The organism is Providencia sp. SP181 (assembly GCF_050446505.1).
Classification (GTDB): Bacteria; Pseudomonadota; Gammaproteobacteria; order Enterobacterales; family Enterobacteriaceae; genus Providencia; species Providencia vermicola.
In genome coordinates, this window is record NZ_JBBPXM010000019.1 from 1 (window position 1) to 57,671 (window position 57,671).

Sequence of the window (57,671 nt, forward strand, 5' to 3'; positions counted from 1 at the left end):
ATAAATATTAATAAGATATAGTGTGTTTGTGTCTAAAGGTTGATGTCTGCAAGACAACCACAAAAAAATACTTTTCGGCTCTGGTGCTGAAAGGTTGACGTCTGCAAGACAGTGGTACGGTTAGTGTTTGATTAAATATCTATATATATCAATAATATATAGTGTGTTAGTGTCTAAAGGTTGATGTCTGCAAGACAACCACAAAAAAGACACTTTTCGGCTCTGATGCTGAAAGGTTGACGTTTGCAAGACAGTGGCGCGGTGAGTGTTTGAGTAAATATCTATAAATATCAATGAAATAGAATTCATTATTGCCGAAAGGTTGATGTCTGCAAGACAACCATAAAAAAGATACTTTTCGGCTCTGGTGCTGAAAGGTTGACGTCTGCAAGACTGTGGCGCGGTGAGTGTTTGAGTAAATGCCTGTAAATATCAATAAGATATAGTGTATTGGTGCTGAAAGGTTGATGTCTGCAAGACAACCACAAAAAAGATACTTTTCGGCTCTGGCACTGAAAGGTTGACGTCTGCAAGACAGTGGCGCGGTGAGTGTTTGAGTAAATGCCTGTAAATATCAATAAGATATAGTGTATTGGTGCTGAAAGGTTGATGTCTGCAAGACTGAAGTAGCTATCCGTGTGTTAAGCAGGTTCTGAGGGGCTAAAGGTTGATGCCTGTGAGGCAGAGCTGGCAACCCAAGCGTAATGCGGGTTCTGAGGGAGCGAAAGGTTGATGTCTGTGAGACAGAGCTGGCAACCCAAGCGTAATGCGGATTCTGAGGGAGCGAAAGGTTGATGCCTGTGAGACAGAGCTGGCAACCCAAGCGTAATGCGGGTTCTGAGGGAGCGAAAGGTTGATGTCTGTGAGACAGAGCTGGCAACCCATGCGTAATGCGGATTCTGAGGGAGCGAAAGGTTGATGCCTGTGAGACAGAGCTGGCAACCCATGCGTAATGCAGGTTCTGAGGGATCGAAAGGATTACACTGTTGGATAGATCAAAGTATCTATTGATAGATATTTCAGATAGATAGATTGGATTATATGATCATTGGTAACAACCACCAGCAAAAGGTTGATTTTAAATTTACCTAAATCAACCTTTGTTGTATATTCTTCATCTAGTATTCTACTTTAGTCTAAAACAGTATGCTGCTATGAAGAAGAAACAACTCAGTAATCTGACACTCTTCACGAATGTTCGTCATTCTGATGATTTCAATCTATCTCTTGCCAGTTTGCCTATATCTGCCAAACGGGTCCTATTTTTGATTCTGGCACAGATATCCGATCCTAGAGAGAGGGTCGAAGAAGAAGAAATTAGTTTTGATGTGACCGCAAAACAGTATGCAGAGATTTGTGGGGTGGACATAAAAACAGCATATAACGCCTTACCGGATGCTGTTGACACTCTTTTATCATCACACATTTACGAGGATCTAAGTGAAGAAGGTTTTAAACGCGCGTTTAAAACGAACATCACTTCTGGTGCTAAATATTTCTTCGACGAGGGCTATTGTACAGTTTACTTCAACCAAAAGGTATTTCCTTATTTCTTTGAATTATCTAAAAAATTTACCACTATGAATTTATTCCATGTGGCTAGATTATCTGACGTCAACATGACCAATTTTTATCAAATGATCATGAAGCGTTATTCAAAGAGCAATACGGTTCGGGAATACAACACTTCTTTTACGATTGGTGTTGAGGAACTGAAAGATGAGATGTGGTTATTTAAGCTCGATAAGAAGGATAATAAGCAGTATTTATACCAGAACTACAAGGACCTAGGGCAGTTACTGAAGAAGTTGGCTAGGGGATTGAGCGAAAAAACGAATATTAAGGACATCACTATTACAATTGAGTCGCGCAAAGCTCGCAAGGCTTCTGTATTAAGGATATCGTATTCTGTCATTAAAGAGAGCGCTACTAATTCTTTACCAACAGATGAAGAATTGGACGCAATCGAAAAACAGTTAGGTTTATTACAGTAATAATGTACAAAAACAACAGGTTAAAAGAGAAAATAGCTCAGTTCGCTTTGCTAAACCTGAATTATAAAAAAAATGCTATGTTGAGCCATATTCAGGATGATTTATTCGAAATGAAATCTTCCGGTATGTCTTGGAATGCGATCATGGATGTATTACCGGCTTACGGTTTGATGGTCAGTGATAGGTGTTTCAGAACCTTTTTGAAGAAAGTCAGAGAACAAGGATGATTGCATGATCGGTCACATTTCATTTTGTAAAAGTCACTATGAAATATGCCAACATACAAAAGAGGGTATTGTTACATGGGCGTTCCTCACTGAACAGCTTTTTCTAGAGAAAAGGGGGAGAAAAAAAGAGAAAAAGAGAGAAAAAAGAGCGAGTCAGGGGCGCAGATGTGTAAGTTTTGCTCCTGTATTTGTTAGACTCCTATCTGTATGTTGGCATATTTGGTTATGATTCTTTCTTTCTAAGAACAGGAGTTTCATGTGATGCTTGATAGCTATATTGGTTCATTGCTGAAGTACCTCCACCAGCTTGACTCTCTTTTTCGAGATACAAAGGTAATTTCAGCCCTTACCTGTGTCATTCCACCGGTAGAAAATGGTTGTGATGATATCGGTAAATGCATTGAGCCGGTTGTGAATTGGGGTCCTCATGCCTATACATCGGTTATCTCATGTTGGCAGGACTTATACATTTCTCCGTTGTACTCACAAAAGTTTGCGAGGCGAACAGCCGGATATGTACAGTTATCAACTGCGGCTATGGAACTTGCTGATCATCTAATCAAAATCAATACCGTAAAAAACAATATCAGAAGCTCGGTTGTCGCCCTGCCAAAATCTGAGCGTTTCAGCATTTTACGTAAACATCTGAGTAACGTAATGACACTGCATTTGTACCGGAACATTCCTGTATTTAACTCTGACGATGTGATCACTCATGCATCATATACGTGGGGCTTAAAAGGTCTCATGCAGAAAACAGACCCTGTTAAGCTTTATCAGCTCATAGCAGACATAGCAAAAGGCAACGCTGAGTTACAGGACTTAATGGATAAAATCCAAGAGTGCCCTGCTAATAGGCTCAGAATAAAGCGTAGCGTTACGCCGCAGCCGATCTGCAACCTAACCTTTGCCAGTGGGAAAAAACGCTGCATAAACGCTCCTGTGCCGTTTTTGATAGTGCAGGATCAGGATTTTAAAGTAAGTCCCCTGCCATTGTTTACTGCTGAAGCAGACAGACAGGAGCGTTCTGACAAACACAAAACGACTCTCCTTGGCGTATTTAGGGGGCAACAGATAATTAAGTTGGAAAAATGATGAAGAAAAAAACACAACGGGAATTCTCAACCGCTCGTTTTTACTTTTGTGCTTCAGTTGCCATGTTTTCGTTGATGGGGTGCGGCTCATTGGAGGAACGTGAAAGAGCTGCGTTTAAACTCGTAACAAATGAACCAAACCAAGAGAATATTCAATCTTATCTGAAGCTGGCTGAGGAACTACAAAGAAAGCAGGTTGATGAAGCCAGACAAGCGGCAGATGCGGCTACGTATGAGCGAGACAAAGAGCTCAATGAATATTTCAAACAGTATGGGAGGACCTATAAAAAATGATGAACAACACAGCGTTGTTACAGCACATAGCCTCTGAATTTATAGCCCATTCAGGGGTTCCTGCGAAACCGGCATTTGATAAAATTAGTGCAGGTGATGAAACATTCATTAATGAACTGTCACCGTCGAATCTGCTTGAACTACTCGAAAACCCTCTACCAATTATCATCAATAATTTGACTGGAGAGCCCCATTCTGTAATACATAACCATTGCGAGGATCAACGCCCCGATACTAAAACCTATGGATATGGTATTGGGTATGAAGTAGGGAATAAAATAATAGTTTTGGCTGGTGGAATATATGTGTATTTTCATGTCCTTAAGGCTAAAATGTATCTAAAGGGAATCAATTACCTGCCTTTAATGACCAAAATGATAGGGTTGGATAGCCAAAACGAAACTGTTGGTTTGTATTATTAAATTATAAAATAAACTATATACCAGAGACTTATATGAATAGCGTTGTCGTCTTTATACAGCCAAATCTTATCACCAACACGTCCTCATATTGGGCTATGTTTTATGCTGCGATCTTTAAAGCTCTAGCCTACCAAAAAAACATTCAATTTCCGCTTGGAAACAAGTCACCTAAAGCTCACAGAGGGGAATTAAATACTCCATCAAATTTTCTCTACCAAATAAAACACAACATACAAAATCATGCTTTTGAGTATTTAATGATGGATTTGTTGCGGTCAGACTTTGGAGCCTCTACGAGACATCACTTAGTTACGAGGCTCTTAGAAACATGTGGCATAACAGATTTTGAATATAAATTTCTCAATGTATATAAAATGGGAAGAGATAGCATCTATTATGACAATGCTATGAATGATCCTTTTGACGTGAAGATCGTGGTTCCCAAATTCAATCCTTCAACTGGATTTCGTGCAGGGTTTCAGATGTTTACTCATCCTGTAAATGAAGCATTAACAAATTATCCTCATTCTGACCTATTACTGATTGTTTCAGACGGAAAGAATCATACCTATGGTTTTTTAGGGGAGATTGAAGGTCGCAAAGGGAGAAATTTAGTCCAAAATTCATTTTGGGTTGGAGAAAAAGGGAAATATGCTACATTTGGCATAGGCATATCGGATAAAAAAAATCTTAATATTAATGGTGCTCCAGTTCAACTTAGTAATAATATCGCCTTATTTACCGATACAGAAGAAAGAGTAATATTAAACTACTCCAACATTACCTCATTTGCTAAAGATTATATCAGAGCCATTAACAACATGGAGCTTTGCTTTAACGGGCAATTTGAAAATATAGGTACTGATAGTGATGCCGGTCATGAGTCTATTTTAAATATTATTAGAGATAACTGGGGAAATGGAAGCAGCATAATAATCAACGCTTTGATTAAGCATGTTTCTTTTAATTACGATTATGCTGCTACCATATATAATCAATTAAATTCGGAAACAAGAAAATTTGAATTTAAACCTAATATGATGATATTAGAAAACTCATATTGTTTACATCAAATGAAGTCAACATCATAGCTTCATCCACAACATTTTATTGAGATATGTTGTCACATCCTATGACCGTATAATACTACATTGACTTCAGTTCACTGACACAGTTCAACACTTGCAATTTCCTGACTCTGACGTGTACAATACTGTTTATTTATACAGTATTGGGGCGTGTATGAAATTAATATTATGTAACTTAGATAAATCACTTCCTTTACCACTTTTCGCTGAACGGGTCCCTGCGGGGTTTCCCTCCCCTGCAAGTGACTACATAGAGGACCGCATTGATTTAAACTCTTTGCTGATCAAGCACCCTTCAGGCACATACTTTTTACGAGTGTCTGGTACTTCTATGATGGACGCACAAATTCTAGATGGAGATATCGTCATAGTAGATAGTTCGATTGATGCAAAACACGGAGATATCGTTATTGCTTCACTCGATGGAGAGTTTACGATAAAACGGATACAAACCAGCCCTGTTACTGCCCTTATACCCATGAACAGCAACTACTCACCGATATACATCAATGAGGGTGAAGAATTGAGTATATTCGGCACTGTGACCTACATTATCCACAAGGCAAGATAATGTTTGCCTTAGTTGATGTAAACAGTTTCTACGCCAGTTGTGAGCGCATTTTTCGCCCTGATATTGCCAATAAGCCAGTTATTGTTTTATCAAACAACGATGGTTGTGTTATTGCACGTTCAAAGGAAGTGAAGTTGCTTGGGATCAAAATGGGGGCTCTATACTTTGAGATTCAGTCTCTGATTAAAAAGCATGATATTCAGGTGTTTAGTAGTAACTACGCCCTTTATGCTGACATCAGCAACCGAGTCATGGACACACTATCTGGTTTTGCCCCAAGAGTAGAAACGTATAGTATCGACGAGCAGTATCTAGATATGACCGGCATGTCTAGAAACTTTCCTTTAGAAGATTACGGTCGCAAGATACAACAACGAATTTTGCAGATAGCTCATGTACCGGTCGGTGTTGGTTTTGCTCAAACTAAAACACTGGCTAAACTGGCAAACCATGCTGCTAAAACATGGACCAAAACAGGCGGTGTAGTCGATTTGAGTGCTACTTCACGTCAGAAACGGCTCATGTCCCTTGTGCCTGTTAATGAAGTATGGGGTGTGGGTAGAAAAATAAGTAACCGGCTAAATGCTATGGGGATAGTTACAGCGCTTGATTTGGCTAGGGCTGAAACAACCATGATCCGTAAAACATTCGGTGTGGTTGTAGAACGCACTGTGAGAGAGCTGAACGGTGAATCTTGCATCGAGCTTGAAGAAGTAGCAAAAACTAAAGAGCAAATCATTTGTTCACGTTCATTTGGGAAAAAAATTGAGCTCTATGAGCATATGCATCAGGCTATCTGCGAGTATTCAGAGAGAGCAGCAGAGAAACTTCGAGCTGAAAAACGAGTCTGTTCCTTTGTTTCTGTTTTTATCCAAACCAGCCATTACGCCAGCGGACCTCAATACTACAACCACCGTTCTGAACGGTTAGAATATCCAAGTGCTGATACAAGAGACATAATCAATGCAGCAGTGCGTCTGTTAAAGACCATCTGGAAATCGGGGGTTAAATATCACAAAGCTGGCATCATGCTCACTGATTTTTCTGATCCATCAGTTACTCAACTTAATTTATTTTCTGATAGTAAACCCTACAAAGTAAGTGAACAATTGATGAAAACCTTGGACCAAATAAATAATCGAGGTGTTAGCAAAATATGGTTCGCTGGAAAGGGAATGGACACAAGCTGGCGCATGAAGCGAGAAATGCTTTCACCGGCATACACTACGAGAATATCAGATCTTCCCGTAGTAAAGATTTAGAGGAAATGCTATCCGTTCACGATGTCTGATACAGAGTTATATATTATAGATCGTAAAGTTGATGTTGTATTTGAGCTTAATATTGATGAAGTCTGACAGAAGTATCAAATTCCAGTTATATACCTGCCGATAATCCACTAGCGTATTCAGCAGGGTTCACCGCAATCCTGCATATAGCTTCAACCAAGATACCTAAGTTGAGAACGTCTTTCGTTTAGAATTATATTCATATTTCTGAATATTATTAAGATAATGAAACAATCATTATCAATTTATGATTTTCGCGATACGTCATTGATATAATTACCTTTAAGCATTTTACTCTATGGAGTTGTTCTCCTTTAACTGATTGATAACAGTGCACATAAATCGAAATGATGCCGTTTTCCCTATGTAACTAAGGAAAATAGAAAATCCTGTGTGATAGCCTTACGTCGAATAAAAATAATACCTAGTTACACAATGACAAGGCGAGGACTATGAATACTAACGCAGCAATTTCTACGAATAGCAGTCAACAAAATTCGAATATGAGCAAGGTACTTCTCAATGACCTACCCTACCCTACGCTGAAGAAAAATACTGAAGCGCACAATATCTCAACATTACGCAAAATGTCTGATGCCTTTGAGGAAAAAGTGTGTTCGCGTGGTGATATTTATCGCGTTAACGTTGAGTTACTGTATGTACAGGAAGGCTTCAATCTTCGGGAGATCGATACAGAACATGCTGGACGTATCAAGAATTCGTATGTATCAGGTGTTTATGTTCCACCTATCGTTGTGAAAGTTATAACGGTTGATAATCTGCCACGCTTACAGATTATTGATGGACACCACAGATATTGCGCTCTACGCATGGCGATGGAAGAAGGCTGCACGATTAAGGGCGTATACGTCACGGAGTTCTCAGGCAGTCAGCAACTCGAAATCGTCAATATGCTGACATCTTCAGAAGGGAAACCTTTAGCTCCGTTAGAAAAAGCTGATGGTTTCCATCGTTTACTTAGTATGGGATGGGAAAAAAAGGAAATTGCACGATATACGAATACAAGTGTTGTTACGATCAACAGATTATTACGCTTGTTCCGAGCAGACTACAGAATCACTGATCTTGTCAGGAAGAACCTGATTACTTCAGATTTAGCCATAGAAATACTGCTTGAGTGTGAAGAAACTAATCAAGAGGCATATGATGTGATCATTGCAGGATTGCAGAAGGCGACTGACAGCGGCAAAAATAAAGTCACACGGAAATTTGTACCTTCAGCGAAGAAAGTACCTTTTTCAAAAAAAGAAATACATTCTGTGTTTTCACAATTAAGTGAAATCCGCACAACAATTCACGACAAAGTTGCTGATATTCAAGAAAATGATGAAACAGTGACTGTCGAAATGCCGGTAACAATTGTGACCCTGCTTAATGATGTACTTCAGAAGTTTGCGAATGATGAATCCGCCGCATCTAATGATGATGAGAACGAACCGAGCGAAACCGAATCCAACACTGAAGCTATTCAGGCTTAACTATGGAATTACTTAACAAGGTGCAACTGATCGCACGATTAGGTTCGTCCCCGAAAGATAATCTGAAGTATTCAGAACGTAACGGTGAGGCAATGACCTACTTCTCTGTTGCAATTAACCGGAATGACTCGAAAGGAAACCCGATTACAGATTGGTTTAACATTAGTGCATACGGAAAAATTGCAGAAATAGCAGCTAATTTTGGTCAGAAAGGACAACTTGTTTACATCGAAGCAAGGCTACAACCGACTAATAATTCCTGTTCTATAATAATGAATTACCAGACAGGTGTGTTTAGAGTATTACCTAATAGTAAAAATACAAATGCTGGAGAGCAGAATGGCTAAGGCAGACCAAATTTCAAATTGTAACGTTAAAAATCCTAATTATGTGATGGCTGAAATGAAACGAGATCAAACAGTTCTAAACTATGCCCTATTTAAAGCGCGTGAGAAGCTACACGAGCTCAAACACCTAATGAATACGTCACAGTGCAGTGAAAGTGAAATTATGCGCTATAACGGGGTTCTGGAGATGCTGGATAGCATATTTTCATCAGATGAAAAGGAACGTCAGGACTTATATCACTCTATGATCATGTCTGGTGTACAAATCATGTCCGGTAAGTTAAGTGGTGAGAACCGACAAGCCGTGTTAGAAGCAACGACACCAGATCAATTGTATGAGGTTTTAAAAGCTTCGGAAACTGAGGTGTGGACTGAGTTGCAATTACTATGTGAACAGCAGAATAACCTAAACTAAGAATAAAAATGAAACTTACAATATCCTTACCTTTCATACTGATAACTTCACTGATCGCAGTGCCAGCATTGGGTAATGGTTATTCTGCAATGGAAGGGATTGAAGGACAGCGATATTCTGATTTAGAGAAATACAAAGCCAACTGTCCGGCTTGTATGAGTGTTGTTCAAAACATTATAGATATCCGCTATCGGGCATGTGCACAATCAGTCACGGTAGATGATGTGATAATTAGGGACCCATTATATGGCTATTTGAATAGTATGAAATTTATGCTAAATAATGATTTGTATAATCAAGTATTGTCTATCGTTATTAATGAGAAGGACTGTATTGATAGCTTAAATTGGCTTGAACGAGCCAACTTAAAAATTGAATCATTGGTAAATAAGCCAATTTAGTAAGTGTAAGCCCATAACTCCCAGCGGTACAATATCGTTAACAGTCGCCATTTTTCTTCATTAGCATTGTTTACGAACCTTTGCGTAACAAATAACGCCGTATAGCGGCGTTATCACCAAAATATGAATTTATTGTATATGTCAGATAACATCTCAACAACAATTTAGTTAAGAACAAAAAGTAGTCGATTTTGATTCAACGTGACAGCTATCCCTATTGCAAATTTTAGGAAAAAATGCATTAATCAAGGTAAATTTAACATATGGAAAGGAATATCTATGTCAGAAATGATTTACTTAACGCTAAAGGGAAACAAGCAAGGGCTTATCTCTGCGGGTTGTTCGAGCTATGATTCAATTGGTAATAAATATCAAGATGGTCATAAAGATCAGATACTTGTCTACTCAACAACCTATGATCTAGCACGAAAACAAAATGTATCTCACGCGCCATTCATCTTGATAAAAGCCGATGACAAATCCTCCCCCCTTCTGTTAACTGCAATGTCAAATAATGAGATTTTAGAGTGCCTTTTTGAATATTATCGCGTAGATAAAAGCGGGGTAATGATTCCTTACAAAAAGATTTTGCTTACTAAAGCATCCATCATCCGTCTTACAAATGAGTCACCGAACTCATTGACTGAAAATGAAATGCAACCATTTGAAAAAGTTTCAATAATATACGAAAGTATTACTTGCACACATAATACTGCTAACACTTCAGGATATAGCATCAGAAATGAATCAGTCATGTAGGTATGACAATGAAAATAAATGATGTGTACTTTAATAGATTCAACGTTCCCATCGTAAGTTCACCAGACCCTTACCGTGATTCATTAATAGATGATCCAGTTAAAATCTTTATAGTTGTTAATTACAATTGGGGGATTGGGCATACAGGTATAGTGGTTGGAGAAGGTGAAGATGCACTTTTGTATGACCCATCAGGGGGATACTCTGAGTGCCCTTCCAGAGAGTGCTATAATAATATTGAAGAATTACGAGCGCCACGTAGTTCAGGTGAATTTTTCCAATATCCTGAGTTTAATTGGGATGATTACCTTTCTTTTCAATTATGGGATGGTCCAGACGTTCAGATAATTGAATTTGTAGTGCCTAGAGTTCAAGCAGAAAAAATAAAAGAGTTAATATTTGAACATGGCGGAGCTGGATGGGCTATGTGTTCAGAAACAGTGTTTTATATACTTAAAGACAGTGGCGGTATATTTAACTCTTTGGATAAAAAGATTTTCTTCCGCGAAGATCCTTGGAATTTCAGAGAGAAATTAATTGACCTACATTACCCAAAACGCGGGGGGGTCATATCAGGTGCTTATTAAATCTAATTTTTTTATCCCGTTAATATCACTGTTTATAAGCATTGTTCTTTTTTACTTAGAAACGGTGCATGAATACTTTTTTAAACTTTACCCCCATTCTGTAAATTCTAAAATAGTTATTGAAATACAGAAATTGCTATCATATTCATTTTTTTGTTATCTCATTCTTCTTACATTGGCAACGACATTTTTCATTAAAAATGTTAAATTTAACAAAAAACACCGTTTTATCTTATACTTTGTAATACCCTACATAATTAATATTATTGTTTGGTATTTTAATGGATATCAAGCTATTAATTACAGAAATAATTCAGTAATGATATCTGATTTTTTATTTACGTCTTATATCTTACACTTCGTTTTTGTAATTCCTATCATTGCATACATACTGGATTACACTTTTAGTTTTAAAATACAAAAGTGAATACAATCTCACTACATCTAAATCAAAAATCCCTCAACCACACCAATAAAAAAAACGCCACAATGTGGCGTTATAACCCTAGTGTTGGTACTTATTATGGGGTTCTACGCCGGAACCGCCGAAATTTCCGAAATCAGTTTTTCAATGCCCTTTGGGGGGCACTGTTGCAAAGTTTAAGTGACTGGTATGCTAAATTGGCTATTTCGTTACTGAGGCTCTTTGTATGAATGCATTTAAAGGACGTCATTTTACCGGGATTATCATCCTTTGGGCCGTACGCTGGTACTGCAAATACGGTATCAGCTATCGGGAGCTTCAGGAAATGCTAGCTGAGCGTGGCGTAAATGTTGATCACACGACAATTTATCGCTGGGTTCAACGTTATGCACCTGAAATAGAAAAACGGCTTCGGTGGTATTGGTGTAATCCCTCTGACCTCAACAATTGGCATTTAGATGAAACCTATGTGAAAGTGAATGGGAAATGGGCGTACCTTTATCGTGCTGTCGATAGTCGAGGACAAACCATTGAGTTCTACCTCTCACCGCGTCGTAACACCAAGGCCGCTTATCGATTTTTAAGAAAAATATTCAATCGTGTGAAAAAATTGCAAATACCCAGCGTTATCAATACAGATAAAGCTGCACCGTATGGTCGAGCACTTAACCTTCTAAAAGAAGAAGGGAAATGCCCTGCACATGTAGAGCAGCGACAAATCAAATGTCACAATAATGTGATTGAGTGTGATCACGGAAAATTAAAGCGCGTGATAAATCCAACTTTAGGGTTTAAATCCATCAAAACAGCGCATGCCACCATTAAAGGGGTTTTGCGCCCATTTCTCCCAAATGACCCACCAATAATAGTTATTTGATTGATTTTAAAGAAAAACCTATTCATTTTTTTCACCCATTTTGATTTTTCTTTTTAGCCTAAAATAGGTTGCCCGTGAGATACCTGTCTTTGCTGTCACTATACTCATCGTTTCACCTTGCAAAATAAGCTCCTGAGCAGCTGGAGTTCGAGGATGATGTTTTCATCCAAATTTTACCCCTGCCGCATAGGCTGCAATCCGACCTTCATTTGTTCTTTCTAATATACGTTCACGTTCGGCTTCAGCGACTGCTGCTAGTATCTGAATAACCATTTTCCCCATCGTTCCTTCAGTGCTGAGACCATTTTCAAGAAAGCGAATAGCGATTCCCTTTTTATAACAGGTATCAACGATACGGATCATGTCAGCAGTGTTACGACCGGGGCGATCCATTTTAGTACAAATTATAACGTCATCTTTCTCTGCTCGAGCGAGTAGGCGGTAATTATTCGTTTGAAGATAAGGCAGCTATCACAAATTTAAATAACCTTTTAGATAATGTCGACTTACTAAGTGATGATGACGACATTTGATACTAAAACGTTATCAATCGCGTAAGTGAAGATAAAAATAAGTATTCGTTTTATTTTGTCTAAATGAATACTTTTTTATTTTAAATTCAATTAGATAATTATGACTGGTGGGACATTTGGGGGAAATGTGCGCAGAACCCCAAATAATGAAAATACAGGGAATAACTTATCGATAAAATAGCTGATCTATCATCAGAATAGCGGGCAATAATTAGGATATAAAGGCTAAAGTGACATTCAATCTCCTAACCATCGAGCTTTTTTCATCATGACCTCTGCAAATTTTAGGGCAGAAAATCTAATTATAGCTGTCTCATTTTAGGGGAAGTGGACAATCAAATCTATTTGCAAAATTAATTTTTGTATTTCTATTATTAGATATATTGGATCGTACTTCTATAAGTATAGAACTTTTTTTGCGTTGATGATATTTGATTAACTATTGTTTCAATAATAATATTGATATCATCGTGAATAGAGTCTAACACAACCGTAAAATTTTTTATATTTTAGTTTTATATCATTAAGTTGATAAATATCATGCAACTCTCTTTTTTTCATACTTCTGTTTGACTTACTCAATTCCTATTTGCATAGTAGTGCTCATAATGATTTTTATAATTTCTGCTTTTTATTTTCAATCCTATTTATTCCAATAAATTTAAATATATCTGATTACAGCTTATGAAAGAGGTTTTCATGACTAGGGAATTATTTTCTACTAATGAAATGAAATTATTATTTGAAAAACTAGCATCCTTTACTGTTTATCCTGAAAATAAAGGTGTTACACGTTTAGCTTATACACCCACAGACCAATTAGTGCACCAATACATGATAGAAACCATGCTAAAAGCTGGGTTTACTGTTCGCCAAGATTCAATAGGGAATATTTTTTGCCGATTACAGGGAAAAGATCCCGACTTACCAGCTGTTGGCACTGGCTCTCATTTGGATACGGTTCCTAATGGCGGTGCTTATGATGGTACGCTTGGTGTCGTCGCAGGGTTTTATGCACTGATGCAATTTGAGCCACAGCAATTATCCCGTTCTCTTGAACTCGTCATTTTCAGAGCGGAAGAATCCAGCCGATTTGGTTTTTCCTGTATTGGTAGCAAAGTACTACTTGGGAAAGTTGATCGTGAAAAATGGGCTCTCAACCTAGATGATAATGGATGCAGCTTTTTCGATGTCCTAGATAGCCTTGGTTACCCAAGTCACGAAATTGAACAGTGCCAATTAGCTGATAACTATTTTTCGGCTTTTATCGAAATGCATATCGAACAAGGCCGACGCCTTGAACTTGAAGGAAAATCAGTGGGAATTGTGAACGGAATTGCGGCCCCAACCCGCTTCCAAATTCAGGTCACTGGGCATGCAGATCACTCCGGCGCCACCCCAATGTACCAACGCCACGATGCATTAGTAGCCAGCGCCGCCATTATCAGCGATGTGAACCGAGCGGCTTGCCGTGAATCTGTATGGGGAACCGTCGGTACCATTGGGAAACTCAATGTATATCCAAATTCCATGAACGTTATTCCTGGTGAAGTGAATTTCTTGGTCGATATTCGTGGTATTGAGCTAGAAAGTATTATCCGCGTTGCCACTCACTTGAAAAATTCTATTAGAAAATCTGAACAGGACAACAATGTTTCGATTCAGATTCGTGAAATTTCAGCGGAAACACCGGTGAAATTAGACAATGAGATTTGTAAGTGTATTGAACAACATTGCCTTGAACAAAACATTGGTTATATGACAATGTTGAGCGGTGCGGGTCATGACTCTATGAATCTCGCCCAAAAATTTCCAACCGCAATGATTTTCGCACCATCAAAAAATGGGATTAGTCACCATCCTGATGAGTTTACTGATTTCGACGACATCATTGTTGCCGCCAATCTATTGAAAGATGCCCTATATTCTTTAGCGAAATAAAAAAAGCCGCTGAGAGATGACTATCTCAGTGGCTTTTTCCTATCACTAAAAATTACATTAATGACACCAAACATCCGGTATACAGTTGATAGGCTGTTAACATCTGTTTTTCATCGAAATCAAAATTAGCTTGGTGATGCCCTGCGGTTCTATCTGCACCGACAACAAAATACAGAGATTTACCCCCATGATGCTGAACGCGTTTTGCCAAAATAGTGGCATCTTCGCTACCGCCAAACGGTCTAGTCGCTACCGCAGTTAATTCCCCATGTTGCCCTACCACACTTGCCAAGGTGTCAATCAGCTCTTGGTCGTTGGTTAAATCAACAGCTTCTCCCATCACTTCACTTTCCATTTCTAGTTGGAAACTGTGCGCGGAGCCTTCAGCCATGCGAATCGCATTTTCGCTCATAAAGTGGTTAATCTCTTCATTTTCACCACGGACTTCTATCTGCATTTGAGCATAAGATGGCGTCACGTTTCGCCCTTCACCTGCATTAAGTACCCCAACATTAATGCGCGACATTCCTTTACCGTGTCTTGAAATTCCCAACATTTGCGTTGTGGCATGACACGCGCCGGCTAACGCATTACGGCCCAATTCAGGCTCAGCTCCCGCATGGGATGGTGCACCTTTGAAGCGAAAATCCAGTTTTGTTGTACAGAGGAAATGGGTTGGGTTAATCACAATTTCACCGCTATTGGCAATGAATCCTAAGTGCGCCCCTAAGAAATAATCCACATCATCCACAATGCCACTTTCTGCCATCGCTCTCGCACCGCGAACGCCTTCTTCCGCAGGTTGGAATAACAGTTTTACTTTGCCAGATAAGCTCTCTTTATTTGCCACTAACCAATGCGCAACCGCTAAACCAATCGCGATATGCCCATCATGACCACACGCGTGCATTTCGCCAGGATGACAAGAGCTAAAACTATCATTTTTTGGTCGATGGGTTTCATCGGTACTTTCTGTCACGCCGACACAGTCAATGTCAAAACGTAGTGCGATTGTCGGTCCCGCTTTGCCGCTATCGAAAATGGCAACACACCCTGTCAGCTCCTGCATTTCAGCCAGTAGATTTTCATCAACTTGGTGCTTTCTCGCCACCGCTAAACCTTTATCAACCACTTTTTGTTGGCGTCCAAAGGCATATTCAGGGTTGATCACCTGCGGGCCCACTTTGACGTCCAAGTTTAAACGACGCAGTTCTTCAACGATTTTTGCTGTGGTTAAAAACTCAGACCAACCAATTTCTGGGTATTGATGAAATTCACGACGCCATTGAGTCAGTTGTTCTAATGTGATGTTTGACATGTTATCTCCTTAAAATTAAAGCATGATGAGCGCAATGAAGATCACCCCAACAATCATGCCGGGCGCAGTACGCTTCACAATTTCCATCGGGTTCACATTGGCTAAACCTGCACAGACTATAGCTGCACCAGCTAACGGTGACATGGTTCTACCCAATGCGCCTGAAATTGCAGAAGCCATCCCCAAATCAGGAATTTCATAACCAAATTGCTGGGCAAATGGTGTTACCGTTTCGTTGAAAGCAAACGCGGCTGCATCACCTGACCCCGTGATAATTCCCATTAAGAATGGGCCCAATGTCCCTCCCCAACGTGCAAATTCAGGAGAGTGGATCAGAAAACCAATAAAGGAATCAATTAAGCCAGATGCTTTGAGACCCGCAGAGAAAACGGCAGCAGCAATGATGATCCCAAGAACATCCCCATAGGCATTCCCCATTCCTTTAAAAAACTCTTTAGTAATGGTTGAAGGGTTAGTTCGCGTGATACATAATGCATAAATCGCCCCAATGACCATCGCTGCTGGTACACTGATTTGATATGCTTTAAGCGCGTCCATAAATGGCAGAATTAATAAAATTAATGGAATAAACGGCGCTGTCGCGTAAAGATAATTTGGTTGTTCTGCCGCTACGTTTTGTTCTGTGCCTTCAGTACTATTCACTTCAACAACCACTTTCATGTTGTACTCTTTTTTCATTAAAGCCACTACCGCTAAGGAAACGGCGGCAATCCCCCCAACAGCTAAGCTGTATGGTCCGTGGCGAGCAATTAAGTCAACAATGCTCATGTTTGACATCTGCGCCACAAATGGGTTATGTGACAACCCAGGGCTTAGCATAGAACCTATCGTACCGCACAGCACGGCACCACCTGCAATAGCTGGATGAATACGCGCAGCAATCAGTAACGGAATCAATGTTGCACCAACAGCGGCGGCACATCCAGCGGCAGAAGGGATAGCTATATTAATAAAGAAAGTTAACACAACTGCTGCGGGGATCAGGAAAAAACCCAGTCGAGTCAAAACACGAGATAGCACCAGTACTAAGTGCTTATCACACTTGGTGTATTTCATTACATAAGCAAAACCCATACTGGAACAAATAGCTTGGATTAGCGGAGCCGAAACCATGCGCTCACTAAATGCATTTAATGCATTCATTGGCACGAGACTAATAATACAAAGTACTAGCCCTGCAGCAATTAGTACCATCCGAGTTTCATATTTTTTAATTAAAAGATAAATTGTAGCAACGATAATTAATGCCGCGATAATTTGTATTATCATGACTGACCTCTTTTATTCCCTGAAAAAATAGCTAGAACAAATAAAGAAAAGAATGAATTTTTTAGTTGGTAACTTATTGTGAACTTTAATTGAATTATTTAATTGAGGGATATCAATTTTAATTCCCTATATAGAAATTAACTGCCATTTTGTGATCAGCACTATGTTTACTATAAAAAAAATATTCAAAATTAAAAAATATATTTTTAAAATATGATTACGCCCAACCAACAATAAACATTAAATTATGCCAAAAAGACTATAAAGTTAACGTTTTTATCATTTTAGTAATATTTAAAAAAAAATTTTTTACACTTTATTTATTAAGGGGTCGGCTTAGAATTCGGAAAATATCCTACGTTAAGCTTATTTTTTAATCAAGGTAGAGTTAGTAACAACTAAAAGCAAAAAACATCGCTAAAGTCATTGAGCTACCGACGTTTACGTTAAGCAAAAAAATGACAAAGGAATAGAGTGAAGCTACTGAAGGGAAATGAGCTCTTCACGGCTTAAACCGGTACTCTCAATGATAAGATCAAGGCTAACACCGTTCTTGAGCAAATTACGCACCATATCCAGTTGACGCTGATGTGCAAGCAGTCGTTCTTCTTCACGTCCTTTCTCAATACCTTGCTCTAGGCCTTTTTCCCAGCCAATTTTCTCGCCTTTATCTTGTAAGCGTTGTGCAATATTCATAATTGCCTCCTTGTGCCTTTCTGCCTGTTCACTCAATTGCTCGACTATGTGTTCAAAGTTGGGGGAGTCCAGTGCAATGAACAGATAATTGAGGATAGTGATGATATCGTTATCACTATTATACTGTTGATTGAGCGCTTGTGCCAATAGGGGGATAACCTTGTCAAATTCATCCCGCAAATATTTGTGCTTCATCGCCAGCTCCATCACGGCCACTTTACGATGATTGACCAACTCATTATCATCAATCACCGTCACATCAACCAACGGGAACGGTTGGGTATACAATTCATTGGCAATATCCGGTAACGGGAAACAATCGGTCCACAATTGGGAATAGGGGTAGGGTGTACGACCACCATGATAAAACAGCACCGGCACGACTAACGGTAACGTTTTATGCCCTTGCTGAAGATGTTGGTTCATGGCTAAGAAAGCATAGTGCATGAGTCTCCAGGCCATGAGTTTATCGGGCGTCGACTGGTGCTCGACGAGTAGGTAAATATACCCTTCACCTTCGGTAGTTTGCACCGAATAGAGCACATCGGACAATCGAGATCGCAACTGTTTGTCGATAAACGAGGAATTTGTGAGGGCCAACGTATTGAAATCACACAATGCTTTAATATGCTCAGGCAGATGAATGTCAAAAAAATCTTTTGCGCTGTCAACCTGTGTCATAAACCCTTTAAAAGCCGCATCATGTGCCGTCGGCGTGTGCTCAGGTTTCATTATTCGATCACTCACTCCTCACTAAAGAATGTGCATCATAACGCAGAATCGATTTTCTGTCCGTTTTTCAGCTTTCAAGGGTCGCGTTCAGTCAGGTTTTCGCTTTCGCCCGCTAACTTGATACTTTAAATTATACTATCTCAATGAATTAGCGAAACCATGGACGATAAATGAAAAATCACATTTATTTTCGTCCAGGCCGTCATGTCAATCAAATATTGGAAAATGTTAACCCTATTTGCTAAACGGTCATGATATTCGGAAAAATTGACAACCATTAATGTGCAAAATCCGATTTACATTTCATTCCATAACCGTGGTGCGGGGGATTGCGTGATGATGAGTGTCACCGTCAATAAAATAAAACAAAACAAAAAATTAACGTGTTTAAATATTTATCTGATCCACCGTGAAGACGTGAACGCAGATACACAAATAACATGAAACAAAACACAATGACTTGGGTGGTCATTAAAACAATAAACATAAGGCAACCTGTTAAAGGAAATAAAGTATTCACTGACATCGTTATGGGTCAGACGGAGTCTCAGGCTTATTGGCGAAGCGCTCGGACGCTCTAAACGGGCAATACCGTACTGCCAACCCTCAATATCCGCTAACAGTTCTGCACACCCAGTGAGTTTATCGAGTGCCAATTTTTCTAATAGTGGAGCATTTTCAATAAATCCTGCTTCGGTAAAGAGGTCAATTTCAAGAGTTCCCCCCGCTTGCTCGTAGGCATCCAACCCCACAAAATTCACCAGTCGATTATTTTCGACAGGGGTTTTAGTTTCTTCGACCGCGTCACGTAAATAGCGAGGTTCTTTTTTCCAACCAATTGCATTGTTCCACACCATGACTTGGCGTTCGTGGTCAGTGGTTCCTGTTAAGGCTTGCAGTTGGTCGAGGGTAATATTATCCGCATCTAATTCGGCTAACAGCTCGGGCGCCATATTTGCCAAACGGAGACATTTTTTAACGTGGTGAGTGCTAAACCCTAATAAGTCACCAATTTCAGATGCATTTTTGCCTGTTTTTTGTAGCTCGATAAAAGCATGAAGTTGGTCAGCGGGATGCATGGCTTCACGTTGGCTGTTCTCCGTCAGGGAAATAATCAGCGCATCGGACTCTGAAACCACTTTGACAGGCACAGGGAAACTCGACGCTAAATGCCCTTTTGCAACCAATTGTTGCAACGCCATTAATCGACGTTGACCCGCAGCAACCCCGTAAACCTCGTTATCCATCGGGTAAACGACCAAGTTTTGTAATACGCCCACAGATTGAATGCTGTCAGCCAGTTCTGACAAGGCTTTTTCATCCATCGGACGTTTACGCACATTGAGTTCACTTTGTACCAATACCGATAACGGCAACACGTGCGCTTCCATGCTGTCTAATGCCTGATAAATCGCGTCGGCCTGTGCGGATTTTGCGCCTTTTTTTGCTTTACGTTGTTTTGGGTTAATGCTAGTTTCTAATGTAGACATAATTGATACCTCTATTGTTGTTAACGTGTCTTTGCTAAGAGAGTGACAAGGCTCTCTTAGCACCTAAGATGCTTGAATGAGTTCAGGACGCAGATAAAACATGTTGTTTAAATTGTCACTAAAGCCAATCGGATAGCCGTCTTTCATAAAAACACTGTTGGAATCGTATGCATCACTGTGCAGCGTGATTTCTTCGTCGTACAACTCAGGTGAGATATCCCCCTCGAATAAATCCAATAACCGTGTTAATGGCGCAATGTAATGCAATAAATCGGCTTTCTGACTATCCGTCAGTGGGTTTTTAACCCTTCTTTCGTTAGATTCTGGAGCTGCAAGGTTTTGATGTGATGACATTTTTGAATCCTCCACCGTGTTAATGATTTCTTTCGTTGAGTTCCTCCGCTGCAAAGGCCGTACAGAGCCGAGACAAGGAAGAAAGCAAGGGCGGAGACAAAATTGTTGGAAAGCGCAGCGGCAAGAATTTTGGTGGAGTTCACTTAACCCTTGCTGTATGACGACTTGAGGCTATGTTTTAGGCCAAGCGGTGGGGCACAACGAACGATTAACGACACAGACGATGAAAATGGCAGCACCCGACTTGCAGCGAGAGAAGCGAACGGCAAGTCGTCATTAACGCTTAGCGCAGCTAAGCAGTGAACCAGGGGCGGTCCCGCAGGGAGCTGCACCCCTGCCCTTTGCGCCACGTTGAAAACGTTAAAAAGCGCAGTGGGTAACGGGTGTTCGAATTAAGCTTGGCTCAATGCCTGGCTTAATTCGTAGGGGATGCGTGAAGGAAAGATAGCTGAAGGAACATTACTCGCATGGCACTTCGAGCAATGGGCGACCAACACAATAAGCGATATACACGGTTCCTTGCTCATCTGTCGATCTTGCGCAATCATAACCAAGTTTATGCGCTAGAATGCCTTGATATTGTTGAATAGCCCAGGATGCTTCACCATCATCATCATAAGAATGGCTGTAATTAAAATCATTGTCCCACACACTAATAGACTCATCTAATAATTGTGCTACCACCTCATCATCAACGTCTAATAGTCCTAAGTCTTTTCTCACTTGTTGAAAGACTTCTTGCACAGCCTTTTCATCAACATCGTGTCGATAAAAAAATGACTTAGTATCAATGATATTATCGACTTCGATATTGTATTGATAATTACAAGCCGATAGATTGTATTCGTTTCCCTCATTACCAAAGCACAGGCAGCCTTTTAAAAAGGATACATCCATGTCCTTTGTTACCTCAGTAATTTTATTGAAGCTCGCATGAGTGATGATCATCAATAATTTCCTTACAATGAGATAGTCGGGTTTCTAACACCACAAGCAGCTGCATATTTGATAATATTTCTGATACTCGCGTTATCGACATTGGATTCCATGCGCGTGACTGTAGAGGGATTAACACCCAGTTTTTTGGCTAATTCCGCTTTTGTCAAACCTGCATTAGTGCGCCATTCTGTCAGCAGAGCTTGGAGTTTTTCTTTTTGTAGTTCTTCCTCATAAGCGGCTTTATATTCTGGGTTTTTCATCCATTCGTTGTGCAATTCATTATGCGTTTTCATTATTAAGTATCTCCTGTAGCCTAGCTTTAGCGATCTCAAACTCTGTTTTTGGCGTTTTTTGAGATTTTTTTATAAAAATCCGTAACATGTAAATCGTTTTTCCTTTATGGTATACCCAAATTACTCGTGCGATATCATTTCCCATTGTTCTGAGTTCAAATAGCCCATCCCCTAGGGGTTTTGTGTCGGGCTCTCTTAATATATGTGGATTGATTTCCATTTTTTGTACAATACGGTCATATTTAACCTTTATCTTAATCGGTAAGTCATTAGCTTCTTTTTCTGCTTCTTTGTGGTATCTGACGGTATACATATTATCCCCTTGTTAGATTGCGTTATACTGCAATTTGCATTCTAATGCAATTCTCAGAATGTAAAAAAAGCCACTTTAATTTTCGTGGCTTCATTCCTCATTGGGTATTTTTAAGCGTATTATTTTTGGCATCCATGACAACTTGATTTAAGTAATCCATAAGATGTTAGTGTTTGTTAAAAATAGTTTTAAAATCAATCATTTTTATCAATGGGATGCATAGAACGTCGAATTTTCATTCCTTTTTTAACGGCTTTAACCCCATAGGCAAGTGGACGAAGATGGGAAAAATGGCCAAAGCACTTAAATAATGTGGCTCATTCTGAAAAAATGAGGCCTTAATCTGAATTAATTTTGCGGGCATTATCCCCATTTTCAGGGGATAACTGCCACTTTTAGTGGGGATAATTACTGTAATTGTCTGATTAACCAATCAAACAATTGACTGGGTGTTTTTTAATCACACTAACACTTCGCAATGGGAATATCTGAAAATTTTGTTGTCCATCGAGGAGAGAGAAATTGCTGTTTCATTTTCCATAACGCAGATTGCGCTTGAATCCCCTGGCCTGCAAACCAGATAGTGCCTTTTCCTCGATTAATTTGGTCAATCGTCTGCATCAGTTCACCACTTTTACGAAAACGATGGCCGCTTTCAAACAAATTCAGTTGCACTTGCCCAGAAGGGGAAAACTCACTGAGCAAGATACCGCTTTTACTGTATTTCACATTGGGGAGCCAAAGTCGCTCAAACAAAGACACTACCGCCTGGATAATATCGCGCGTATCTTGTGTGGGATAAATGAGGGCTTGGGTTTCTTGTCGATAATAATGTGGCTCATGATGGGAAAAATGGCTACTCTGCACCCACAATGTCACTAACCGACAATATTGTTTTTCTTCACGCAATTTTTCTGCTGCACGTTCGGCAAACGCGCACACCGATTGGCGTACTAACTCATAGTCCATGACTTTATGGCCAAACGAACGAGAGCAAATAATTTGTTGCTTGGCGGGCGCAATTTCTTCCAGCTGAAGACAGGATTCCCCGTTGAGCTCCCGCACCGTTCGCTCTAAAACGACGGAATACAGTTTACGTGCCTGGGACGTTGGCAGCCGACTTAAATCCAAGGCAGTTTCAATCCCACTTTGATTTAAGCGCTTTGCCAGTTTTCGTCCTATCCCCCAAACCTCATCAACTGGCACGAGTGCCATGAGTTTTTTTTGACGGCAGGGCGAACTTAAATCGACAACACCACCCGTTTTTTTCCATGTTTTGGCGGCGTGATTCGCCAACTTAGCTAACGTTTTGGTACTGGATATCCCCACACCCACAGGTAAGTGAGCACACCGGAATACATCCTCTTTTAATTTATGACCAAGTTCATGCCAGGAATACAACGCATCCATGCCTGTCAGGTTACAAAAACTCTCGTCAATACTGTAAACCTCAATTTGAGGCACGATTTGAGCAACCACAGCCATAAATCGGTTACTAAAATCGGCATATAGCGGGTAATTCGAAGAAAAAACAACTACTTGCTTTTGTTTGATAATCGACTTTATTTCAAAATAAGGGGCTCCCATACGGATATAGGGTTTCGCTTCAGCTGAACGCGCAATGACGCACCCATCGTTATTCGAAAGGCAAATAATTGGCTTTCCTTTTAAATCGGGCCTAAACACAGATTCACAGGAGGTGTACATGGAATTAACATCGATGAGCGCAAACATGTTATTTACCGACAGGTATGCACGGCATAACGAACGACACCGAAAATTTGCACGTCAGTATCGTCATTGATGGGAATAGCGGGAAATTGGCTGTTAGCGGGAGTAAGCGCTTTAGTTGGTGTGATTTGCAGGTACTTACAGGTAAATTCACCGTTGTATTCAGCCACGACAATCTCCCCATGACGGGCAGTAAGATGGCTTTCGACTACCAAGAGATCTCCGTCAAAAATCCCCGCATCCTTCATCGAATCCCCTGAAGCACGAAGAAAATAGGTACTCTCTGGATAGCGAATAAGCTCTGCATCAAGCGATAAACGACGCTCAACGTGGTCTTGAGCTGGACTAGGGAAGCCACAGGCGATTTTACTTTCAAAAATGGGAATTTGCATAGCACACCAAGTACTGTATAAATACACAGCATAAATATACTGTGTATTTTGAGAGTACGCAAATAAATTGCTAATTAAGGAGGTTATTTCGCATGCGAAATATAATCAGTATTTCTTTTATATAAATTTAGTACATCAGAAGTTAGCTTATAATGCTGCTTTGCCCATCGACCAAATATATTATCTTCAATGTACTCACGGTTACTTATATCAACATTATCTCTATAGTAATATATTAAGATAATACCTTGTCCTTTTAGATAGTTAGCAACATGAGTAATATTGGTTCTTATGTAACCAGTTTCAGATTGGAAATAATCGAGATCTATACCATTAGTTCCATTATCAATAGCATCAAGTAGGTAAGCTACCAACATGGAGGCAATTGAACGGCGACCCGAAGAGGTAATTATTATTTCTAGTTCCGAAAATTTCATTTTCTTTTTTTATTCCTTCTGAAATTTGCATCTTCCTCTATAGCAGCCACAATCCATCCAGCTGCGATATCTTCATTTATTTGTTGAGGTAGATAACTTAACATCTCAGCTAGATTCTTCTTTTTATACAATTTTTGAAATAAGGAAGCCATTCCGCACCACTCTACATGATTACAAGGCTGCCACCCATTTGTTAATAATAATAGGAGGGCACTTTGAGCAGCCCAAAGCGGAGTGTTTGATGGATTCGTCTTTGACCAATGAATTAATGCTGTACCTGGTATAGGCTTTGACCTTTCAACAAGCTCAAATTCGATAGCCTTTTGGCATAAGATTCTCGATTTCTCTGTCGCATTACCCGATGTTTTTAGTGACCAGATTTTAATGATTTGGCCACGAAATTCTGTGGCCATCGCTGAAAAAGGCGTATCTATCATTTGATTTGAACTAAACCCTTTACTTTTAATTTATCAACGCCGATTGAATCAATCCTATTTTCATATTCCACCCAAACAACACCATCACTGTCAGGTTTTTTATCTGTAACAATGGTGCCTACCTTATTATCAAACTCAACTTGAACGTACCAAGTACCTGTTAGATTTGAATTAACATTTAAAGTAGAGTTTCGCTCTGTATTTATTTTATTTAAAGATTTCGCATGCGAAATCTTTTCTTTACCTCTATTTTTTATTTTACTTAATTCATCTTTTGCTTCATTACGCGAAACACCATTTTTTCTTGCTTTTTCAACAAGTTTTTCAGCAATTTCTGGGTTAATTTCATTTATCTGAGTAAGTGTATATGCTAAGTCCACATCTAAAGTTACTTTATCTTTTAGTAATGTGGTAACACTTTCAGGAGCACTTATTAATTTTAAATGTTTACTTACAAATGATGTGGGTTTACCTACAGTTTTTGCTATTTCTTCTCCAGTCATTCCATGAACTGTTTTAAGCTCATTAAATGCTACTGCTGTTGCTAAAGGTTTAAGGCCGGATTGTTGTAGGTTTTCTATCAGCTGACCAATAATTCGAAGTTTATCGTTTTTTGGTGGAGAGCCGACATAAATATCGATAAAGCCATCTCCTCTTTTTTTTGCTGTTCGCCAACGTGTTTCTCCCATCCAAATTCTATAACCATTCCTATCTTTTGGATAACAACGCGGTGGGGTTAATATCCCTACAGTGTTAAATGTATCAGCCATTCCCTCTATTACGGAATCATCAAAATCTTCCTCTGGACGAACTTGACTCTCTGCATAAACTTCATCTATTGGAACTCTAATTATTTGCCCTTCAGTTTCTAATTCAGGGCGGGCAATATCAGTCATAATTTGGTGAGCAGCAATATCTCTGACTTCCTCATTAGGTGACTTTGTTTCAATAACTTTGTTAATTGCCTCGGTTGCCGATTTACGATTTTGATCACGTAGCCGACTTAAAAATTGTTTTTTAGCCATTTAATTTATCCTACCTGTTTTACAATTCGTTTTGCTAATTCTTCATATTGAATTGCTGGCTTAGATTTGGGCTCATATTCTTTAAATGTCATACCTAATTCTATAGCTTCTTTTGCTGTTGCTTGAGCAAAAGAAATGTAAGCTAAGATATAATCTTGGGTATAACCTTTATCTTCGAGTATTTCGACTAGCATATTAAGGTTATGAGTATCCACAGCCCCCAAGTAACCCTCAAAAAGTGGTTTTGAATAATTCGCAACTGTAGCTTGAGTCACATAGGTTCCCAAAAATTGTAGTGATGGATTATAGTTTTTCTTTATTTTTTGCATGTAATTTAATTGCTTAGCTACAGCATTTCGAGATTGTTTTTCTAGTAAGGTTGGAATTAATAAATAATCCGCTGCCATATGACTTGCTACCATTACATTTGAATATGAAGGAGCTGAGTCTATGAAAATAAAATCATATTTCTCCTTCAATTCTAATATACGATCTCGGAAATCAAACATACAATCTGAGTGTCTATAGTTAACCTCATTAAGTTCGCTAGTTGTTCCTATGAAGTCACGACCATCATTTAGAGTTATCGGTTTAATGTCAGTATTAGAAAAAAACAATTGGTAGGTATTAGCCTCTCCAGGGGTGAATTCATGTTTTAATGGTTCTTTTTCAATTTCCAATGGAAGTTCATTCGGAAAGGTACGTTCTGTTAACCCTGTAGTCCAATCAGCATCAATCTCTAGGACTGAATAACCCATTTTTTGCAAGTTGAAAGATATTTCATTAGTAGATTGAGACTTTACTACACCACCTTTCTGGCTGCACACTACTATAAGCTTGCCAAGTTTTTTTTCTGTTTTGAGTTCCATATTAGAATCCTTAGTATTTCGCATGCGAAATGTTGAGAAAGGTGTGGTGTGACAAGAATATACTTATATTAAAATCAGTTTTCATATCCACTCCTATGAGTCAGGCGTTTCGCCTAAAAAGACACAACGTCATGTGTCTTTGATAGATATGAATCTAAATTCATATCTTGGGGGGATTATATCAGAAATTCATTACATATCAATATTGATATGTAATGAATTTCGCATGCGAAATAATATACACTCCAATATGTATTTTCTTTCATATCACTCTAAAAAATAACAATATTTTTTAAAGAAACTCACTTTTGCATGACTGTCATTATTCTCATTTACAACATTATTTTGATTATTGCTTTCTTCAATTTGGTCGCAGACTTCATGTTTTCGTCGGAAATCTTGAATATAAACATCTACGTCTACATCTACATCTACATTATTTGATACAAAAACGCCTTCATTCTCTAACCAAGACAAATCTAATTTCCATTTAACTCGAGACCGAGCATCCCATGTTTCAAATGATTCTTCTATATAAAAAGATGCCGCTTCTAAAGACCAACCATTAACTATAGATAAATGAGCAGTGGCTTCTTCAAGCTTTCCTCTTAATTCGGAAAAGCCAATATGTTTTACTTCATGACAGGAAGGGTAGAGAGAGGTTAAACCAATTAATGTTTGAATCTGGTTTTCATCATCATATTGCCATATTTCATGACACTCAACAGGCCACTTAGCCCCTTTACCGCCGCATACTTGGCAACTCCATTTAGCTTGCTTTGCCGTTTTTTTTCTAAGTGAATCCCATTGATTAACGGTAACAGCATTACGAACATTATCAAACCAACAGCTTCTAGGAACTAGTTCTATTGTTAACTTAGGGGGGTAAAAGCTTCGTATAGCATTTCCTTCAAGAATATCAAATATCCCTCGCTTGCTATATTGTGTATAGATCTCCGCCACACCTTCTCTTATACACTGATTTTCAAGCCATTGTTCAGAATAATTGTTCCTTATTTTGCGTACTGCAAATCTAAGCACTTTCTCGTGGGGTAATGGAATTGCTTTTTCAATATCTGGTAATAATTTCATCCAACACCATTTCTTATAACAATATTGATACTCTACGCCAAATACAGAGTAATGATTTCGCATGCGAAATAGTATGAAAGATCGTTTTAAGTTATTAAAGGATTTTCTATATATCAATAAAGTATAACTATATGATAGCCATATCCTAGTTATCGAATTACATATCATTTGAATGATTTTTTTCATTTAAACGATACACTATCATTTAAGTCACAATGGAAAACTCTTGAATAAAGTGTTGGATGAGTTTTGACACTATTAGGTGTTATTTTAGGGGAAGTGGACAAGAACATAATCAATTCTGACAGTCTGCTTTGAGCGAAATGCGGACACGTTCTATGTAAACCCACGGAGCACCGGTTAGGCACCTTACTGTATTCTTGGTTTAACATTTGTACTCGTCTAACAAACGTTGTGAGACAAAATACACATTACCTTTAGCTCTTGTGCAAGCTACGTATAGCTTATTTAGCGTCGATGGTGCCAAAGTAGACAATCGGTTTTTTGTATAGGCTGTGAATGTGGTCGGGTTTAGAACTATGCAAATGTCAGCGAAATCATCCAAGCCTTTTGTATTTCCCCAATTGTCAGTCCTTCCAACGTACTTGTAGCTTTCTTTAAAAAACAATTTAACGATGGAATCGTCGGAGAATAACCTCTTAATATGTCCAGTATCGTCAATTAGGGCAATATTGACCTCATCTTGCCGATGGGAGCTTATTGTGATGCCAATTTGCTCGGTAACAAATCTGCAAACTGTAGGGCTACATCTATAGCTATGGGAGAGTGTATCTGAGTCGATTGTGTATCCTGAATCTTTGAGCTTGGTAAGATATGCTTCATAGTGGCTATGTAGGTTTTTTTGAATATTACCATCTCTGCTAGTATCAAAAGTATGTTGGAAAAAGTCACCTACGAATAATACCTCTACATCCATTTTCGACAACTGACAAAGTAAATTAAAATCATTGGCCGCGAAATCTTGAACTTCATCTACACAGAAGAAATCAAAATACTTTTCAATACGCTCAGAAATGTCAGACACACCATCACAATCCATCATCATCTTCGCAATACGGTTATGGTAAAGCCGGCCTCCTTGACTGACATAATGTTCATGAGTGTTGCGTTTCGCAAATCTAGGCGGATCACTATAACTAACCCCCTTTATCTTCATGTCGTTACCAACAATTGGTCGCACGCAGAACGATATCAGGAATGAAAAATAAGTGTAAACACGTACACCTTTAGGCATTATTCCAAATTTATTTAGAATACGTTTCTTTAGATTAGTAGTATTATTTACAGTGTAAGTAACAATCAGCGCACGACTATTTATGTCCAATTTATCAATTATATGTTGTGTTTTGCCTGATCCTGCAACTGCTAGTACTACTCGCTTATCCATTCAACGGCCTCTTTAATGTATGGAGGTACAGCGACTTCATTCGCCTTCTCCTCAAGTAACCTAAGTGCTGCAGTAGTTTTGTTATTCAACATATACTGTTGCGGTGTTAATTGTATCCCCCTGCCTGAAAATAAGTCGTCGCAGATTTCTTTATTATCTTGATACATGCATATTTCAAAAGTTGTTCTTGTGTTATCTGTGTCTGAACACACAGTTATGCAATCTGCCTGATAATCATGATAATTATCTATACAGTTTTTTTGATAGTCACTGTCGTTATCACGGATCACCGCGGTCCTAATATTCAATAACTCAGAAACTTCCATATATCGTTTAAAGCTAGTACCACCGACTGAGATGATATGAACTCCATCCTCGCTTGGTGGATGGCCTTTAGTTCGCTCGTATAAGCACTCCATCAGAATATATTCTGCATCACCCTCAACAAGAATTACTTTTTCAGAAAGGACATGCTCTAAGATGTTATGATTAGGGGCTTTCGCAAAAAACTTAGCTGTATCCCTCGTAAGGTCTGTCAAGGTAGCTGGTCTGGTTGCTGCACTATTCAGTAAAATCGTCTTTCTTAAATCTAATCTAGAGCTAATTAGACTGCTATGGGTTGCAATTATAACCTGATTATCATGAGACTTCTCTACCTGACTAATTAACTTATACATGTTAGTGTGGCTGAGGTGGTTCTCAGGTTCTTCTAGTAACAAGACATCAATTCTCTTGCCTTCATCACGTTTTCTCAATGCAAACGCAGTTTTTATAAAGCACTGCTTTCCTTTACCTCGATTTTCAATAGGAATGCCTTCCTCTGTTAGGGTTAGGTCAGTTTCCAAATTGAACTTTGAGCCTGAGCGAATAGCAAAATCGTATCCTTCTAAATTATCATTAATCACATTTAGTTGAGTATCCCTGAAGGCATTTTTTTGCTGTCTATATTCATTCATTAGACTGTAACGGACAGGTTGCTCTACAGTGGCTTCATACATGGCTTTTACATACTGACTGTTTGCGTACTCGTTGTTAATTTGAGTGCTATCAATAGATAAAAAGCGCAAAAATTTCCGATAATTCGAGTATACGTCCCCATTGAATGTAATAAACTTGGCAACGTAAAATTCGAATGGAAAGTTATCACCTTTAGCATCCAAAACTTGCCGTATCTCTGTGCTTAACTCTTCGTTCGGCTCACAGATCAATTGAAGCCCGTCAGCATATGTTCCATCACTATTGTTTCTACCGTTGAGGTCTGGGTTATCTGCTTCGTTCAGAAATAATTCAATATGAAGACTCGGAAGGCGGTCTATATTCTTTTCACCCGCAAGAAACTCTGAAACAACACTGGCATTAAGCAAAGCTTCAATACCCAAGCTCTCTACTTTGCTTCTACTGCCACTCAATACAAGTTCAATAGCTGTCAATATAGTGCTCTTTCCTGCTTCATTATCCCCAACCAGAATGTTTCTTTTGGGATCAAAATAAATCTCATACTCCCGAAATTTCTTAAAGTTTTTTATTTTTGCCTTCAAAATATGCGTCATTATAGTGTTCGCCTAACGATGGAAATTATTAGTTAGAATATTATATAGACTTCATAGTGATAAGAATGCTGTTGCAATCACGAGTTACAACTTTGAAAGGGATAAAGATGAGTCAACATGTAAGGATTTCTTACCTGTTGCTAACACGTTTTGAGGTATAACTGCTCCCCCCGTTGAACAACACTGATGGTTGTTAACTACTTCCGCTCATGGCACAAACCTGCCACCTAGTAATATTATTGTTTTTCACCTCTCTAGGGAAAGTCTATTTCATAATACATCTCAGATATGCAATAACTCACAGGTGTAATTTAGGTATACCTTTATTGCACCAAGTGAATTTTAGTGTAATAAACATGAGAAATTGATGTATAATGCACCGATATAACAACACCAATGTATAGTGCACTAATGAATACAAATACACGAATTTATGGGTATCTTCGCGCATCGACGCATGAACAAGATGCGTCTAGAGCAAAAAATGAACTGTTGAAATTTACAGAGGGAATGGGACTACAAATTGCCTGCTGGTTTGAAGAGAATGAATCGGGAGCCCAACTTCACCGCCCAGAACTGTTTCGCTTACTCAATGTGGCAATGCCTGGTGATATTGTTTTAGTTGAACAGGTGGATAGAATCAGTCGCTTAAATACGGATGACTGGGAAAAACTCAAATATCTCATTGGACATAAAGGGTTAAAGGTTGTTTCTTTAGATCTCCCAACCAGTTACCAATTTATGAATCGCACCGATGAGTTTACAGAACGAATGCTTGCAGCCCTTAATAGTATGATGTTAGACATGCTGGCAGCGATTGCAAGAAAGGATTATGAGGATAGACGTCGTCGCCAAGCGCAAGGAGTACAAAAAGCCAAACAAGAAGGAAAATATAAAGGTCGCCCGATCAACAAAATATTACACCAAAAAATTGAAGGTCTGCTGATGGAGGGAAAAAGTTATAGCCAGATAGAAAACTTGATAGGTTGCTCAAGGCATACGATTTCGAAAGTATCAAAATTGATGAAAGTAGCGAAATAAAATCAAACTATTACTCTTTTGAAAGCCTTGGCATCACAGAGCTACGAGCAAACTTTGGACATTTCGATGAAACGTCCCCTAATTTCAGCTTCTATTCGGGAAGCCATTTTTTTTCTTTGCCGGCCTGTGGTGTTGCAATGTTTGTTGTTTTTGTTGTCAAAAGCGTCTCCTGTCATATTAAATGCCATCATGGCAGTAAGGTGGGAAAATTATGTACCGGGAGGTCGGTGATAATAGGGCTACGGTAGGAAACCGTGTGTCATGCGGGGTGAATAAATAACAAATAAATTTACGCAACGCTGATTTTTTAGTCAGTGCCGTGTAAATTTTAACAGTAATCGGGAGAGGATATTTGCTGGGCACAAATACCCTTCTCCTTCGGTTGTTTCATTATTCGGTCACTCACTCCTCACTAAAGACTGTGCATCATAACGCAGAATTCAGGCTTTTTGGTAAAAAATAGCATATCTAAGTGATAAACAATTCAGCAGACTGGCTTTACATTTCATTCCATAATCGGGGGGCTGTTTTTGCGTGAAACATTCATCACTGTTGATCAAAAAATAGCCCTGGCGATTATTTGCAACAACCCCTTATTTTTAGTGTTAAAAATGTCATTTTATCGCTTTATCCGGTTTATTTTTGATTATAAAGCGAAGAGTACTTACACAAACATGCGAAACGTCGTCCAAAAAGCACCATCGCATCCCGCGATGGTGCTCACTCACATCATCCTAACGCATCACTCGACCCTATCGCTGCCAAACCACCGCATCCATCGACACCGGATAACTGTCTGGCGCAATAGTTTGCTCACCTTGAGTTTCTAGTGTCGCATTTATGGTTGACTGACCGATTTTCACTGGCACAAACCACGGGGCATTCTCTTTCCCGCTAGTTAAGTAATCACCAGTATCAACCACTTGCAATTTTAACTTGTTTCCACCTTTCCCGGTGGTTTCATAAAACTGAGCACTCTGATTATTTGAGCTATTACTAATCACCCCAGTTCCCGGCGTCCAACGGTAAGCCACATCCCCTGCACTCGCCGTAAACACCGCATCCGCCACAACAGTGGCATGAGGGTATTTCCCCGCCAATAGCCCTTTTTTTGGTGTAATAACCGCCGTCGCGGTTCCCGTCGCCTCAAACACGATATCCGCTTTCGCCGTCACAATACTCGATACCGGGCCGGCTGCTTGAGCTGTTCCAACTATCCCCATGAGTGACCCTGCCACCAAGGCCAATACCGTTTTTTGCATTGCTTTTTTCATATTACTGACTCTTTTTATCTTAAGTGTATCGACCAGCTTGTGTTGGCCGTCTTGATACCCTTCCCCTGTCCGCCACCGCGACCAGAAGAACGGATTACCGGGCGTTCTCTTTCGCACCGTTAATAACCGCATTCCCGTGCTATCACCCCACCGGAATGCCATATTCACTTGTCATCCAACGCCAGTGCCGAGACCGGCGTCCGCGTCACCGCCTGTAACCCCAAGTGCCACCGCGCAGAAGGCACCGTTTGGTCACCGTCCACCTCCACCCGAAACGTCACGTGACTCGCCTCACTCAGGCGAATTATCCCTCGACCTTGCATCTCATCCGCTTGCCAACCTTCTCCCACTAAACGCACGCGTAATCGATATCCCGTATTGTTCGGTGAGGTTAAGGTGTATATTGCTGGCGCGTCTTGCACCGCGGCGTCACTCCAAACATGAAATTCCACGGCACCAGAAAGGTCGGTATCTCGGACCTTTCCGTACGCTAACACCGTCCCATCACTCACCGTCCCCGCCTGCAGCCCCTCTCGAACCTGCAGCGTCAGTTGTGGACTGGCTACCGCCTGTATCGCGATACCCAGCGCCCCCAACATCACCACCATCGTGATGAATACCGTGCGACGTTTTATTTTCATCCCCTTGCCCCTTTTACTGACAGACTTGGTGTAAGGTATACAGCCCTCCGGCCCCTTTTTCGGTCGGCAAATGATACGTCACTCGGCATTGCCCTTGCCCCCACTTCACCGTCATCGTCCCTGTTTCTGGGACGCCCGACAGGTAAACCTGCCCCTCATCCCCCACTATCCCGGTGCGCACCTGCGATGTTTCCAATGTCGCAATTGCCCCATACGGCACCGCACGCCCATCGGACCGCGTTAACGTCATTAACACTCGCCCCCCTAACCGTGTTTCAAAGTTCGCGGGAATGACCGCCCCATAGGTCGGAACCACCTTCAAGTCGGTTTGAAGAATGTCCGCTTCCGAAGACAAATCCGCAGGGTTCAAGGTCACCGCGTTTTCTTGGTAGGGCATCACATACCCTAACGTGGTATACCCACGCCAATCCGTTTTAACCCCTGGCCACCCGCCCACAGAGACTCCCGAAGCCCCCGGGGCTGACACCAACGCAACCGTGTCACCGAGTGACTGACCAAACGTTACACCGTTTTCATGTACCACTATCCCGCCAGAAGCATCCGCTCCCATTTGTGTCACGTTCCGTTGATAGCTGTAACTGCCCCCTAACTGACCGTATCCACCACTCCACGCAACACGCAGCGCACTGTTATCTCGTGAATCAGCAGGCACACCTGACTGGTAGCGTTGCCGAACATCCCAATACAATTGACGGTCAAACGCCCGCCCATTTAATCCAACTTCATGGGTATCTGCCCCGTCTGACGGTATTACCCAGCGGTAAGTTATGTTCGACGACTCCCCTAACCACCCCGTTAACGGCACACTGAGCCACACACTGACCACCCGGTCGTTGCGGTGATGACCGCGGTATGTCGTCTGGATACTCTGTGACAGATTCGTCGAGACTGTCATGTCATCAAGCACCACACTGTAGCCGGCACTCACACTGTCTTGATGCCCAGACCTATCCCAAAACGTGTCCCGAGCTCCCGTTAATGTGAGATGTCCGTAATCCCCTAACGCTTGACTCAGCGTCAATGACGTCCGGTTTTGGCGACGCGCATTCTGCCAACCCTCATCCGAGGTCCCTTTTCGCCAGGTGTCTAAAATGTCTGACAGCGTGTTATATTCCCGAGAGGCATGCTGGTAACTGGCCAACGCGAATGTTGTGCGGGTTGATGCCACCTCTTTGTTATAACGAACCCGCCAACTCCACCCTTTTTCAGTTGCCCCGCGGTAGCGAGTGCCCTGCGATTGAGTGGCATCAAACGAAAGTGCGCCCCAGTCTCCTAATGTCGTTCCGACCCCCACCGTGCCCGCGCGATAGTGTGAGGACAGTTGCCCCCCTAAGTACGCCGTTAAATTCCACGGCAAGCCATACATCGCTGTCGATTGGTATACCATGGTCTTGTCAACCGCGTTATCGGCTGGCCGATATTGCCCTGCCATCGCACTGTATTGTAAATACCCTTCTCGTAATGCAATCGCTGGGGTTTGGTAAGGCACGGTGAACGTTTGTTGACTACCATCCGTTTCATGCACCGTAACGTGCAAATCCCCGTTTGACCCCATCGGCACCAAATCGGTTAACGCAAACGGGCCCGGTGCCACCAATCCGTCATACAACGTATATCCGCTTTGCGTGACCTCTATTCTCGCTTGCGTCTGTGCTATCCCTCGGACAACGGGGGCATACGAATAAGCCCCACTCGGCACCATCCGCTCATCGGAATTGAGCATCACCCCTCGGAACGGAACGCTGTCAAATACCTCACTCGGCGTATTTCGCTCTCCAAGCGTCAAGCGACTTTTCATCCCCGATAAGCCTCGCTCCGCATATGTATAAAGGGACTGCCACTGCCCAGAGCGGTTCGATGATTTTTGCCATGTCGTCGCATGGCGAAACCGCCACGCCCCTAAATTAATGCCCGGTTGTAATTGCACATAGGACGATGCCATCTGGTGTTTTTGCCCTGCTCCGTCAAACTCCGTTCGGCTGGTGTTGGCTTGCCAATTCAGCAACAAGGCAGGGATACCCTCATTCCATAATGTTTCTGGGGCAACACCCTGTAAGCGAGGACGTAGCGCGGCTTGAGGAATTTGTAAGTGCAAGGCTAACGTATTAAAGTCCAGTGCCACACGACCTTGAGGGATAACCGAAATATCCGCACATCCGTCCTCGGTGGTGCTCAGTGTGGGGTAATCCTCCACCCGAATGCCATACTCTGACAGTTGTGCAACACGAAGACAGGGCGCTAATGTTGGGTTACCGTCCGCCGATTTCACCGTGGTAAATTCCACTTCTCGCATATCAACGCGTTCACCGTTAAGTAAAATATCAACCTCATACACCCCTGGAAGTTGCCCTCCTTGCTCAAAGACACTGAGGTCAATATCCTGGTAATTTCGGTCGAGTAAGGTTGAATCAAAGGTGTGTGCCCACCCCTCGACACTCCCTAGCCAGCATCCTAAACCGACGGCTAACGCTAACCGTGAATAATTCATCTTCTGTTCATCCCAGCACAAACTGATAAGTAACCTTGTTATTGAAGCGTGGCCTGATATTCCCGGCTATCACCGCCATAATCGGTAATGACTTTCCACCGAACCGTTCCGAAAGCCCCCGCGGGGTATTCCCATTCCTGCGTACCGTTTGGAGGAAGGTAGTTCACCCCTAGCACACTATTACTTCCCACATTGATTTCCCTAAAATGGACAAAAAACGGGGTTGCGTTACTCGCTTTTAACATGCCGCCTTCACGTGACCAGGTGATCGAATCTCCGATGTGCTCGGCTTGCCCCGCTAAAGCAGTAGGTCTGACCATCAATTTAATGCAGTTATTCACTCGCACCCGAATATCTAGCGTGGCATTGTTGACGGTTCCGCCATTCCCCTCACTGGCGGCATTCGGCGGTACCCCCGTCACACACAACCAATACAGGGCTTCTTTATCCTCGGGAAAAGCGGTCCCTGTTGACACAATTCGAACCCGACTTTGCTGAAGTCCGTCAAGGCGAAATAGCGGCGGGGTCACAATAAAGGGGGCTTTACCTTGCTTATCTTCCGTGTAGACTTGCGATTGCACCAATATCGGAAAATCCTGAGGATTTATAACGGTCAATGTCGCCCCTGACGAGTCTGGGGTGTAAATTAATCGGGTCGCGCCTAGTTTAACGCCGAATGTTTTTGCGGTTGACGGCAGACGAGGGGATTCATGCAGGGCTCCGCCTGGCAAAGACTGGGCGCTCCCCCCCTGAGCCAACAACAAGGAACCGCCGACGAGGGCTGCTTTTAAATAATTCATGACGTTCATCCTTTGCAAGAAAAGGCTGTGTATAAAAAGAAAAATAAAAGTGCGAGATAAATGATGGTAATGGTGTTAATCAATATAACCACAACTAAAGCCTCTCGATTAATGCGGGGACTTTTCTTTATACCATGCTGTGACTAATTCAATAAAACATCGTGAATCGGTATATTTAAGACATAAAAAATGAAGTAAGGTTTTCATATTAAAGTACGTCACCCCACGCTCATAACGAGAAATTTGTTGCTGGCTTAAATTCATTAATTTAACCAATTTTTTTACTGATAAATCATTATTATGGTGCTGCCGTTTTAAATAATCCCTAATTAATCTCAACAGAAAGGAATATTGATTTATATATCGGTCATAACCGCTGGGCATGCCTCATCCCATAGACTGTAGATGATATTGGAATAACCACATAAAAAAGGAAATACAATAAAAGCGTGAGTTAATATCGAATTATCACACCTTGACGGTATGCAAATATAATGACTCGCTCCGCCATCATCTAATCGTTTTTTTCGATCGAAAATAACACTTCGATAGATAAGGACTATCAAAACCAATCATTTGATCATCATTATCTATAACAAAGGCAGTTGAATGAATTTAAGTTATTGATAAATAGTGCGATAAAATAAATTCGTAAAAAGTGTAAAAAACAAACCATTATCCTTAACGATGAGAGATGACAGCAGTGATACCATTGCCTAAAAACACTTATTTAGGGTATATAACCCATCAAAAAAAAATAATAAGCCAAAGATAAAACAAATGAGATAAATAAAATATATCAATTACTATCCAAATAACCATTTGGTGACACAAATCGAGTTATTTTAATATTTTTTGTGCGTTTTTTGTCATAAAACTTACATGAGGCTAAAATAGTGACAAATAAAAAACAAATCTCACGTAAATAAAAAATCTCATCAAGTTTAAAAGGCGAGTGACAAATTAAAAATAACGTTGATAAAAGAAATAAGGCGCGGTTGACAGTTTAAGAGACAGAAGCGAGGGTCATGTATTCAATCCGGTGAACAACCTGTAATAGGTCAAGTATCCAATATGTTGATTGGCCTATTCCTAAGCTGATTTAGATAGTAAGTAAAACCAATGAATTCCGCGTACTGAACGTTAGTTTTCTATAGAAATATTATGGATGATAAACATAGTGATCTCTATATTGAATACATGACCCTGTAATATAAGGTAATTTACCGGAGAATATTCATGGCTAAAGTCGATGTAAAGTGCCCATTTTGTCAACAAACTTCCCCAGTGAAAAAACATGGATTAGGAAGTACTGGCCATCAACGTTATCGTTGCCAAGGCTGTAGCCGAAGTTTCCAATTGGATTATGAATATCGCGCCTGCCAACCTGGAACAAAGGATAAAATTATTGACCTCACGATGAATAATGCCGGTATTCGTGATACCGCCAGAGCCTTACATATCAGTATTAATGCAGTTGTTCGCACTTTAAAAAACTCTTGCCACGGCAGGTAACGTCTTTACGCCTTGATAATTTGCACATTGAACTCCTTTGCGAAGTTGATGAACAGTGGTCTTTTGTGGCTAATAAGAAGCAACAACGCTGGCTCTGGTATGCTTGGGAGCCTCGCCTAAAACGGATTATTGCGCATACGTTTGGTCGTCGAAACAAGAGAACTCTTCGACATTTACTGGCTTTACTGTCTCGGTTTAATGTGGTTTTTTGGTGCACAGATAAGTTCAGTGCTTATGAAATATTGCCCAAACAAAAACACGTAGCAAGTAAGTTTTGTACACAACGAATAGAAAGAGAAAATTTGAACTTGAGAAATCGCTTAAAGCGACTTAATCGTAAGACATTAGGCTACTCAAAGTCAGCAGAAATGCACGACAAGATCATTGGCACATTTATTGAACGCGAACATTACCTATTATGATAATCTACATATTGAATACACGACCCTCTGAGCTCTCTTGCTTCTAGGTCTCGTTTCGTTTGTTACAATTTTTGTTTATCAGACAAATAAATCCACCTATCAAGCACCACCTCTAATTTAGACAGTTGCTCTGTATATTTGTCCTGATTTTTAGCTAATTGCGCGATATTTTGTAATTTCCAACGTATTGCTGGCAACCCTTCAGCACTAGGATAATCAAATAGCGCCCAATCAGGTTTTCCTTGCTTAAAAGATAACAAAAATGCGCGATCTTTTTCGGTGAAATGAGCCTGTAATGCGCTCATCATTGCAGGTCTTACCGCAATCAAATCTTCAAGCTCAATATTGACCAAAGTCATGCCATCAAATTCTGTTTGAAATTTCTCATCAAGCGGCTTCCAGTTAGGATCCATAACCTCATTGATCGGCCTTGGATGACTTAATACATAAGTCAAAAAACCAACAAAAATATCTCGAGATATCCCCTCCTCTGCAAGTAACATACTAACATCAAACAAATCACGAGGATGTTGACGATCCATTGCAGCGCATAACTTACCGCCATAAAGGTCAGGGAGGCTAACTACTTGAATTTCTGCATAGCCAAATTCATCTTCAACTGACGGTTGCACGGATAAAATACTCGGTTGATGTAGCGTTCCTCTAGCAACAGGAGATACCTCAACCTTTATTGTGCCACCAGGGCTAGTAACAATAATACGAAGCTCATCGATTTTATGGTCTTGTAATACAGCCCGAGTCTCAGCTTGAGTATTAATTAACTCAGTGAGTCGTAGAAGCGCGGCTTTAACATTTGCTAACGCATCATTTCTGGGCTCTAATGGAAGATAGGCAAGATCAATATCTACTGATAAACGAGGAAAATCCCTCACAAATAAATTTATAGCCGTGCCGCCTTTAAGTGCAAATGTTGGCTCTGTTGCAATGATGGGCAACATTTTAATAAGCAGTGAAACTTGCTTATAGTAAGGGCTGTCTCTATCCATTTTTTTGTTCTTCCTGTTTTGCATTCAGTGATTCAGGCACGGTGATTTGATAACGCTCATCAAACCGACCATTATCTACGACCTGGCGCTTTCCTGAACCTAATTCGATGTTTGTTTCATTAAGGCGTTGTGCCCACTGATGTCCACAGTGATGGCTAAGAAACAAGAATATTCGATTAGTTTGAATGGCATGGCTTCGCTCAAGTAAGGATTGCACCCTTTTAGGACTAAGGTTTACGAGCCCTTGGAAAAGCTCTGCTGCATGCTCAAACGATATTTGCTTACCAATGGCATCAACAACTTCATAAGCAGCAAGTTCGGGACGGCTGGCTAGCAACTCTTTTCCTTTAACAGTAATGAGTTTCAAATCTATATCAGGGGCTAATTGAAATTTAGAATTACCACAATAAAACCAATCTTGATTAGGAAACTCACGAAACCATTTGGGTAATGATTGCTTGCTTTTCACGCTAACCCAAACTTGTTCTTTTCTTAGCTGTAAATAATGACTCAATCCTTGATAATTTAAGCTACTTAATCCCGCCAAATGAACAGGGAGACATAACTGAATATCCATTGCTTGCAAAGCATCAACCCAATCTGGCTTGGTGCCATCTTTTCCATCTGCCCGAAAGTAAACACCTGAAGATAACTTTTTCAACCAGCCACTTTGCGTATACTTTTGAGCTAAGGAATAGCTTATACCATTCTTAGTCAGCCATTGCTGTAAAACAATCGAGCCAGGAGATGTATGAGTAATCAGCCAGTTTATTTTAGATGACATTTTTACACCCTAAGTATGAATATGATATAAATAGCAAACCCATGGTTTATTATTTATAATATAATAACACCTTTAGTGTTAAAATACACAAAAATATAAACTCACTGACATAGTTTAATTTTTATTGGGGTTCTACGCCGGAACCGCCGAAATTTCCGAAATCAGTTTTTCAATGCCCTTTGGGGTTTGAAGGCCAACCGTACGGAAACATACGTTAAGGAAGTAATTATATGATTTTAAGTCTATAAAGTAGTTATGTTGTCGAATAGACTTACTTTGAGTTGATTACCGAGTGTATTAACGTCGAAAGTGCCTGAAACAGAATGGGTACTTGCATCAATGAAAAGAGTAAATAAAACCCTCGTTTTCTTTACTCGCCCTAACTGCTCAAAAAATACACTTAGCGTCAGTTTCGTACAGTTGGGCTTCAGACACCACTTATAAGATTTTACTTAATTATAAGCTATAAATCTCTACATTTTTATTAGGCCATTACATTATGGCAAAACTGGTTTTAACGATACAAAAAATAACAGCCCATAAAACTCCCGCATATATAGTATATATCCATTATAAGAATATTCATTTTAACGACGATTAAGCTATAAGATTAGCTATTCCCTACCCTTAGTTTTTATCACTTGTTCTAAACGATTTTATCTTTACAATAATTGTCATTCCTTACATGAGAAAAAATTTATTATGAAACCGTCAATTGCTATCATATTTTATTTTTTATTACAACCAGCATATGCGTCTCTTAATTCAATAAAGGAAATATATATCCAAAAGGGTAATTATTATGTCGGCCCTGTTTTTGGTGTTCATGATTATAAATCTCATACCAATGTTGAATTAAGTAGCTATTATATTATGAACACGGAAGTAACTTATCAAGTTTATAGCGACACGGTTCAATGGGCTAGAACGCATGGTTATGCCATTAATGATGGATGCAATGGAGCGATTTATGATGAATGCCGCTCACCCGAATTGGAAGTTGGGGAGCAGCCTGTTACAAACATTGGATGGGCTGATACTATTGTTTTTGCTAATGCATTAAGTGAAAAATTAGGATTAACTCCGGCCTATACCGTAGATGGATACTCGATTTTACGTGATAATTCACAGCATAAATTCCAAGTAAATAATGACGCTGATGGCTATCGATTGCCGACAGCTAATGAATGGATGGTGGCAGCAAGAGGCGGTGACACTGGTCTAAATAATGGCACATACGGTAATTATTATTCAGGAAGTAATAATGCTGAAGAGGTTGCTTGGTTTCCCTCACCAGATTCAGATAAATTTGGTACTGCCCCAGTAGGAAAGTTGAAGGCTAATGCTCTTGGCATTTTTGATATGAGCGGCAATGTTTATGAATGGATATATGAAAAAGAAACTATGTTAGGCGCTGAAATGTATTATTTTTGCGGAGGAAGTTATTTACAACAAGGTTCTCTACCTAGTTGTGATATTCATAGTGCGGGTTTTACTATGCCCGACATAGGATTTAGATTAGTAAGGACGGCGGCTAAATGAAGTTATTTTTTATTATACCTTATTTAATGTTTATGAGTTTTTTGAGTCATGGATATTCTGCGATAAAATTAAATGATGGAATTAATTATTTAACTCTCAAAGATGATAATGCAACGATTATTATTTTTTCGGCTATATTTAACAATAATACTTCACACTCTAATCACACAGTTACCTTTTTTGTTAAAAACAATAATAATTGGTCAATTATTCCATCACCTGATGATAATGGATTTATTTGGAGTGACTTTATCTTGTCTGCTTCGGGGATTAAAATTGCTAATTTCAGACTATATAAAAATAAAGACCAATATTATATAGTTAAAGGAGTTAAAGTTACAAGTCACAGTCATGAAGATCTAACAGATTCAACGAAAGTAAACTTTACTGGCTATAAATTATCGACTAATCAGTCAGACCCTGGTGTTTCTAATTATTTCTGGTTATTTTTAGGGAGTTATATTACCAATGATACATACATTGATATTGATGATGCCTTTAATTTTTTAGATATGAGATTTTTTAAATGAGATTGTTAATTATTTTTTTAATCCCTGTAATTGGCTTTTTTTCTTATTCAAATGAAAATAATGATTATTATCATGAAATTCAGAATTTTTTTGATAATCAAAGTTTATGTATTGGCCCATTGGAATGGCCTGTTATTATAATGGCGGGGCAAGACGATTGGATTAATACTCAAATGGTACCTTTGGTGGACGCTAAATTAGCGATATTCAAAATTGAAAATAACAAAAAAATTTGGAGTTTGAGCGATAAAGGGAAAAAAGAATTTATTATCAATAAAGGTTTTTGTGGTCATGTATTTAATCTGGTGAGTAACCTGTAATATAGGGTAATTTATCGGAGAATATTCATGGCTAAAGTTGATGTAAGGTGCCCATTTTGTCAACAAACTCCCTCAGTGAAAAAACATGGTCGTGTGATCAACTCTAACACCACGCTCAGCGAGCATTTCCTGAAGCTCTCGATAACTGATACCGTATTTACAGTACCAACGCACAGCCCAAAGGATGATAATCCCGGTGAAATGACGACCTTTAAATGAATTCACAAAATAAGCCTTAGTAACGAAATAGTTAATTTAGCATACCTGCTACCTAAACTTTGCAACAGTGCCGGATCAGTTGGGTGCGCTAGGGTTGGTGACCAATGCAGTTGTTCTCTGGAATACCATCTACATGCAAGCTGCGCTAGATCATTTGCGCAATGAAGGTGAAACCATCAATGAAGAGGAAGAAGCCAGGCTTTCGCCACTGAGACATGCGCATATAAACATGCTGGGGCACTACTCCTTCACGCTTGCAGAGCTGGTAACAAAAGGTCAACTTAGACCACTGAAGCAAGCGGAAGAAAATGATGAATGGCCACTGTGACGGTCATATTTGAGTGAAGCCATAATTAGCAGTTGTATAAAAAACGTACTTAGCGTACGATCTCGTACGGTTGGGCTTCAGACCCCTAAAACACCCTATGAAGTGTTAAAAAATAAGCTTGGTCTTTAAGACTAAACGTCAGCCAAGGTTCTGAGTGACACATTTCGCGGGAACGCTAGAAAAAAGGGAAAGAAGGACTGAAGCTGCGTACTGAAAACAGTCGTTAGCATCACTTAGAAATTCATTTAGTCCCCAACGCATATAGCCTGAATCCGGAGTTATGCTCCCACTCAGGCTATAACAGTTACGCTGAATAACAGACCGACTGGCAGTTAGGCATCGACAAAGAGAACTTTACCGTTGATAAATCCGTCAACAGAACGCTGGAACGCTTTTCCGACCAGTTTGCCCGGAACTGGCTGGAACCCTGGCAGCATAGGGCCGTAAACATCCCAGGCTTCTTCCAGTACAGTTGGGTTCACTACATTGATACGGATCCCGCGGGGTAATTCGTTAGCCACACACTGTACAAATGTATCGATAGCACCGCTGGTTGTCGCGTCAGCAATAGAGCCGGGGATAGGTTTCACATTATGAATGCCGGAAATTAAAGTGAATGAGCCGCGGTCGTTGATGTACTCAAGGCCTATTTTAACGACATTGATCTGACCCAGCATTTTGCTCTGGACAGTGAGCTCCCACTGCTCAGCCGTCATATCGACAAAATTGGCATACTCGCAGTGGCCAACTGCGTTAACAACAGCGTCAAAGACGCCGACGTTTTTGAAAAGCGCTCTCAAGGATTCATGACTGGTAATATCTACCTGATAGTCCGTATCTTTTCCTGAGCGACTGGCGGTAATCACTTTGTGATCGCCCAAGCCGGTTAGCGCCGCTTTGCCCATTTTCCCCTGAGCACCAATCAGAATTACAGTTTTCATTATTTACCTCGGATATGTTTATGAAAGACAGGAGAAATCATATATGGGTTATGATACAATTTAAATAAAGCAATAATTGTATGAGGTACAACTAAAATTGGATTGTATTGATATCAAACACATGCGTGTATTTTTACTGCTGGTTAAAGAACTCAATGTCTCAAGGGTAGCTTTAAAACTGGATATCTCTCAGCAGGCGGTCAGTGCATATCTTAAAAGACTCAGAACCTATTTCGGCACCGAGCTGTTTGTACGCAGGAATGCAGGACTCGAGGCGACCGACTATGCCCTTTCTCTTGTGCCTAAAGTAGAAAAAATTCTGGATGAGGTTAGCCAGCTTCATTCACCTCAGGTATTTGATCCGAATCTTCAGGATTTCAGCATCTGCATAATGGCAAACGAATATGCTCAGCTTACTATTATCCCATCCTTATTGAATACACTACATATGCTGGCACCGCGTGCCAGCATTGAAATCAAAGACTTCAATGCTAGTCACCACGTTGAATGTCTTAATTCCGGTGATGTCGATCTGGTGCTGGGTTTTTCGAGTCATATTGATGCCGGACTGATACGCAAAAACATCCGGCGAGAAGAGTACTGCTGTGTGGTCAGATACGGCTCAGCTATTCCTGGAAAACTTGAAATGAACATAAGCACGCCTTTGGCGTGAGCATCGCGACAGAGCCGCTCTATTTCTAGGCAACTCCCTTCTCGTCTTTTATACTCTGCTCCATGTATATTCCCAGACCCGCTAAACTGCTATTTCAATACGACAACGGATGGAACCGCTTTATTGATAACAACCCCGTCGATGAATGGCAACTCCTCTGTGTCGAAAAGATGCTCGCCTGCAGCACCTGTGCGATGGGCGTTCGCCGTTATTGCTGTTCTTCTCCTGAATGCACCCATTCACGCTTCTTTTGTCAAACCTGTAAATCCAAAGCTTGCTGTGCCTGTGGCCTCAAAGGCACCGAACAATGGATTGCCCAACAACGGCATATTTTGCCAGATTGCGAGTGGCAACACATCACCCTTACGATGCCTCACCTGCTTTGGCCTTTCTTTAACAACAACTGGGCCTTACTTAATCAACTTTTTCGCTGCGCCACTCGTGCTATGCTGAAACACGCCAAGCGCCTAGGCCTCGAAATTGGCATTTTTTGTGCCTTGCATACCTATGGTCGCCAACTCAATCAACATCCACACATTCATTTATCGGTGACACGAGGCGGTCTTACTCAATATGACACCTGGAAACCGATTTTCTTTAAAAAGAAAGACGTCGAAAAAGTCTGGCGCAGCGCGGTCATTCGGCTCCTTCGAGATAGCTATTTTCAGCTACAGCCCAACACATTACCGAGCTTCGGGCATATTCGGGATTATCCGACCTGGTGCCGTTACCTCAATGTCCAGTTTCAACGTTATTGGAAAGTGCATTTTGCCAAAAAGACACGAGGCGCTTGGCACAACGCGAAATATCTGGGACGATACCTAAAACGTCCACCCATCTCGGCTTCTCAGTTGAAACACTACAGCGGGGGCACCGTGATCCATCATTATTATGATCACCATAGCCAACAATACCGACGACAAACCTTAACCCAAGAAGAAATGATACAGCGTTATATCAGTCATATCCCAGCGCGGCATTTTAAGATGATCCGCTATTACGGTTTTTTAGCCAATCGCAAACGTGGGCGCTTATTACCCAAAGTCTATGACGCGTTAGATATGATCCATCCTAATGTTCCAGAAAAACCGGGGTTTGCGGCACTGATTAAAGGATTTTTAAATACTGACCCGTACCAATGTATTTTATGCGGAAACCGACTGCGGTTTATGAGTGCGGAAAAAGGCATACATGCCGTCACTTTATTATCAGAAAGACGGGATAAAATGGCTCAAAAACGATGGTTACAAACTGCAGCCTAGGATCAGTGTGCCTATAATTAGGCTTTTAGGTCATAATTTAAACGAATGACTGTTCTCATGGTTAATCAACAGATAAATAATCAGAATTTAATAAGAACATAGCACCCAATACACTTGATTCGTACGTTACTTCATTGATTGAGATTCCTAACCATGTACTCTTCGCTTTATAATCAAAAATAAACCGGATAAAGCGATAAAATGACATTTTTAACACTAAAAATAAGGGGTTGTTGCAAATAATCGCCAGGGCTATTTTTTGATCAACAGTGATGAATGTTTCACGCAAAAACAGCCCCCCGATTATGGAATGAAATGTAAAGCCAGTCTGCTGAATTGTTTATCACTTAGATATGCTATTTTTTACCAAAAAGCCTGAATTCTGCGTTATGATGCACAGTCTTTAGTGAGGAGTGAGTGACCGAATAATGAAACAACCGAAGGAGAAGGGTATATCTACCTTCTCGTCGAGCACCAATCAACGCCCGAGTTTCAGGTAAGGGTATTTGTGCCCAGCAAATATCCTCTCCCGATTACTGTTAAAATTTACACGGCACTGACTAAAAAATCAGCGTTGCGTAAATTTATTTGTTATTTATTCACCCCGCATGACACACGGTTTCCCACCGTAGCCCTACTATCACCGACCTCCCGGTACATAATTTTCCCACCTTACTGCCATGATGGCATTTAATATGACAGGAGACGCTTTTGACAACAAAAACAACAAACATTGCAACACCACAGGCCGGCAAAGAAAAAAAATGGCTTCCCGAATACAACATCTGGTTTTATGCCTTATTCGGCACCGCCGTCGGCGCGGGAACGCTTTTTCTCCCCGTTCAGTTGGGGCTTTCCGGACCGCTAGCGATGTTGGTCATGTTGGGCTTGTTGCAAATAATAAATTAGCGCGTTTTTTGCTCAGAGCTCATTGGATGTTTCAGGCTAACACGGTCTCCACATTGAATAATCGATTCATAAAGGCAGATCGCTCCCGCACTCGAAATTCAGGTTCATATCGACGTAGCCACTCATCAAATTGACCTTTATTCAGTTTTCGCAAGGTTTCAAATCCTTGAAGTGTTGACCAAACCCGCTTCACCGATTTGAAGCCGCCCGTGGCAACAATCAACTTTTTTATCGGGGCGTGATCCGATTCAATATGGTTGTTGAGGGTTTTGATTTGCCGTTGTTTCGCGTCAGCTCGGAGTTTTCCTTCTTTAATTAAACGCGCTATAGCGTAACCGTAAGCTGCGTGCTTATCGGTATTTAAGGTTTTTGGTTGCCGCTCGGAGGGATAAGGTTTTAATACGCGTTTGATAAATTCATAGGCAGCATGCCGATTACGCTTGGATGAAAAATAAACATCCAGCGTATCTCCGTGTTTATCTATTGCGCGGTAAAGGTAAAACCATTTTCCGTTCACTTTGACGTAGGTTTCATCGAGCTGCCAAGAGGAAACAGCCCGAATGAATTGATATTTTTTGAGTTTTTTACGGAGTATTGGCGAATATTCGATAAACCAACGATAAATGGTAGAGCGATGAACGGAAATACCCCGTTCGGCTAACATATCACTGACGTTAGCATAGCTTAGCGGGGTAGAGCCATACCAACGCAAGCACCAAAGAATGACCGTGTGTGTTCGCCTGACCCGTCAGCCTTATGATGCACGCCAACGTGAAAAAACAAGATGGGTGGCACCCTAAAACACACACGGCAAAACTCTACATCTGGTACGCTGTCACCGTTAACGTCGAACTCCACGCCCCACTCAGTGGCTCACTGAATTTCAGCGACAGGGGTGTTAGCTCAAGCACGTGCGCCCCAGCAATATATAAATAACTCCATTTATCTGAAGTTGCCCTGACGCCGTTCCAAGTTGTTGCTACGTTACAACCAGAGCCGCTGAAATCTGTAGATATTGCGTCGGTTCCGTATCTGCTATTTTTTATTGTTGCATAACGTGGCGCTGTGCCTTGAGCATCGGCTGCGTCAAAGGCGGAGAAAAGTGCCTGGTATGCGGTTGCACTGGCTGTGCCCGCGGTGGGGTTGGTTGCAGTGCCGCCCAAGACGTCTTTAGCATTGGCATATGCCCCTGAGCCACTAAAACAACTCCCCCTAGGGGTAGGCTTCGCAAGCTGGGATGTCGCCGCCATCATTATTCGCAGTGTACCGTTATTATTGCCTTCGTCAGGGGCGGTCGCCCCGCGTACAGCCCGTAACTCGGTGCCTTTTAACACCAGTTTCCCGTTCACGTCCTGACCGCGGGCATTCTTGCCGCTAGCCGCGATGGTGAATGTGGTTGCTCCTGGCCCCGCATCCGTGATGTCTGCTATCGGGGCCCCCGCCTGGTCGGTGAGCGCGGTAATGTCGCGTACACCGACTGCTCCACCTCTGGGCCCAGAATTAATATCGACAAATGACGGCAGGTAGCCACTCACGGCGATGAAGCTTTGCCCGTTCAAGGGGTACGTGGTCACCCCCGACGCCGTGATGGCGGTCGATGGCTTCGCATCCAAACGACCGCCCGGGTAATCGTTCACCGTCCATTGCCACATCGGGCTATTGGCCACTATATTTCCTAGGTACGTGACATTCCCCACCGTGTCAGGCGTGTTCGCCGCGAGGGCCATTGGGCTGCTGAGCGCGGCCGCAATCGCTAAGGTTAAAATCTTTTTCATAGTCTGTTCCTTTCTTGCTTATCGGCTTATTTATACTGAACTTGGACAGTGATGGTGCTTACCCACTGACTCACCGCGGTGTCTTTCGGAAAACTCAAGGTTCCCGCAGTCATCGTCGACGCATACCCGCCAATCATCGGGAGGGTTACCGCCGTTCCGTCCGCTAAGCTGGTTGCTGGCATCGTGCTATCCGTGTTATACGTGATGCTGGTCGCCCCCACTTTGGATTGCTGGGATGCCAATCTTGTTTTGGCATTGGCGTATGCTTTCGTCGCATTCGTGTCCGCTTGAGCCACCCCCACATCCGCCAACTGTTTCGCGACAAGCGTTGCGTCACCCACATTCGCCGCTTGCGCCAACAACAACACAGGCTCTAACGTTAAAGCCAATTGACCGTTCACAGGTGACGTGTCCTTGTTACCAATCGCTTTCAAAGCCAACTGCGTGGTGTTATTTTCGCCGTACGTCGGCATCACCTCTGCGCCATCTTGCAGGTATTTCACCTCGGCATTCAGTCCCAGCATCGCTAAACCATTCACGGTCGGCTCCATGTACCCTTCTAAAAATTGATACGGTTGACGGTTTTGCATGATGTGCCATTCTTTATTACTGCCGTTGGTCATCGCATCGCCTTCTTTTAAGTCAATCCGCACCGTTTGTTGTGGGAGCGTCCACACCCATTTCGGGGCGTTTTCTGCAATAATTCCACCAAACTTAATATCATGGCTAATCGAGCCAACGCCCGTTGCCGCCATTACGCCAAAACTGGTGACAGCACTGGCAAGCGCCAGCACAGTCACACCGGTTTTCAGTTTTTTCATTGTCTCTCTTCCTTTTTGTGAACACATCCTTATGAAGTTATTCATCCCCTTTTTGTATGATGGCCCCCACACCGTGCGTGCTATCCCTGTCTTATTGGCCTTATTCTTCCGTCTCACCCGTGATACGCAGGGCTATCGAGATATCCCCTCGGTAAGCCGCAGGGACAAACAACGTTGCGGCCCCCACGGGAACCACCGCCACCGAGTGGGCGTCTGCCGGCAACATCAATTGCACCCCCAGACTGGTTTCTTTCGCCGTTACTGCCACCGCCTTTCCATTGACCTGAACGTGTACGGGCAATTGCCAGTACCCTTCTTGCCCCTGAGGCAACGAAAAAGATTGCTGAAGTTGCAAGGTCTTGCCGTCTTGGGATGTGAGCTGCGCGTGCTCAATAAGCAGTGTGCTTACCCCCTCACCGTCACTCAGCGCCGGCAAACTAAACAGGGGTTGACCCGACAAAAATGCCATTATCTCCACCCCCGAATGGCGCGTGGTCATGCTCCCATTCACTACCCCTAACGCTTCAAGGAGTTGACGCTCTTGCGCCAAAGCCGAGCTGCCGAGCCCAACCCCCATCAACGCCCCCAGTAGCGCGAAAAATATCCCGCGAGAACGGAAAGCTAACGGCATTACGGTCTCTCTCATCTTTTCTCCTCCTTGCAGCTCACCGTGGTGATAGGATTATTTTTGCGCTTTGGAAACACCAGCCCCAACATCAGTTGTCCCCACTTTGCCCGTAATAACGTGTGTACCTAAGTGACCCAGATCATCTATTGAGACCACTTTTTTCGCTGTCGCGCCTTTCGGTAACGTTACCGTGTCACCTGGGGTAAACATTGCCAGCGTTTCATGCTGTTTCTCGTTCAATGGCACACTGACATCCTTTTCGCCCAGCACATCTGCAATCGCAAAAATGTACGGTGTGGTGTTCACCAGTTGTGTCTGGTCGCCCACGATTTTCGTGGACAAGCCCGCTTCGGCATTTTTGCGTCCGTCCATCAAATTCGCAGGGCGGTACAATAATTTCACTTTAGTGCGCAGCGCTACTGACAAGCCGCCATCCGGATTTTTGGGCGGAATTTCTTGTAAACTCACCCAGTAAATCGACTCCTTGTCTTCTGGCATTTGCTCTAATGCCTTAATCACTCTCAATACCTGCTTGCCGTTACCTGCCACTTTAAAAAAAGGAGGGGTGACCACAAACGTCGGGCGCATATCCGTTTCTTTGATGTTCTCAATCCACGTTTGCCCCCCGAAAGCCTTCGGCGATGCATTCTCCACCACGATAGAGACGGCCTCCTTATCACCTTCAAAAATATACCGACTTTGATCGACAGATAGCGCCGCCCATGCGGACGACACCGTCATCAAACTCAACACGGCTAACACACGGGTACTTAATATTTTAATATTCACACACAACCTCTTGTAATCGATTCGATTCTGTTAACTGGATCCCTGGAACACGGCAATCCGAAAACCGCACCGTCCCCAAGGTGTCCACAGCATTGATTAATATCACCCCGTTATGGCTCACAAACCCCAGCGGAGCCCCTGACTCGGCATACGCCCATTCGCCTGCAGGAATAAACTGCCCATTCGGCCGTTTTACTTGCAGCAAATACCGCTTGACGGTCATGCTTTCAAACGGCACATACGCCACCGAACTTCCCGTTGGCTTGATTTTTTTACTGGTTACCGTGAGCTCCGCGTTAGCGGGTAAGGTACTGGCATCGATACTTAACGTATTGACTTGATAGCTGCTCAGCGGCACCATCAGGTTGCCATTGCGATCCGCTGGATCCAGACCACCGAGCATCCGTACCCCCGTCCCGTCGGGCACATGCACCACGGCAACAGTGTCCGAAATGTTTTTCCCCAGTAATACCGTGTTGTCTGCTGGCAAGTACATTAAAGAGCCATTCATTGACCCCGACCCCAAGGTTCCGCTGTCAGTGCGTGTCATCTGCCCACTCAATTGCGCGAGACGTCCGTCATACGCTGTCCACAGGCTGGTTTGGTTCCCCAAATTGCCATCCCCTCCCCAGCTCTCATTGGCAGATAAGGACCAGCGGTCAGTCACACTGGTTGAAGCCCCCACCGAGTAGCTGTTACTGCCTGTTTTGTTTCCCGACATAGAGGCGTAGGTGGTGTAATCTCGGTCAAACACCGAAAACGGAACAGACACCGAGGTGGAGAAGCTGTACTGATTATCCTCTCCCGTTTTATAGTATGACCCCGCGACAGACACGCTCACTTTCCCCACGCGAGTCGAAAGGTTGCCTGTCACCCCTTGCTGTTTGTCATCCCGTTGCCAGTACGTGCGTTGCCACCCATTGACTGAGAATGAAGCGCCTTGCCACAACGGTTGACTGAACCCCACTGTCAGATCTTCTTTTAATCGTTGACGTTGCCTGAAATTGGCGTAATCCAGTGTGTTGTATTCCCCTAAGGTGTCGTACTCTTCACTGAGCTGATTGAACGCCAACCGGATTGTCGTGCCAAGGTCAAACGTCTTGGCAAACGTCAGGGTGGTTTTTTGTCCCTGTCGATTGCCTTCGTCGTAGCGGGATTGCGTCCCCGATAATGCCGCGGACAAAGACCCCAAATACCCTATCTGTGAGGTAACCTCCCCAGTGACCCCTGTGAACCGGCTCCCCATCAACGCTCCCATGCGCACCGACATATGCTTAAGGCCATAACCGTAACTGAATGCCCCTAAGCCTCCCGTGGGGGTGCCATCGGGATTATCCTTATCAATGACGCCCAAGGAGAGCGAGTACTCATGCTCTCCTGGGGAAATTTGCCCACTAATGAGCGTAATGGGAAAGACTTGTGTTGTCGTACTGCCATCACTCTCTGTGACGGTCATCACCACATCGCCTCCGCTGAGTACCGTGACGTTGTCAATACTAAACGGCCCTGGCGGCACCACTTCGGAATACAGGACAGTGTTGCCTTGACGCAGCGTCACGCGAGCATTGCTGTGGGCCGTTCCGCTGAATACAGGGGTATAGCCTTTTGTTTGGCGTCGCATTGATTGATTGCTGTTCAGTATCATCCCGTACGTAGATAACCCCCCCAATTCCCCACTGCCGACTGATGTCTTTCCGACTAACAAATCCGCTTGTAACGCCAAAATCGCTTTTGACACCGTAAACACCGAAATGGATTGCACATCCTGCGTTAATGAGGCACTACCGCGGGCTACCCATTCTCCGACATTCGCCATTAGCGATCCTGAACCGTAGTAGTCAACACCATCGGTGGTTTTATTGGCATTTGCGTTGTAATTAAGACGCAGAGCACTGTTGCCAAATTCCCACCCCAGCGAATCATCTGCTTGGGTTAGCCCCGCTTGCGGCAAGGTTAGGCTCAATGACTGGGTCGATAAATCAAAATCCACCACACTGTCTGGCTGCATGTCTAAGGCATAACACACCGCCGCCTCTGGCCCTTCCTGACGGGTAGCCGCGTAAAATGCCGGTCGCACGTACGTGTCAACATCCGCTAACCACGCGGGGGTAAAGCACAGTCCTTGCTGCTCGGAGGGAGTCACATTTAAAATGCGCTTCCCTTTGGCGACACCGTTCACGCTGACATCCACCCAGTAACGTCCAGGAAAATACGCCTTCGTTGATGACAAAAACGTTGCTGCCTCAGGGTTATTGCCCCCTTGCAAAAAGTCTAAATTCAAGCCGTCATTCGTCGCGTGCGCGGCCACCGGCCACATCGTGCTTAGAGCGAACGTCATCCCCAATGCGAAAGGGCGTGTGCGCGGTGTAAATGCGGGGTGAGAAGTGGCTGATGGGGGGATTCGAGAGACTGCTCGCGCTTTCTTTTTCACACCCATCTCCCTATCGATACACCACGGTCACGGTTAATGAGCCATTAAATCGTCCAGACTTCACGCCGTCCCATTGACTAAGTGTCGCTTGAAAGTCAAACAACCCGTTGCGGGCAAACGCGATAGGGTAGGCAATTTGTGTCGCACTGGCGGTGACATACCCTGGGCCGCCGCTGGCGATAAATGCGCCTTCGGTATTCAGTGGACTGACGCGAACCCGTAATCGGGCATCTGCGCCATCGTCGTGGCGTAAAATGACCCCTTGTTCATCCAATTGCGTGTGCCCAACATCACCAAAAGTGAGTATTGCTGCGGGGTATTGACGACCGTAGACCTCAAAAGCACTGCAACCGGTTTCCCCGCCCACCGTTTCGGACAATCGTAATGAAAAGGTTCGTGTCGGCGCCGAGCGGGTTTTGGGATTAATCACCCCAAAATCCACGGCCCCCACCGCGCCTGTCGTGCGACCCTGGGCACCCGTTGTCAAAATTTCCCCGACGCACGAAGAGGCGACAATCGTGGCGGTTATCGTGGTCGTGGTTGTGTAAGAGGCGGCTTTCGCCCCCGCAACGAGGCTTAACCCCCCCACAGTGGCGACTAGGCACTGGCGCCATCGAGACATAAATGGAACTCCTTCACGTTACGTTACTGTGATACCCGTTGGTTCATCATCGGGATGAAACAATGAAAGTCAGCGAGCTCCCTTACCATTGAAAAAATCGCCTTTCGAGGGGGACACCATATCTGACCCCGAAAGGCAAACTCAACAACATAAAAAACACAGGCCAACAAATAAAAACCACCAAAATCAATAAAGAGGTACAAATAGCCACACAAAAAACGGTACTACGCGCTTTATTCGCGTAGTAGCCCGTGCGCTATTATCGACGCTAAGCCAATAATAAGGTCGAACCGAAAACAACCGTGTTTAACTTATTCAGTTGACTCACCCTTGAGAGAGCGGTCGCGTGTATAAAAAGAAAAATAACCCCGAGAGAAAAATAATCGCAACGGCGTTAATACATAAAATTATTGTGAACGTGGATCTGTTTTTGAGCGTGTTTTTCTTCATGCCATGTCGTCACTAATTCGAAATAAAATAATTTTTCTTGCGTCGGTATATTTAATACATAAAAAAACTGAAATAAGGTGTCCAAATTAAATTGTGTCATTCCACGCTCGTATCGTGAAATTTGTTGTTGGCTGAGATTCATTAATTTCGCCAATGCTTTTCCCGACAAACAATTATTACGCCGTTGCCGTTTTAAATATCGCCCCGTTAAACTTGACAGCGAGGAATATTGGTACAAAGAAAGTTCATCATCTTTAGGCATGCCTCACCCCATAAAGTGAAATTTATGTAAAAATAACCCTGAAATATAAATAAATATCGTGATAAACGAGATAATATGGCGATATCACACATGTATTGTGTGTGAATATAATATTCTTCCGTGCCGCCATCTAATCGATTTTTTCGCTTAAACACGCATTTACGATAGATAAAAACTATTAATTCAAAAAACACGATTGCCAATAACTATAACTTGCGCAATTATTGATTGCCATCACATTGATAATAAAGAAAATAAAAAAAGCAAACTTAACTCACCTTAAAAATTAAGGGATACGCGCAGACAACGGGAGGGGGAATAACCGAACAGATTCATAAACGCTTATTTGGAGTATATTGCATTTTAAAAAAACAGAATGCGCTGAGAATTAATTTAATTATATTTATTTTTATCTTGATTGTTGTGAAATTAACCCTAAGAAGAGATAAAATATTTTATTTTAGTTTCTACGTGCATTATTTAATAAATTCGATAAAAACGGTGAGGATATACACACATCATAAAAAAGGGGACTCTGCATAATTGTAATGGTCTAATAAAACTGTAAAAATTTATAGCTTATAATTAAGCAAAATCTTATAGGTATAAATATGACCCGAAAAGTAAAAGTGACCTTTAGCGCAAAGTAAAAACTGGGGTGAACGACTGTTCTCATGGTTAATCAACGAAAAAACGGTCAGAATTTGGTCATGCATTCAATCCGGTGAACAATCTGTAATATAAGGTAATTTACCGGAGAATATTCATGGCTAAAGTCGATGTAAAGTGCCCATTTTGTCAACAAAGGGCTTGTTGCAAAAATTACCTAAGTGAGAAACACTCACACTATTGATTATCGCTTTAGGTTAAATTCATGCCATCGAACGAGTTTAAATGGAAGCATTTTGCCCCCACTATCATCCTTTGGTGCTTGCGTTGGTATGGCTCTACCCCGCTAAGCTATGCTAACGTCAGTGATATGTTAGCCGAACGGGGTATTTCCGTTCATCGCTCTACCATTTATCGTTGGTTTATCGAATATTCGCCAATACTCCGTAAAAAACTCAAAAAATATCAATTCATTCGGGCTGTTTCCTCTTGGCAGCTCGATGAAACCTACGTCAAAGTGAACGGAAAATGGTTTTACCTTTACCGCGCAATAGATAAACACGGAGATACGCTGGATGTTTATTTTTCATCCAAGCGTAATCGGCATGCTGCCTATGAATTTATCAAACGCGTATTAAAACCTTATCCCTCCGAGCGGCAACCAAAAACCTTAAATACCGATAAGCACGCAGCTTACGGTTACGCTATAGCGCGTTTAATTGAGACACATTAAATTAGAGTTTTCTAACTGTTTGCGATATGCCTCCGGTGGGAGATTATTTAAACTTTCGTGAGTTCGATTTTGGTTATAATCTTGCAGCCAAAACCATGCTAATTCTCGAACTTGGCTCAACGATTCAAATAAATACGCATTTAAAAATTCACGACGGAACGAACCATTAAAACGCTCGATAAATCCATTTTGTTGCGGTTTTCCCGGTTGAATATGGCACAACGAAATTTGATTATCTTCACAATAATTCAATAAGTTAACTGAAATAAGTTCAGGGCCATTATCGACACGGATCTGTTTCGGTAACCCTCTTTCGGCTTTTAAACGTTCAAGCACCCTGATGACCCGTTCAGCCGGTAATGACGTATCAACCTCAATGGCCAAGCATTCACGTGTTCCTTCATCAATAATATTGAGAGTTCTGAAGTGCTTGCCGCAATATAAACTGTCGTGCATAAAATCCAATGCCCATTGAATATTTGGGACTTTTTCTATCACTAATGATCTTTTTTCACGTTTCGGAAGTATTTTTTTACTCCGTCGTTTCAGGTTCAATCCTAATTGACAATAAACGCGATAAACTCGTTTATGATTAAAAGGATAGCCTTGAAATCTCAGTCGGAAATAGCATTTCCAAAATCCCGATTGTGGCGATTTAGCTAAAACGGATTGTATGGCATCAATTACCACTCGGTCTTTTTTACGC

General features: G+C 41.7%; 55 protein-coding genes and 6 pseudogenes (1 of these 61 running past the window's edge). 25 read left to right on the top strand and 36 right to left on the bottom strand.

Features of this window, described 5'->3' with window-relative positions:
• Positions 1–1,154: 1,154 nt before the first annotated feature.
• The 14 genes and pseudogenes from AABS66_RS19640 to AABS66_RS19705 all read left to right on the top strand — a co-directional run.
• Positions 1,155–1,994 carry a replication initiation protein gene (locus AABS66_RS19640; protein ID WP_048609127.1) on the top strand — a complete coding sequence of 280 codons (840 nt, stop codon included), beginning with the start codon at positions 1,155–1,157 and terminating at the stop codon, positions 1,992–1,994.
• Between the two features lie 488 nt (positions 1,995–2,482).
• Positions 2,483–3,316 (top strand): DNA replication terminus site-binding protein, encoded by an 834-nt coding sequence (locus tag AABS66_RS19645; protein WP_237737401.1) that lies wholly within the window; start codon positions 2,483–2,485, stop codon positions 3,314–3,316.
• Positions 3,313–3,609 carry a hypothetical protein gene (locus tag AABS66_RS19650; RefSeq protein WP_430225345.1) on the top strand — a complete coding sequence of 99 codons (297 nt, stop codon included), beginning with the start codon at positions 3,313–3,315 and terminating at the stop codon, positions 3,607–3,609. Before AABS66_RS19645 ends, AABS66_RS19650 begins: the two co-directional genes overlap by 4 nt.
• Positions 3,606–4,031 carry a hypothetical protein gene (locus tag AABS66_RS19655; RefSeq protein ID WP_430225346.1) on the top strand — a complete coding sequence of 142 codons (426 nt, stop codon included), beginning with the start codon at positions 3,606–3,608 and terminating at the stop codon, positions 4,029–4,031. The genes AABS66_RS19650 and AABS66_RS19655 overlap by 4 nt, the downstream gene beginning before the upstream one ends.
• Before the next feature lie 32 nt (positions 4,032–4,063).
• The gene (locus AABS66_RS19660) at positions 4,064–5,122 is read left to right on the top strand and encodes a hypothetical protein (protein WP_430225347.1); all 1,059 of its coding nucleotides are present in this window, start codon (positions 4,064–4,066) and stop codon (positions 5,120–5,122) included.
• 151 nt (positions 5,123–5,273) lie between these two features.
• Positions 5,274–5,690 carry a translesion error-prone DNA polymerase V autoproteolytic subunit gene (gene umuD / locus AABS66_RS19665; protein ID WP_430225348.1) on the top strand — a complete coding sequence of 139 codons (417 nt, stop codon included), beginning with the start codon at positions 5,274–5,276 and terminating at the stop codon, positions 5,688–5,690.
• On the top strand, positions 5,690–6,952 hold the full coding sequence (umuC, locus tag AABS66_RS19670; protein ID WP_430225349.1) for a translesion error-prone DNA polymerase V subunit UmuC: 1,263 nt from the start codon (positions 5,690–5,692) through the stop codon (positions 6,950–6,952). Before umuD (AABS66_RS19665) ends, umuC (AABS66_RS19670) begins: the two co-directional genes overlap by 1 nt.
• A gap of 479 nt (positions 6,953–7,431) precedes the next feature.
• A complete protein-coding gene (locus AABS66_RS19675; RefSeq protein WP_147675445.1) occupies positions 7,432–8,478 on the top strand; it encodes a ParB/RepB/Spo0J family partition protein in 1,047 nt (348 codons plus the stop codon).
• A 2-nt stretch (positions 8,479–8,480) separates the two neighbouring features.
• On the top strand, positions 8,481–8,825 hold the full coding sequence (locus AABS66_RS19680) for a single-stranded DNA-binding protein (protein WP_430225350.1): 345 nt from the start codon (positions 8,481–8,483) through the stop codon (positions 8,823–8,825).
• The gene (locus AABS66_RS19685; RefSeq protein ID WP_096864996.1) at positions 8,818–9,240 is read left to right on the top strand and encodes a hypothetical protein; all 423 of its coding nucleotides are present in this window, start codon (positions 8,818–8,820) and stop codon (positions 9,238–9,240) included. The genes AABS66_RS19680 and AABS66_RS19685 overlap by 8 nt, the downstream gene beginning before the upstream one ends.
• Before the next feature lie 8 nt (positions 9,241–9,248).
• Positions 9,249–9,641: a hypothetical protein gene (locus AABS66_RS19690; protein WP_096864995.1), complete on the top strand. Its 393-nt coding sequence runs from the start codon at positions 9,249–9,251 to the stop codon at positions 9,639–9,641.
• Between the two features lie 279 nt (positions 9,642–9,920).
• The gene (locus AABS66_RS19695) at positions 9,921–10,400 is read left to right on the top strand and encodes an Hcp family type VI secretion system effector (RefSeq protein ID WP_048821772.1); all 480 of its coding nucleotides are present in this window, start codon (positions 9,921–9,923) and stop codon (positions 10,398–10,400) included.
• An 8-nt stretch (positions 10,401–10,408) separates the two neighbouring features.
• A complete protein-coding gene (locus tag AABS66_RS19700) occupies positions 10,409–10,987 on the top strand; it encodes a hypothetical protein (RefSeq protein WP_048822182.1) in 579 nt (192 codons plus the stop codon).
• A gap of 650 nt (positions 10,988–11,637) precedes the next feature.
• Positions 11,638–12,243, top strand: a pseudogene (locus tag AABS66_RS19705) (IS6 family transposase); the annotation flags it as partial.
• Between the two features lie 63 nt (positions 12,244–12,306).
• Here the strand turns inward: AABS66_RS19705 and AABS66_RS19710 are convergent.
• Positions 12,307–12,729, bottom strand: a pseudogene (locus AABS66_RS19710) (recombinase family protein); the annotation flags it as partial.
• A gap of 791 nt (positions 12,730–13,520) precedes the next feature.
• Between AABS66_RS19710 and AABS66_RS19715 the strand changes: the two are divergent.
• Positions 13,521–14,762, top strand: coding sequence for a M20 family metallo-hydrolase (locus AABS66_RS19715; protein ID WP_430225351.1), 1,242 nt, complete (start codon positions 13,521–13,523; stop codon positions 14,760–14,762).
• Positions 14,763–14,814: 52 nt separating this feature from the next.
• Here the strand turns inward: AABS66_RS19715 and AABS66_RS19720 are convergent, their stop codons facing one another.
• The 17 genes from AABS66_RS19720 to AABS66_RS19800 all read right to left on the bottom strand — a co-directional run bounded on the left by AABS66_RS19720 (position 14,815) and on the right by AABS66_RS19800 (position 31,128).
• Positions 14,815–16,080 carry an amidohydrolase gene (locus AABS66_RS19720; RefSeq protein ID WP_430225352.1) on the bottom strand — a complete coding sequence of 422 codons (1,266 nt, stop codon included), beginning with the start codon at positions 16,078–16,080 and terminating at the stop codon, positions 14,815–14,817.
• Between the two features lie 15 nt (positions 16,081–16,095).
• A complete protein-coding gene (gene dcuC, locus AABS66_RS19725; RefSeq protein WP_430225353.1) occupies positions 16,096–17,370 on the bottom strand; it encodes a C4-dicarboxylate transporter DcuC in 1,275 nt (424 codons plus the stop codon).
• Between the two features lie 480 nt (positions 17,371–17,850).
• The gene (locus AABS66_RS19730) at positions 17,851–18,798 is read right to left on the bottom strand and encodes an Rpn family recombination-promoting nuclease/putative transposase (protein ID WP_430225354.1); all 948 of its coding nucleotides are present in this window, start codon (positions 18,796–18,798) and stop codon (positions 17,851–17,853) included.
• A gap of 395 nt (positions 18,799–19,193) precedes the next feature.
• Positions 19,194–20,288 (bottom strand): ParB/RepB/Spo0J family partition protein, encoded by a 1,095-nt coding sequence (locus tag AABS66_RS19735; protein WP_430225355.1) that lies wholly within the window; start codon positions 20,286–20,288, stop codon positions 19,194–19,196.
• A 63-nt stretch (positions 20,289–20,351) separates the two neighbouring features.
• Positions 20,352–20,642, bottom strand: coding sequence for a hypothetical protein (locus AABS66_RS19740; RefSeq protein ID WP_430225356.1), 291 nt, complete (start codon positions 20,640–20,642; stop codon positions 20,352–20,354).
• Between the two features lie 459 nt (positions 20,643–21,101).
• Positions 21,102–21,590 carry a hypothetical protein gene (locus tag AABS66_RS19745; protein WP_430225357.1) on the bottom strand — a complete coding sequence of 163 codons (489 nt, stop codon included), beginning with the start codon at positions 21,588–21,590 and terminating at the stop codon, positions 21,102–21,104.
• Between the two features lie 11 nt (positions 21,591–21,601).
• Positions 21,602–21,874 carry a helix-turn-helix domain-containing protein gene (locus AABS66_RS19750; RefSeq protein WP_219249711.1) on the bottom strand — a complete coding sequence of 91 codons (273 nt, stop codon included), beginning with the start codon at positions 21,872–21,874 and terminating at the stop codon, positions 21,602–21,604.
• Positions 21,861–22,187: a type II toxin-antitoxin system RelE/ParE family toxin gene (locus AABS66_RS19755; RefSeq protein ID WP_430225358.1), complete on the bottom strand. Its 327-nt coding sequence runs from the start codon at positions 22,185–22,187 to the stop codon at positions 21,861–21,863. Before AABS66_RS19755 ends, AABS66_RS19750 begins: the two co-directional genes overlap by 14 nt.
• 465 nt (positions 22,188–22,652) lie before the next feature.
• The gene (gene umuC / locus AABS66_RS19760) at positions 22,653–23,921 is read right to left on the bottom strand and encodes a translesion error-prone DNA polymerase V subunit UmuC (RefSeq protein ID WP_430225359.1); all 1,269 of its coding nucleotides are present in this window, start codon (positions 23,919–23,921) and stop codon (positions 22,653–22,655) included.
• A 5-nt stretch (positions 23,922–23,926) separates the two neighbouring features.
• Entirely contained in the window at positions 23,927–24,310 is a 384-nt protein-coding gene (gene umuD, locus AABS66_RS19765) for a translesion error-prone DNA polymerase V autoproteolytic subunit (RefSeq protein ID WP_430225360.1), read from the bottom strand.
• Between the two features lie 83 nt (positions 24,311–24,393).
• Positions 24,394–24,747 (bottom strand): hypothetical protein, encoded by a 354-nt coding sequence (locus tag AABS66_RS19770; protein WP_166697163.1) that lies wholly within the window; start codon positions 24,745–24,747, stop codon positions 24,394–24,396.
• Positions 24,744–25,184, bottom strand: a complete 441-nt coding sequence (locus tag AABS66_RS19775) for a hypothetical protein (protein WP_430225361.1) — start codon at positions 25,182–25,184, stop codon at positions 24,744–24,746. Before AABS66_RS19775 ends, AABS66_RS19770 begins: the two co-directional genes overlap by 4 nt.
• Positions 25,181–26,209 carry a ParB/RepB/Spo0J family partition protein gene (locus tag AABS66_RS19780; RefSeq protein ID WP_430225363.1) on the bottom strand — a complete coding sequence of 343 codons (1,029 nt, stop codon included), beginning with the start codon at positions 26,207–26,209 and terminating at the stop codon, positions 25,181–25,183. Before AABS66_RS19780 ends, AABS66_RS19775 begins: the two co-directional genes overlap by 4 nt.
• Positions 26,210–26,214: 5 nt before the next feature.
• Positions 26,215–27,078, bottom strand: a complete 864-nt coding sequence (locus AABS66_RS19785; RefSeq protein ID WP_430225364.1) for a ParA family protein — start codon at positions 27,076–27,078, stop codon at positions 26,215–26,217.
• A 267-nt stretch (positions 27,079–27,345) separates the two neighbouring features.
• Positions 27,346–28,170 (bottom strand): HNH endonuclease, encoded by an 825-nt coding sequence (locus AABS66_RS19790; protein ID WP_430225365.1) that lies wholly within the window; start codon positions 28,168–28,170, stop codon positions 27,346–27,348.
• Between the two features lie 385 nt (positions 28,171–28,555).
• Positions 28,556–29,578, bottom strand: coding sequence for a DNA helicase UvrD (locus tag AABS66_RS19795; protein WP_430225366.1), 1,023 nt, complete (start codon positions 29,576–29,578; stop codon positions 28,556–28,558).
• Complete coding sequence (locus AABS66_RS19800; RefSeq protein WP_430225367.1) at positions 29,563–31,128, bottom strand: ATP-dependent nuclease; 1,566 nt, start codon at positions 31,126–31,128, stop codon at positions 29,563–29,565. Before AABS66_RS19800 ends, AABS66_RS19795 begins: the two co-directional genes overlap by 16 nt.
• A gap of 411 nt (positions 31,129–31,539) precedes the next feature.
• On the opposite strand from AABS66_RS19800, the gene AABS66_RS19805 reads away from it, so the two are divergent.
• Positions 31,540–32,169 carry a recombinase family protein gene (locus AABS66_RS19805; RefSeq protein WP_430225368.1) on the top strand — a complete coding sequence of 210 codons (630 nt, stop codon included), beginning with the start codon at positions 31,540–31,542 and terminating at the stop codon, positions 32,167–32,169.
• Between the two features lie 752 nt (positions 32,170–32,921).
• Here the strand turns inward: AABS66_RS19805 and AABS66_RS19810 are convergent.
• The 4 genes from AABS66_RS19810 to AABS66_RS19825 are packed head-to-tail and all read right to left on the bottom strand — an operon-like array spanning position 32,922 to position 37,324.
• Positions 32,922–33,611 (bottom strand): hypothetical protein, encoded by a 690-nt coding sequence (locus AABS66_RS19810; RefSeq protein WP_430225369.1) that lies wholly within the window; start codon positions 33,609–33,611, stop codon positions 32,922–32,924.
• Positions 33,608–34,084, bottom strand: a complete 477-nt coding sequence (gene afaD / locus AABS66_RS19815) for an AfaD family invasin (RefSeq protein WP_430225370.1) — start codon at positions 34,082–34,084, stop codon at positions 33,608–33,610. Before afaD ends, AABS66_RS19810 begins: the two co-directional genes overlap by 4 nt.
• Positions 34,085–34,097: 13 nt before the next feature.
• Positions 34,098–36,593, bottom strand: a complete 2,496-nt coding sequence (locus AABS66_RS19820; protein WP_430225371.1) for a fimbria/pilus outer membrane usher protein — start codon at positions 36,591–36,593, stop codon at positions 34,098–34,100.
• A gap of 38 nt (positions 36,594–36,631) precedes the next feature.
• Positions 36,632–37,324 (bottom strand): fimbria/pilus periplasmic chaperone, encoded by a 693-nt coding sequence (locus tag AABS66_RS19825; RefSeq protein ID WP_430225372.1) that lies wholly within the window; start codon positions 37,322–37,324, stop codon positions 36,632–36,634.
• A gap of 1,308 nt (positions 37,325–38,632) precedes the next feature.
• On the opposite strand from AABS66_RS19825, the gene AABS66_RS19830 reads away from it, so the two are divergent.
• Positions 38,633–39,330, top strand: a protein-coding gene (locus AABS66_RS19830) for an IS1 family transposase (RefSeq protein ID WP_430225373.1) whose coding sequence is annotated in 2 segments (ribosomal slippage) — positions 38,633–38,882 and positions 38,882–39,330 — 699 coding nt in all. Because the reading frame shifts where the segments join, the coding sequence is not laid out codon by codon here.
• Positions 39,331–39,392: 62 nt separating this feature from the next.
• Here AABS66_RS19830 and AABS66_RS19835 read toward each other — a convergent pair.
• Complete coding sequence (locus AABS66_RS19835; RefSeq protein WP_430225374.1) at positions 39,393–40,337, bottom strand: nucleotidyl transferase AbiEii/AbiGii toxin family protein; 945 nt, start codon at positions 40,335–40,337, stop codon at positions 39,393–39,395.
• A complete protein-coding gene (locus tag AABS66_RS19840; protein ID WP_430225375.1) occupies positions 40,330–41,121 on the bottom strand; it encodes a type IV toxin-antitoxin system AbiEi family antitoxin in 792 nt (263 codons plus the stop codon). The genes AABS66_RS19835 and AABS66_RS19840 overlap by 8 nt, the downstream gene beginning before the upstream one ends.
• Positions 41,122–41,823: 702 nt before the next feature.
• Here AABS66_RS19840 and AABS66_RS19845 point away from each other — a divergent pair.
• The 3 genes from AABS66_RS19845 to AABS66_RS19855 are packed head-to-tail and all read left to right on the top strand — an operon-like array spanning position 41,824 to position 43,513.
• Positions 41,824–42,663, top strand: a complete 840-nt coding sequence (locus AABS66_RS19845; RefSeq protein ID WP_430225376.1) for a formylglycine-generating enzyme family protein — start codon at positions 41,824–41,826, stop codon at positions 42,661–42,663.
• Entirely contained in the window at positions 42,660–43,193 is a 534-nt protein-coding gene (locus AABS66_RS19850; protein WP_430225377.1) for a carbapenem self-resistance protein CarG family protein, read from the top strand. The genes AABS66_RS19845 and AABS66_RS19850 overlap by 4 nt, the downstream gene beginning before the upstream one ends.
• A complete protein-coding gene (locus AABS66_RS19855; protein WP_430225378.1) occupies positions 43,190–43,513 on the top strand; it encodes a hypothetical protein in 324 nt (107 codons plus the stop codon). The genes AABS66_RS19850 and AABS66_RS19855 overlap by 4 nt, the downstream gene beginning before the upstream one ends.
• Before the next feature lie 81 nt (positions 43,514–43,594).
• Here AABS66_RS19855 and AABS66_RS19860 read toward each other — a convergent pair.
• Positions 43,595–43,738, bottom strand: a pseudogene (locus AABS66_RS19860) (IS6 family transposase); the annotation flags it as partial.
• A gap of 67 nt (positions 43,739–43,805) precedes the next feature.
• On the opposite strand from AABS66_RS19860, the pseudogene AABS66_RS19865 reads away from it, so the two are divergent.
• Positions 43,806–44,060, top strand: a pseudogene (locus tag AABS66_RS19865) (Tn3 family transposase); the annotation flags it as partial.
• Between the two features lie 332 nt (positions 44,061–44,392).
• Here the strand turns inward: AABS66_RS19865 and AABS66_RS19870 are convergent.
• A complete protein-coding gene (locus tag AABS66_RS19870; protein ID WP_430225379.1) occupies positions 44,393–45,001 on the bottom strand; it encodes a short chain dehydrogenase in 609 nt (202 codons plus the stop codon).
• A gap of 97 nt (positions 45,002–45,098) precedes the next feature.
• Here AABS66_RS19870 and AABS66_RS19875 point away from each other — a divergent pair, with 97 nt between their 5' ends.
• Both AABS66_RS19875 and AABS66_RS19880 read left to right on the top strand, forming a co-directional pair.
• Positions 45,099–45,674 carry a LysR family transcriptional regulator gene (locus tag AABS66_RS19875; RefSeq protein ID WP_430225380.1) on the top strand — a complete coding sequence of 192 codons (576 nt, stop codon included), beginning with the start codon at positions 45,099–45,101 and terminating at the stop codon, positions 45,672–45,674.
• 62 nt (positions 45,675–45,736) lie between these two features.
• Entirely contained in the window at positions 45,737–46,936 is a 1,200-nt protein-coding gene (locus tag AABS66_RS19880) for an IS91 family transposase (protein ID WP_430225381.1), read from the top strand.
• Between the two features lie 61 nt (positions 46,937–46,997).
• Here AABS66_RS19880 and AABS66_RS19885 read toward each other — a convergent pair whose 3' ends face one another.
• The gene (locus tag AABS66_RS19885; RefSeq protein ID WP_430225382.1) at positions 46,998–47,225 is read right to left on the bottom strand and encodes a hypothetical protein; all 228 of its coding nucleotides are present in this window, start codon (positions 47,223–47,225) and stop codon (positions 46,998–47,000) included.
• Between the two features lie 422 nt (positions 47,226–47,647).
• Between AABS66_RS19885 and AABS66_RS19890 the strand changes: the two genes are divergently transcribed.
• Positions 47,648–47,845: a hypothetical protein gene (locus tag AABS66_RS19890; protein WP_430225383.1), complete on the top strand. Its 198-nt coding sequence runs from the start codon at positions 47,648–47,650 to the stop codon at positions 47,843–47,845.
• 31 nt (positions 47,846–47,876) lie between these two features.
• On the opposite strand, the pseudogene AABS66_RS19895 reads toward AABS66_RS19890, so the two are convergent.
• From AABS66_RS19895 to AABS66_RS19930, 8 genes and pseudogenes are all read right to left on the bottom strand, one after another.
• A pseudogene (locus AABS66_RS19895) lies at positions 47,877–48,575 on the bottom strand (IS6 family transposase); the annotation flags it as partial.
• An 88-nt stretch (positions 48,576–48,663) separates the two neighbouring features.
• Positions 48,664–49,380 carry a hypothetical protein gene (locus AABS66_RS19900; protein WP_430225384.1) on the bottom strand — a complete coding sequence of 239 codons (717 nt, stop codon included), beginning with the start codon at positions 49,378–49,380 and terminating at the stop codon, positions 48,664–48,666.
• A 266-nt stretch (positions 49,381–49,646) separates the two neighbouring features.
• On the bottom strand, positions 49,647–50,486 hold the full coding sequence (locus tag AABS66_RS19905) for a hypothetical protein (RefSeq protein ID WP_430225385.1): 840 nt from the start codon (positions 50,484–50,486) through the stop codon (positions 49,647–49,649).
• A gap of 55 nt (positions 50,487–50,541) precedes the next feature.
• On the bottom strand, positions 50,542–51,087 hold the full coding sequence (locus AABS66_RS19910; protein WP_430225386.1) for a DUF5462 family protein: 546 nt from the start codon (positions 51,085–51,087) through the stop codon (positions 50,542–50,544).
• Between the two features lie 36 nt (positions 51,088–51,123).
• Entirely contained in the window at positions 51,124–51,858 is a 735-nt protein-coding gene (locus AABS66_RS19915) for a fimbria/pilus periplasmic chaperone (RefSeq protein WP_430225387.1), read from the bottom strand.
• On the bottom strand, positions 51,848–54,295 hold the full coding sequence (locus tag AABS66_RS19920) for a fimbria/pilus outer membrane usher protein (RefSeq protein WP_430225388.1): 2,448 nt from the start codon (positions 54,293–54,295) through the stop codon (positions 51,848–51,850). The genes AABS66_RS19915 and AABS66_RS19920 overlap by 11 nt, the downstream gene beginning before the upstream one ends.
• A 4-nt stretch (positions 54,296–54,299) precedes the next feature.
• Positions 54,300–54,668 carry a hypothetical protein gene (locus AABS66_RS19925; protein ID WP_430225389.1) on the bottom strand — a complete coding sequence of 123 codons (369 nt, stop codon included), beginning with the start codon at positions 54,666–54,668 and terminating at the stop codon, positions 54,300–54,302.
• A 637-nt stretch (positions 54,669–55,305) separates the two neighbouring features.
• Positions 55,306–55,623, bottom strand: a complete 318-nt coding sequence (locus AABS66_RS19930; protein ID WP_430225390.1) for a helix-turn-helix domain-containing protein — start codon at positions 55,621–55,623, stop codon at positions 55,306–55,308.
• An 874-nt stretch (positions 55,624–56,497) separates the two neighbouring features.
• On the opposite strand from AABS66_RS19930, the pseudogene AABS66_RS19935 reads away from it, so the two are divergent.
• Positions 56,498–56,950, top strand: a pseudogene (locus AABS66_RS19935) (IS6 family transposase); the annotation flags it as partial.
• Here AABS66_RS19935 and AABS66_RS19940 read toward each other — a convergent pair.
• The gene (locus tag AABS66_RS19940) for an IS3 family transposase (RefSeq protein ID WP_430225391.1) occupies positions 56,948–57,671 on the bottom strand (it continues 385 nt past the right edge of the window). Within the gene, positions 56,948–57,671 belong to an annotated coding region that runs on past the window's edge; the region does not span the whole gene. The pseudogene AABS66_RS19935 and the gene AABS66_RS19940 sit on opposite strands and share 3 nt — an antisense overlap.

Bases quoted from the DNA above. Each gene is read 5' to 3' on its own strand.
- AABS66_RS19640 (WP_048609127.1), top strand. From the start codon at position 1,155: ATGAAGAAGAAACAACTCAGTAATCTGACACTCTTCACGAATGTTCGT.
- AABS66_RS19645 (WP_237737401.1), top strand. From the start codon at position 2,483: ATGCTTGATAGCTATATTGGTTCATTGCTGAAGTACCTCCACCAGCTT.
- AABS66_RS19650 (WP_430225345.1), top strand. From the start codon at position 3,313: ATGATGAAGAAAAAAACACAACGGGAATTCTCAACCGCTCGTTTTTAC.
- AABS66_RS19655 (WP_430225346.1), top strand. From the start codon at position 3,606: ATGATGAACAACACAGCGTTGTTACAGCACATAGCCTCTGAATTTATA.
- AABS66_RS19660 (WP_430225347.1), top strand. From the start codon at position 4,064: ATGAATAGCGTTGTCGTCTTTATACAGCCAAATCTTATCACCAACACG.
- umuD (WP_430225348.1), top strand. From the start codon at position 5,274: ATGAAATTAATATTATGTAACTTAGATAAATCACTTCCTTTACCACTT.
- umuC (WP_430225349.1), top strand. From the start codon at position 5,690: ATGTTTGCCTTAGTTGATGTAAACAGTTTCTACGCCAGTTGTGAGCGC.
- AABS66_RS19675 (WP_147675445.1), top strand. From the start codon at position 7,432: ATGAATACTAACGCAGCAATTTCTACGAATAGCAGTCAACAAAATTCG.
- AABS66_RS19680 (WP_430225350.1), top strand. From the start codon at position 8,481: ATGGAATTACTTAACAAGGTGCAACTGATCGCACGATTAGGTTCGTCC.
- AABS66_RS19685 (WP_096864996.1), top strand. From the start codon at position 8,818: ATGGCTAAGGCAGACCAAATTTCAAATTGTAACGTTAAAAATCCTAAT.
- AABS66_RS19690 (WP_096864995.1), top strand. From the start codon at position 9,249: ATGAAACTTACAATATCCTTACCTTTCATACTGATAACTTCACTGATC.
- AABS66_RS19695 (WP_048821772.1), top strand. From the start codon at position 9,921: ATGTCAGAAATGATTTACTTAACGCTAAAGGGAAACAAGCAAGGGCTT.
- AABS66_RS19700 (WP_048822182.1), top strand. From the start codon at position 10,409: ATGAAAATAAATGATGTGTACTTTAATAGATTCAACGTTCCCATCGTA.
- AABS66_RS19715 (WP_430225351.1), top strand. From the start codon at position 13,521: ATGACTAGGGAATTATTTTCTACTAATGAAATGAAATTATTATTTGAA.
- AABS66_RS19720 (WP_430225352.1), bottom strand. From the start codon at position 16,080: ATGTCAAACATCACATTAGAACAACTGACTCAATGGCGTCGTGAATTT.
- dcuC (WP_430225353.1), bottom strand. From the start codon at position 17,370: ATGATAATACAAATTATCGCGGCATTAATTATCGTTGCTACAATTTAT.
- AABS66_RS19730 (WP_430225354.1), bottom strand. From the start codon at position 18,798: ATGAAACCTGAGCACACGCCGACGGCACATGATGCGGCTTTTAAAGGG.
- AABS66_RS19735 (WP_430225355.1), bottom strand. From the start codon at position 20,288: ATGTCTACATTAGAAACTAGCATTAACCCAAAACAACGTAAAGCAAAA.
- AABS66_RS19740 (WP_430225356.1), bottom strand. From the start codon at position 20,642: ATGTCATCACATCAAAACCTTGCAGCTCCAGAATCTAACGAAAGAAGG.
- AABS66_RS19745 (WP_430225357.1), bottom strand. From the start codon at position 21,590: ATGATCATCACTCATGCGAGCTTCAATAAAATTACTGAGGTAACAAAG.
- AABS66_RS19750 (WP_219249711.1), bottom strand. From the start codon at position 21,874: ATGAAAACGCATAATGAATTGCACAACGAATGGATGAAAAACCCAGAA.
- AABS66_RS19755 (WP_430225358.1), bottom strand. From the start codon at position 22,187: ATGTATACCGTCAGATACCACAAAGAAGCAGAAAAAGAAGCTAATGAC.
- umuC (WP_430225359.1), bottom strand. From the start codon at position 23,921: ATGTTTGCGCTCATCGATGTTAATTCCATGTACACCTCCTGTGAATCT.
- umuD (WP_430225360.1), bottom strand. From the start codon at position 24,310: ATGCAAATTCCCATTTTTGAAAGTAAAATCGCCTGTGGCTTCCCTAGT.
- AABS66_RS19770 (WP_166697163.1), bottom strand. From the start codon at position 24,747: ATGAAATTTTCGGAACTAGAAATAATAATTACCTCTTCGGGTCGCCGT.
- AABS66_RS19775 (WP_430225361.1), bottom strand. From the start codon at position 25,184: ATGATAGATACGCCTTTTTCAGCGATGGCCACAGAATTTCGTGGCCAA.
- AABS66_RS19780 (WP_430225363.1), bottom strand. From the start codon at position 26,209: ATGGCTAAAAAACAATTTTTAAGTCGGCTACGTGATCAAAATCGTAAA.
- AABS66_RS19785 (WP_430225364.1), bottom strand. From the start codon at position 27,078: ATGGAACTCAAAACAGAAAAAAAACTTGGCAAGCTTATAGTAGTGTGC.
- AABS66_RS19790 (WP_430225365.1), bottom strand. From the start codon at position 28,170: ATGAAATTATTACCAGATATTGAAAAAGCAATTCCATTACCCCACGAG.
- AABS66_RS19795 (WP_430225366.1), bottom strand. From the start codon at position 29,578: ATGGATAAGCGAGTAGTACTAGCAGTTGCAGGATCAGGCAAAACACAA.
- AABS66_RS19800 (WP_430225367.1), bottom strand. From the start codon at position 31,128: ATGACGCATATTTTGAAGGCAAAAATAAAAAACTTTAAGAAATTTCGG.
- AABS66_RS19805 (WP_430225368.1), top strand. From the start codon at position 31,540: ATGAATACAAATACACGAATTTATGGGTATCTTCGCGCATCGACGCAT.
- afaD (WP_430225370.1), bottom strand. From the start codon at position 34,084: ATGAAAATAAAACGTCGCACGGTATTCATCACGATGGTGGTGATGTTG.
- AABS66_RS19820 (WP_430225371.1), bottom strand. From the start codon at position 36,593: ATGAATTATTCACGGTTAGCGTTAGCCGTCGGTTTAGGATGCTGGCTA.
- AABS66_RS19835 (WP_430225374.1), bottom strand. From the start codon at position 40,337: ATGGATAGAGACAGCCCTTACTATAAGCAAGTTTCACTGCTTATTAAA.
- AABS66_RS19840 (WP_430225375.1), bottom strand. From the start codon at position 41,121: ATGTCATCTAAAATAAACTGGCTGATTACTCATACATCTCCTGGCTCG.
- AABS66_RS19845 (WP_430225376.1), top strand. From the start codon at position 41,824: ATGAAACCGTCAATTGCTATCATATTTTATTTTTTATTACAACCAGCA.
- AABS66_RS19850 (WP_430225377.1), top strand. From the start codon at position 42,660: ATGAAGTTATTTTTTATTATACCTTATTTAATGTTTATGAGTTTTTTG.
- AABS66_RS19855 (WP_430225378.1), top strand. From the start codon at position 43,190: ATGAGATTGTTAATTATTTTTTTAATCCCTGTAATTGGCTTTTTTTCT.
- AABS66_RS19870 (WP_430225379.1), bottom strand. From the start codon at position 45,001: ATGAAAACTGTAATTCTGATTGGTGCTCAGGGGAAAATGGGCAAAGCG.
- AABS66_RS19880 (WP_430225381.1), top strand. From the start codon at position 45,737: ATGTATATTCCCAGACCCGCTAAACTGCTATTTCAATACGACAACGGA.
- AABS66_RS19905 (WP_430225385.1), bottom strand. From the start codon at position 50,486: ATGAATAACTTCATAAGGATGTGTTCACAAAAAGGAAGAGAGACAATG.
- AABS66_RS19910 (WP_430225386.1), bottom strand. From the start codon at position 51,087: ATGAGAGAGACCGTAATGCCGTTAGCTTTCCGTTCTCGCGGGATATTT.
- AABS66_RS19920 (WP_430225388.1), bottom strand. From the start codon at position 54,295: ATGGGTGTGAAAAAGAAAGCGCGAGCAGTCTCTCGAATCCCCCCATCA.
- AABS66_RS19930 (WP_430225390.1), bottom strand. From the start codon at position 55,623: ATGCCTAAAGATGATGAACTTTCTTTGTACCAATATTCCTCGCTGTCA.